At 60.5% G+C, this 57,671-nt stretch carries 36 protein-coding genes (2 of these 36 cut by a window edge); 8 read left to right on the forward strand and 28 right to left on the reverse strand.

Annotated features, from left to right (window positions below):
- Nucleotides 1–1,492 carry the 3' portion of a cyclic di-GMP receptor LapD gene (lapD, locus tag CS390_RS00805; RefSeq protein WP_099773256.1) on the forward strand. 455 nt of this gene lie to the left of the window's left edge, so 1,492 of the gene's 1,947 nt are visible here — the last part of the coding sequence; its start codon lies beyond the left edge, outside the window; it ends in the stop codon at nucleotides 1,490–1,492.
- A gap of 21 nt (nucleotides 1,493–1,513) precedes the next feature.
- Here the strand turns inward: lapD and CS390_RS00810 are convergent, their stop codons facing one another.
- The 3 genes from CS390_RS00810 to CS390_RS00820 all read right to left on the reverse strand — a co-directional run bounded on the left by CS390_RS00810 (nucleotide 1,514) and on the right by CS390_RS00820 (nucleotide 2,976).
- On the reverse strand, nucleotides 1,514–2,152 hold the full coding sequence (locus CS390_RS00810) for an NADH:ubiquinone oxidoreductase subunit N (RefSeq protein WP_099773257.1): 639 nt from the start codon (nucleotides 2,150–2,152) through the stop codon (nucleotides 1,514–1,516).
- 63 nt (nucleotides 2,153–2,215) lie between these two features.
- Nucleotides 2,216–2,455 (reverse strand): DUF2789 domain-containing protein, encoded by a 240-nt coding sequence (locus CS390_RS00815; RefSeq protein WP_065761602.1) that lies wholly within the window; start codon nucleotides 2,453–2,455, stop codon nucleotides 2,216–2,218.
- A 62-nt stretch (nucleotides 2,456–2,517) separates the two neighbouring features.
- The gene (locus tag CS390_RS00820; RefSeq protein ID WP_065761603.1) at nucleotides 2,518–2,976 is read right to left on the reverse strand and encodes an aminoacyl-tRNA deacylase; all 459 of its coding nucleotides are present in this window, start codon (nucleotides 2,974–2,976) and stop codon (nucleotides 2,518–2,520) included.
- 138 nt (nucleotides 2,977–3,114) lie between these two features.
- Here CS390_RS00820 and CS390_RS00825 point away from each other — a divergent pair, with 138 nt between their 5' ends.
- Together CS390_RS00825 and CS390_RS00830 are read left to right on the forward strand one after the other, a co-directional pair.
- Nucleotides 3,115–4,482, forward strand: a complete 1,368-nt coding sequence (locus CS390_RS00825) for a nodulation protein NfeD (protein ID WP_099773258.1) — start codon at nucleotides 3,115–3,117, stop codon at nucleotides 4,480–4,482.
- 2 nt (nucleotides 4,483–4,484) lie between these two features.
- The gene (locus CS390_RS00830; RefSeq protein WP_065761859.1) at nucleotides 4,485–5,234 is read left to right on the forward strand and encodes a slipin family protein; all 750 of its coding nucleotides are present in this window, start codon (nucleotides 4,485–4,487) and stop codon (nucleotides 5,232–5,234) included.
- A gap of 5 nt (nucleotides 5,235–5,239) precedes the next feature.
- Here the strand turns inward: CS390_RS00830 and CS390_RS00835 are convergent, their stop codons facing one another.
- From CS390_RS00835 to CS390_RS00860, 6 genes are all read right to left on the reverse strand, one after another.
- A complete protein-coding gene (locus tag CS390_RS00835) occupies nucleotides 5,240–6,685 on the reverse strand; it encodes an efflux transporter outer membrane subunit (RefSeq protein WP_065761860.1) in 1,446 nt (481 codons plus the stop codon).
- Nucleotides 6,682–7,557: an HlyD family secretion protein gene (locus tag CS390_RS00840; protein ID WP_065761861.1), complete on the reverse strand. Its 876-nt coding sequence runs from the start codon at nucleotides 7,555–7,557 to the stop codon at nucleotides 6,682–6,684. Before CS390_RS00840 ends, CS390_RS00835 begins: the two co-directional genes overlap by 4 nt.
- Nucleotides 7,554–7,766 (reverse strand): DUF1656 domain-containing protein, encoded by a 213-nt coding sequence (locus tag CS390_RS00845; RefSeq protein WP_099773259.1) that lies wholly within the window; start codon nucleotides 7,764–7,766, stop codon nucleotides 7,554–7,556. The genes CS390_RS00840 and CS390_RS00845 overlap by 4 nt, the downstream gene beginning before the upstream one ends.
- Complete coding sequence (locus CS390_RS00850; RefSeq protein ID WP_099773260.1) at nucleotides 7,763–9,853, reverse strand: FUSC family protein; 2,091 nt, start codon at nucleotides 9,851–9,853, stop codon at nucleotides 7,763–7,765. The genes CS390_RS00845 and CS390_RS00850 overlap by 4 nt, the downstream gene beginning before the upstream one ends.
- Complete coding sequence (locus tag CS390_RS00855) at nucleotides 9,850–10,302, reverse strand: MarR family winged helix-turn-helix transcriptional regulator (protein WP_065761712.1); 453 nt, start codon at nucleotides 10,300–10,302, stop codon at nucleotides 9,850–9,852. The genes CS390_RS00850 and CS390_RS00855 overlap by 4 nt, the downstream gene beginning before the upstream one ends.
- 92 nt (nucleotides 10,303–10,394) lie before the next feature.
- The gene (locus CS390_RS00860; protein ID WP_065761711.1) at nucleotides 10,395–11,213 is read right to left on the reverse strand and encodes a tetratricopeptide repeat protein; all 819 of its coding nucleotides are present in this window, start codon (nucleotides 11,211–11,213) and stop codon (nucleotides 10,395–10,397) included.
- Nucleotides 11,214–11,418: 205 nt separating this feature from the next.
- Between CS390_RS00860 and CS390_RS00865 the strand changes: the two genes are divergently transcribed.
- Complete coding sequence (locus CS390_RS00865) at nucleotides 11,419–12,429, forward strand: YafY family protein (protein WP_065761710.1); 1,011 nt, start codon at nucleotides 11,419–11,421, stop codon at nucleotides 12,427–12,429.
- A 142-nt stretch (nucleotides 12,430–12,571) separates the two neighbouring features.
- On the opposite strand, the gene CS390_RS00870 is transcribed toward CS390_RS00865, so the two are convergent.
- The 3 genes from CS390_RS00870 to CS390_RS00880 are packed head-to-tail and all read right to left on the reverse strand — an operon-like array spanning nucleotide 12,572 to nucleotide 17,487.
- Nucleotides 12,572–13,945: an HlyD family type I secretion periplasmic adaptor subunit gene (locus tag CS390_RS00870; RefSeq protein ID WP_065761709.1), complete on the reverse strand. Its 1,374-nt coding sequence runs from the start codon at nucleotides 13,943–13,945 to the stop codon at nucleotides 12,572–12,574.
- Nucleotides 13,935–16,091 (reverse strand): type I secretion system permease/ATPase, encoded by a 2,157-nt coding sequence (locus CS390_RS00875; protein WP_065761708.1) that lies wholly within the window; start codon nucleotides 16,089–16,091, stop codon nucleotides 13,935–13,937. Before CS390_RS00875 ends, CS390_RS00870 begins: the two co-directional genes overlap by 11 nt.
- A 43-nt stretch (nucleotides 16,092–16,134) precedes the next feature.
- On the reverse strand, nucleotides 16,135–17,487 hold the full coding sequence (locus CS390_RS00880) for a TolC family outer membrane protein (protein ID WP_099773261.1): 1,353 nt from the start codon (nucleotides 17,485–17,487) through the stop codon (nucleotides 16,135–16,137).
- A 347-nt stretch (nucleotides 17,488–17,834) separates the two neighbouring features.
- Between CS390_RS00880 and CS390_RS00885 the strand changes: the two genes are divergently transcribed.
- Nucleotides 17,835–32,792: an immunoglobulin-like domain-containing protein gene (locus CS390_RS00885; protein ID WP_099773262.1), complete on the forward strand. Its 14,958-nt coding sequence runs from the start codon at nucleotides 17,835–17,837 to the stop codon at nucleotides 32,790–32,792.
- Nucleotides 32,793–32,952: 160 nt separating this feature from the next.
- Nucleotides 32,953–33,300, forward strand: a complete 348-nt coding sequence (locus CS390_RS00890) for a tryptophan synthase subunit beta (protein WP_065759807.1) — start codon at nucleotides 32,953–32,955, stop codon at nucleotides 33,298–33,300.
- A 15-nt stretch (nucleotides 33,301–33,315) separates the two neighbouring features.
- Here the strand turns inward: CS390_RS00890 and CS390_RS00895 are convergent, their stop codons facing one another.
- The 13 genes from CS390_RS00895 to CS390_RS00955 all read right to left on the reverse strand — a co-directional run bounded on the left by CS390_RS00895 (nucleotide 33,316) and on the right by CS390_RS00955 (nucleotide 51,451).
- Nucleotides 33,316–33,756 (reverse strand): CBS domain-containing protein, encoded by a 441-nt coding sequence (locus CS390_RS00895; RefSeq protein WP_065759806.1) that lies wholly within the window; start codon nucleotides 33,754–33,756, stop codon nucleotides 33,316–33,318.
- A gap of 139 nt (nucleotides 33,757–33,895) precedes the next feature.
- Nucleotides 33,896–35,185, reverse strand: coding sequence for a VWA domain-containing protein (locus CS390_RS00900; RefSeq protein ID WP_099773263.1), 1,290 nt, complete (start codon nucleotides 35,183–35,185; stop codon nucleotides 33,896–33,898).
- A gap of 27 nt (nucleotides 35,186–35,212) precedes the next feature.
- Complete coding sequence (locus CS390_RS00905) at nucleotides 35,213–36,445, reverse strand: VWA domain-containing protein (RefSeq protein ID WP_065759804.1); 1,233 nt, start codon at nucleotides 36,443–36,445, stop codon at nucleotides 35,213–35,215.
- Between the two features lie 47 nt (nucleotides 36,446–36,492).
- Nucleotides 36,493–36,996, reverse strand: coding sequence for a hypothetical protein (locus CS390_RS00910; RefSeq protein ID WP_065759803.1), 504 nt, complete (start codon nucleotides 36,994–36,996; stop codon nucleotides 36,493–36,495).
- A 10-nt stretch (nucleotides 36,997–37,006) separates the two neighbouring features.
- Entirely contained in the window at nucleotides 37,007–37,696 is a 690-nt protein-coding gene (locus CS390_RS00915; RefSeq protein WP_099776497.1) for a hypothetical protein, read from the reverse strand.
- A gap of 71 nt (nucleotides 37,697–37,767) precedes the next feature.
- Complete coding sequence (locus CS390_RS00920) at nucleotides 37,768–39,318, reverse strand: SUMF1/EgtB/PvdO family nonheme iron enzyme (protein ID WP_065759802.1); 1,551 nt, start codon at nucleotides 39,316–39,318, stop codon at nucleotides 37,768–37,770.
- Complete coding sequence (locus tag CS390_RS00925) at nucleotides 39,308–40,531, reverse strand: ABC transporter permease (RefSeq protein WP_065759801.1); 1,224 nt, start codon at nucleotides 40,529–40,531, stop codon at nucleotides 39,308–39,310. The genes CS390_RS00920 and CS390_RS00925 overlap by 11 nt, the downstream gene beginning before the upstream one ends.
- On the reverse strand, nucleotides 40,515–41,213 hold the full coding sequence (locus tag CS390_RS00930; RefSeq protein ID WP_065759800.1) for an ABC transporter ATP-binding protein: 699 nt from the start codon (nucleotides 41,211–41,213) through the stop codon (nucleotides 40,515–40,517). Before CS390_RS00930 ends, CS390_RS00925 begins: the two co-directional genes overlap by 17 nt.
- A 5-nt stretch (nucleotides 41,214–41,218) precedes the next feature.
- Nucleotides 41,219–43,174, reverse strand: coding sequence for a vWA domain-containing protein (locus CS390_RS00935; RefSeq protein WP_099776499.1), 1,956 nt, complete (start codon nucleotides 43,172–43,174; stop codon nucleotides 41,219–41,221).
- A gap of 2 nt (nucleotides 43,175–43,176) precedes the next feature.
- Nucleotides 43,177–44,202: a hypothetical protein gene (locus CS390_RS00940; protein ID WP_099773264.1), complete on the reverse strand. Its 1,026-nt coding sequence runs from the start codon at nucleotides 44,200–44,202 to the stop codon at nucleotides 43,177–43,179.
- Between the two features lie 3 nt (nucleotides 44,203–44,205).
- Nucleotides 44,206–46,914, reverse strand: a complete 2,709-nt coding sequence (locus CS390_RS00945) for a putative virulence factor (protein WP_099773265.1) — start codon at nucleotides 46,912–46,914, stop codon at nucleotides 44,206–44,208.
- A complete protein-coding gene (locus tag CS390_RS00950) occupies nucleotides 46,911–49,991 on the reverse strand; it encodes a virulence factor SrfB (RefSeq protein ID WP_099773266.1) in 3,081 nt (1,026 codons plus the stop codon). The genes CS390_RS00945 and CS390_RS00950 overlap by 4 nt, the downstream gene beginning before the upstream one ends.
- Before the next feature lie 17 nt (nucleotides 49,992–50,008).
- Nucleotides 50,009–51,451: an SrfA family protein gene (locus CS390_RS00955; protein ID WP_099773267.1), complete on the reverse strand. Its 1,443-nt coding sequence runs from the start codon at nucleotides 51,449–51,451 to the stop codon at nucleotides 50,009–50,011.
- A gap of 342 nt (nucleotides 51,452–51,793) precedes the next feature.
- On the opposite strand from CS390_RS00955, the gene CS390_RS00960 reads away from it, so the two are divergent.
- The gene (locus CS390_RS00960) at nucleotides 51,794–52,705 is read left to right on the forward strand and encodes a hypothetical protein (RefSeq protein ID WP_065759795.1); all 912 of its coding nucleotides are present in this window, start codon (nucleotides 51,794–51,796) and stop codon (nucleotides 52,703–52,705) included.
- Between the two features lie 26 nt (nucleotides 52,706–52,731).
- Here CS390_RS00960 and CS390_RS00965 read toward each other — a convergent pair whose 3' ends face one another.
- A complete protein-coding gene (locus CS390_RS00965) occupies nucleotides 52,732–54,126 on the reverse strand; it encodes a NorM family multidrug efflux MATE transporter (protein WP_065759794.1) in 1,395 nt (464 codons plus the stop codon).
- Between the two features lie 157 nt (nucleotides 54,127–54,283).
- On the opposite strand from CS390_RS00965, the gene CS390_RS00970 reads away from it, so the two are divergent.
- Nucleotides 54,284–55,228: a LysR substrate-binding domain-containing protein gene (locus CS390_RS00970; protein ID WP_099773268.1), complete on the forward strand. Its 945-nt coding sequence runs from the start codon at nucleotides 54,284–54,286 to the stop codon at nucleotides 55,226–55,228.
- Nucleotides 55,229–55,308: 80 nt separating this feature from the next.
- On the opposite strand, the gene CS390_RS00975 is transcribed toward CS390_RS00970, so the two are convergent.
- Nucleotides 55,309–56,706 carry a VOC family protein gene (locus CS390_RS00975; RefSeq protein WP_099773269.1) on the reverse strand — a complete coding sequence of 466 codons (1,398 nt, stop codon included), beginning with the start codon at nucleotides 56,704–56,706 and terminating at the stop codon, nucleotides 55,309–55,311.
- Between the two features lie 111 nt (nucleotides 56,707–56,817).
- Nucleotides 56,818–57,671: the 3' portion of a LysR substrate-binding domain-containing protein gene (locus CS390_RS00980; protein WP_065759791.1), read on the reverse strand. It continues 31 nt past the right edge of the window; the window shows 854 of its 885 coding nt (coding positions 32–885); its start codon lies beyond the right edge, outside the window; the stop codon is at nucleotides 56,818–56,820.

Raw genomic sequence — 57,671 nt, forward strand, 5'->3', positions numbered from 1 at the left:
GGGTTGGCTGCTGCTCTGTGGTGCGCTGAGTGCATTGTTGGGCGCGATGTTGTTACGTCGCCAACTCAAGCCGTTGGACTATATGGTTGCCCAGTCCCAAGCCATTGCACGGCGAGAGTTCCTGAGCTTGCCCGAACTGCCGCGTACACCTGAACTGCGTCGCGTTGTCCAGGCAATGAACCAGATGGTCGATAAGCTCAAGGCGCTGTTTCTGGAGCAGACCGAGCGCAGCGAGAAACTGCGGATTGAGTCATACCAGGACAGTCTCACCGGGCTGGCCAACCGCCGCTATTTCGAGATGCAACTCAACGCCAAGGTCAGTAACCTGGAAGAGGCGCGAGCGGGCTACCTGCTGTTGCTGAGGGTCAAGGATCTGGCGGGGCTCAACCAGCGTTTGGGTGGGCAACGGACTGATCAGTTGCTGCAAGCGGTCGGGCAGCAGCTGAAACGTGCCTGTGCCAATTACCCGGAAACCAACAACCTGATTACCCGCAGCCGCGGCGGCGAGTTCGCCGTGCTGGCGCCGGGCATGGTGCATGAAGAGGCCGTGCAGTTGGCGCAGGCGCTTGAGGTCACGTTGCAGAGCCTTAGTGCGACCGGTGCGACCGACGTGAGCACGGTGGCCTGTATCGGCCTTGCGCCTTACAGCCCGGGTGATGACCCGCAGGCACTGTTGAAATTGGCTGATGAGGCCCTGGCTCGCGCCGAGGCCCAGGTTGAGCCGAGTTGGGTGTGCCTTGAACAGGGTACTGCGCCGCAAACAGGTGATACCCATCATGGTTGGCATACCTTGCTGGATGATGCTTTGAGTCAGGGGCGTTTCCAGTTGTTCTTCCAACCGGTTGTGGCGTCGGAAGACCTTGAGCGTGTACTGCACTACAAAGTGTTGTCGCGCTTGCTCGACGCTCAGGGTCAAACCATCGCTGCCGGTCGCTTTTTGCCCTGGCTGGAGCGCTTTGGCTGGTCGGCGAGGCTCGACCTGTTGATGTTGGAGCTCGTGCTCAAGCAAATGGGCGACCACGGCTACGCCTTGGCGCTGAACCTGTCGGCGGCAACCCTGGCTGATCCAAAGGCCTTGCAACGGGTCTATGAATTGTTGGGGCAGTATCCGGCACTGGGCCAACGTCTGACGCTAGAAATCGGGGAAGAGCAGCTTCCCGAGCAGTCCGTGCTGGAGCAATTGACCCGACGCCTTCGCAGTCTGGGTTTCAGCCTGAGCCTGCAGCGCTTTGGCGGGCGCTTCAGCATGATCGGCAACCTTGCGAATCTGGGGTTGGCCTACCTGAAAATCGACGGCAGCTATATTCGCGCCATTGATCAGGAACAGCACAAGCGCCTGTTCATCGAGGCGATCCAGCGCGCAGCACACAGTATCGACTTGCCGTTGATTGCCGAGCGCGTTGAAACCGAAGGTGAGCTCAATGTGCTGCGTGAAATGGCCATTCAGGGTATTCAGGGGCAATTGGTCGGCGAACCGGCACCCTGGAAGTAGTACCGCGGCGGGGCGAGTACGCTAACGGTACTCGCCTTCCAGCTCATCGAGTTGGTGATCAAAGCTGCGCAGGCGCGCTGACCAGGTGTACACCAGCACTTCCAGGTCGCGGTTGAGTACTGCCGCACCCCGTCCCGCACTTTGCTGTGAATCGCACAGGTCCAGTTGATAGCGCTCGCGGGCCATCGCGGTGGCCACACTGGAGAGCTCCCGAGCATTGTTCAGCCAGTGCCAACGGGAGTCCTGGATTTCCTGGTCAAGCTCGCGGCACTGGCGTTTCAAGGCTTCCAGGCTTTGCTCCAGTGGCGTGCCCTCCAGTTCGCCCATGACCTCCTGAAAGGTCCGTCCGGGTTGCCAATAGCTGCCCCAGAAATAGCGGTCAAAGACGGTCTCGACGCGGCGCAGCGCCACCTTGGTGTTCCAGATGGCAACCAGTGTGCGGCCCTGAGCCAATTGGCGCTTGCGCGTTTTCAACTGCTGCCAGGAGGTCCAGGCCAATGACGTCAGTGCCATTGCCGCGATCACGGCAGCGGCGCCGAACAGGAACAGTTCGGCCTCTGCCAGTTCGTAAGCGTCGCGTATGCCATAGAAATAACCGGCGGTGAGCAATACCAAGGCGGTTACCGCGCACCAGAAGCCGGGTGCATAGGGATCTTTCATTGGCGCTGTCCCCGTGTTGTTGTTTTGAGCATAGCAACGCCACTCGCCGATATCCGTTGCCGCTCAGCGCATTTTTCGCAGTGCCAGACTGAGCTGGTCGATCACTTCGGCCCAGTCGGCGTCCTCAAGGATTTCATCGCGCAAAAAATCGCGTTGCGACGCTGTCCAGAACAGCGCATCTGCGAGCGCTATATCGGATTTCAGGGGGGAGTGGCTGGTAATGAACTGGTCAATGCTCAGCGCATCGTCAGCCAAGCCCAATTGTTTGAACAGTGAGGGAAGGCTATGGGTAGTTGATTCCATGGTTCGCTCCTTGGGCCAGGCAGACTAATGACAGTGCCCGCCTGGCGGTGGGTTGGAGATCATCAGCAGACCTCGCGCACTTCGGCCTTTGGCACCAGTTTCAGGTACTGATCCATGCTCATGTGAACCAGATAATCGTGGTTGCCTGCTTCCAGGTAGATATCGCCCTGACGGGTCAACGTCGGGTCGAGCAGCATTTTGATTTCGTAGGCATCGCCCAACGCTGGAATGGCGCCGCGCTCACAGTCGCCGAACAGGTGTGGCAGGCCACTTTCTCGGGTCAGTTGCCAAGGGCCGGTGGCGCGCACCTTGCTCATGTCCAGATGACGGTTGGCCGGTAGTACAGCCATCAGGTAGTGCCCGTGACGGTCGTCGAGCATGACTGATTTGGCGACCCGCTCGGCGGGGACACCTGCAGTGCGTGCAGACTCAAGGCTGGTCGCTGAGTGTGGGTGAGGAACGATGTCGTAATCGCAGCCGGCCGTGTCCAGGCGCTGCTGCACGGTTCTTGCCATACGCATGATGCACCTCCAGGCCCAGTCCAGGCGTTATGCCATTACAGGCCTCGGTTAGTTTGTCCCCCTGTGGAAAGTTTAGGCGGTGCTGTTGTGGGTTGCCGGACTAAACTTAATTCACACATATAAGCCAGGTGTGACCGGGTGAACGCTCGCCGCTGGTGGCGCATGCTTCTGCTGCTGATGCTCGTCGTTATGTCGAGGGGGCAGAGTGCGCCTGGTAGCCCGGTGCTGCTCTTGCGTGTAGACGATGCCATTGGTCCGGCTTCTGCCGACTATCTGGTGAGGGGGCTGGCCCAGGCTCAGGCATTGAGTGCTCAACTGGTTGTGATTGAGCTGGACACCCCGGGTGGCCTGGACAGCTCGATGCGTACCATTATCAAGGCGATCCTCGCCAGCCCGGTACCGGTGGCCACCTTTGTTTCGCCCAGTGGGGCTCGGGCGGCTAGCGCGGGTACCTACATTCTCTATGCCAGCCATGTCGCGGCGATGGCCCCGGGAACCAATCTTGGTGCGGCCACACCGGTGCAGATTGGCGGCGCACCGGGCGCGCCGCCCGCTGCCCCCAGTAGCGACAAGAAGGCGCCCTTAGATCCTGGCGACACCCTGCTCCACAAACAGATCAATGATGCCGCCGCTTACATTCGCAGCCTGGCGCAATTGCGCGGGCGGAATGTCGAGTGGGCGGAAAAGGCCGTCCGTGATGCGGTCAGTCTGCCCGCCAGCGAAGCGTTGCGGCTAAAGGTGATCGATCGTGTGGCCACTGATGTGCCAGACCTGTTGCGCCAACTCGATGGCAAGAGCCTTGAGGCTGCAGGCCAGGCCGTCGTGTTGCAGACCACCCAGGCGCCGCTGATTGAGCGCCAACCCGAGTGGCGTACCCGACTGCTGGCGGTCATCACCAGCCCCAGTGTGGCGCTGGTGCTGATCACCGTCGGTGTCTACGGGCTGATGTTCGAGTTCATGAACCCGGGTTCCGGTGTAGGCGGCGTGGTGGGTGGCATCTGCCTGTTGTTGGGTTTGTACGCGTTGCAGTTGTTGCCGGTGAACTATGCCGGCGTTGGCCTGATCATGCTGGGGCTGGCATTCATGATTGCAGAAGCGTTCTTGCCCAGCTTTGGGGTCATCGGCTTTGGGGGTATTGCCGCGTTTGTGGCGGGCGCTGTCATTCTGATGGACACCGATGTGCCCGGCTTTGGCATTCCCTTGCCTCTGATACTGGGGTTGGCCCTGTTCGCAGCGTTGTTGTTGAGCGGGTTGATCGGTATGGCGCTCAGGGCCAGAAGGCGTGCACTGGTCAGTGGAGATGCCGGCCTTGTGGGTAGCGTGGTGAGGGTCACCGACGTGCAGGCCACAGACCCTTGTATGGGCTGTGTACAGGCCCAGGGCGAGCAGTGGCAGGCACAGTGCCAGACGCCTTTGCACGCCGGGCAGCGGGTTCGGGTGGTGGCACGCAACGGCGTGCTGCTGGAGGTTAGTGCTGCCGCCGAACAACCGGCGCAAGGAGAGTGAGCATGTTCCTGCAACTGGGTTTTGCTGCGCTGTTTGGGTTGATCATGCTGCTGTTGTTTTCAGCCTTTCGCATTCTGCGCGAGTACGAACGCGGCGTCGTGTTTCAGTTGGGCCGGTTCTGGCAGGTCAAAGGGCCGGGGCTGATTCTGCTGATTCCGGGCGTGCAACAGATGGTCAGGGTCGATTTGCGAACCGTGGTTCACGACGTACCGCCCCAGGATGTGATCACCCGCGACAACGTCTCGGTCAAGGTCAATGCGGTGCTCTACTTCCGTGTGCTGGATGCTCAAAAGGCAATCATTCAGGTCGAGGACTACTTCGCCGCTACCAGCCAACTGGCCCAGACCACCTTGCGTGCGGTACTGGGCAAGCATGAACTGGACGAACTGCTGGCTGAACGCGAGCGACTCAACCTGGACATCCGTCAGGTGCTTGATGCCCAGACCGATGCCTGGGGCATCAAGGTGGCAAACGTCGAGATCAAGCATGTCGACCTGAATGAGTCGATGATTCGCGCCATAGCCCGTCAAGCCGAAGCCGAGCGTGAGCGACGGGCCAAGGTGATTCATGCTGAAGGCGAGTTGCAGGCGTCAGAGAAACTCATGCAGGCTGCCGAAATGCTGGGGCGCCAGTCCGGCGCCATGCAACTGCGCTATATGCAGACCCTTGGCAGCATTGCCGGGGACAAGTCATCGACCATCGTCTTCCCGCTGCCGTTGGAGCTGTTCAAGGGAATGATGGATAAAACCTGAGGGCATCAGTGTGCTGCCGAGGGTTGCGCGGCGCGTGCATCGCCAGTGCCTTCCCAGCCCCCACCCAGCGCGAGGAACAACCCGATCTGCCCCAAGGCGACCTGAGTGTTGGCAGCCGCCAGTTGGGCGCGCATATCCGTGTAAGTGCGGGTCGCCTGCAGGTCGGCAAGGAACGACGCGCGACCGGCCTGATAGAAACGATGCGTTTGATCTGCAGCCAATTGCGCCGAGCGTTCGGCCTCTGCCAAGGCATCACGCCGCTCCAGCAGGGCGCTGTACTGGGCAAGGCTGGTCTGGGTTTCGCGGATGGCGTTGAGCACCACGCCGTCAAAGCGTGCCAGGGCCGCTTGGGTCGAGGCCTCGGCTTCGCGGATACGTGCCCGAGTACCGTTGGTCGGTACGTTCCAGGTCAACAGCGGACCAAAACCCCAGCGGTTGGTTGCCGGCGTACCGAGGTTTTCCAGAATACCGATGGTGCCAACTTGAGCGCCAATGCTGATGTCCGGATACAGCTGGCCGGTGGCGATCCCGATGGTGGCGGTGGCGGCCGCGAGGCCACGCTCGGCCTGGCGTACATCAGGGCGTCGCTTGAGCAGCGCGGCCCCATCACCTACGGGCAACAACTGGGCGATGTGGGGCAGTTCGGCACAGGTTGCGGTGCCGGCCGGTAGCTGGTCGACAGGCTTGGCCAGCAGCATCGACAGGGTAAACAGACCGGCTTCGCGTGCTGCCTGATAGCGCGGCAGTTCGGCGCGCAGGGATTTGAACTGGGTCTGCGAGCGCGTGACCTGGGTTTCGTCGCCACGCCCGGCATCGCGCAGGCGTTGGGTCAGGCTCAGGCTTTGCTCCTGCAGGTCCAGTGAGGTCTGGGCGATGTGCAGCTCTTCGTTGGCGGCACACACTTGGGTATAGGCGCGCACTACGTCGGCGACCACCGTGATTCGTGCCGTATCAGCGGCGGCCTGGGTCGCGTCGGCATTGGCCTGGGCTGCTTCTACACCGCGCTTGAGGGTGCCCCATAGGTCGAACTGGTAGGACGCACTAAGGATCGCTTCGCCAATATTGGCCACGGGCACTTTTTCCGGCAGCAGGAACGCCTCGCCGGATTCTTGCAGGCGCTGGGCGCCGAGTTTCGTTCCGGCGTGAAAGCCGCCCTGAGCCTGTGCTTCCTCGACCTGGGCGCGGGCCCGGGCGATGTTCGCGGCAGCTACGCGCAGCTCGGTGTTGGCAGCCAGGGCGTCGCGCACCAGGTGGTCAAGGCGATCATCGCGATACAGCTGCCACCAGTTGCCGGGCACTGGTGCGGAGACCACGCTGTTCGCATCGTTGCGCAACGCGCCTTGCAGGTCACTGCGGTTGACCGCTGCGTCCTTGGGCAGACGGTAATCCGGGCCGACCATCTGGCAGGCCGATAGCACCAGGCTGATGCTCAGCAATGCCAACCGCTTCATTGACCGCTGCCCTCGATGATGGACACTGTGGCCGTGCGCCCGGCGATCATGCGGAAATCATCCGGCACCTGATCGAAGGCGATGCGTACGGGGATGCGCTGGGCCAGGCGTACCCAACTGAATGCAGGGTTGACGTTGGGCAGCAGGTTCGCACCACTGCTGCGGTCGCGGTCTTCGATACCGGCGGCGATGCTCAGTACATGGCCGCGCAGCCGTGTGTTGTCACCCATGACGCGAATGTCCACTGCCTGGCCAACCTTGATGCCGGAAAGCTTGGTTTCTTCGAAGTAGCCGTCGACGTGGTAAGAATTGCTGTCCACAACCGACAGCACAGGGCGACCGGCACTGACGAACTCGTTTACGCGCGGGGCCCGGTCGTTGAGGTAACCGTCCACCGGGCTGCGCAGTACCGAGCGGTCGAGGTTGAGCTGCGCCGCATCGACTGCTACCTGGGCCTCGGCCATAGCCGACTGCGCCCGGGCTTCGCGTGACTGGCTCTCTTCCAGTTGCTCTTGGGCGACCAGGTTGCCCAACCCTCGATTACGCTTGGCCTCACGTTGCGCCTGGGCCAGGGTTTCCTTGCGCTCTGCCAGGGTGGCCTGGGCCTGGCGCAAGGCCAGGCGGAAGCGGTCCTGATCAATGGTGAATAGCACATCGCCACGCTTGATCACCTGGTTGTCACGCACGCTGACCTCCTGGATCAGCCCGGACACGTCAGGCGCGATCTGGATCACGTCGGCGCGGATGTGCCCATCACGGGTCCAGGGCGCGAACATGTAATACAGCACCATCTGCCAGACCAGTACGGTCGCCAGCGTCACAACCAACAGCGTCAGGACCATGCGTCCCAGGGTCAATAGAGGTTTCTTCATGGCAGCATCAGGCTTCGAAAAAAATGATCTACCGTACCGAGCAGTACGGCGTAGAGGGCGACGTTAAACAACGCCCGGTGCCAGACCAGGCGATAGAAATGCATGCGTGTCAGCACGGCATGCAGGCCGAGAAACAGCAGGTATGTTCCCAGCATCATCACGAGCAGCGTGGGCAGGAAAACCCCGCTGATATCCAGGTCACCGATCACAGGGGCGCTCCGTCGATGCCATAGGGCAATTGAGGTGGGTTTGCAGCGGGATCAAGCATGACTTCCACGCCTGGCAGCAAGGCCAGACGCAAACCGCTCAAGGCATGCAGCAAATGCAGACGGGCATCGGCGTGTTCGGCCATGCTCTGCACGTTAAGCGCCTGGCGAGCGCGCTCCATGCTGGTCAGCAACAGTTCAGGCGGGTGCAGGCGACGGCGAGCGTCCAGGCAGGCCTGGAAATGCGCGCCCACTTCGGTGACGACCTGTTCAAGTTGCGCTCGAGCCTGGGCTGAAGCACGGGGCATATAGGCCAGCAGGTCGAGCAGGTTCAGGCCAACCCGCAAGTCACGCAGGGCACCGCTGGTGTCCTGTCCGGTCTGGCCGAGGCGTGGCAGGTGCTGCATCAGGCGGTCGAGCATTTGCACGCCCAGCCTGCGGTGCTCGGCCAAGGTGGCCGGAAGGGTCATGCCGACGATGTCGTGCCAGCTAAACCGCGTTAGCCGCCGGGCGGCGTGCTCGACACCGAACGGGCGCATCACCAGGGTCCAGATGAAGGCGAACAACAGGCCAGCGGGGCCCGCAAGGTTGGCATTGATGAAGGTCAGAAAGTCGGCGTCGTAGGCCCCTTGGATGCTGATGAACGAGGCCGTGTTGACGATGGTCAGCAAGGTGCCCAGGTAGAAGCGCGGCTGGACGGTCAGGGTGCCGACGCAAATGAACGGGATCGCGAAGGCCAGTACCAGCATCGGGAAGTCATGCAGGTTGGGCAGCACCAGAAACAGGTAAAGGCTGGCAAACACCACCGACAGGGTGGTCCAGAAGAAAAACCGATAAATCTGTGGTGCCGGGTCGTCCATGGCGGCGAAGAAGCTGCAGGCAACCGCTGCCAGAATGACTGCGCTGGCGCCATCGTTCCAGCCCAGCAGGATCCACAACGTCGTGGCGGCAATGATCGCGGTCACGGTCGAGAACACCGAGTAGAGCATCAGGCCGCGGTCAAAAAACGGTGTCAGCCGGCCCAACCGCCAGTGTCGATAAACGGCGTGCCAAGGCGAGAGGTCCTCGGTCCGAATGGCCTGTTGCAGCGTGCAGCAGTCTTGCCACAGATCGACCCATTCGGTGAGACGATACAAGGCATTGGAAAGCAGTAGCATGGGCCGCTCGTCCAGCGCTGCGGCGTCGGGTTGCAGGTTTTCCAGCCGGGTGCGCAAGGCTGACCAGCGTGCTGGTGAGGCTGATTCGGCGGTGGCTTGCAGCCAGTCGCGGGCCTCCAACAGCACGGCTTGAAGGTGTTCAGCCTGCGCCGGGGCGCGTTTCTCAAGTGCCAGCAGTGCGTCGTCCAGTGCGTCGAGTACTGGTAGCAGGTGAATCATGCGACCACGCAGCTCGCGGGCGTTCTTTACGGTTTGTGGGCGTGCGCCCTCATGGGCCAGTTGGCCGATCATCATTTCCAGCGAGTTGAAGGTCGCGACCATCGAGGCGCGCAAGGTGCTGACGGTTTCGGTCGAGGCCTGCCGGGCGAGGAACGTGTCACTGTACCGACGGGCTTCATTGAACCAGTTGCTGGTCGTGCCCACCACTACAGGGGCCAGTCGGCGCGGCCAGAACACTGCCCCGACCACCGCCGCGCAGACTATGCCCAGGCAAATCTCCTGGGCCCGTGAGGACGCGATATCGAATACGGCCAGCGGGTTGTCGACCACAGGCAGGGCAATCATTGGCAGGGTGTAGCCGGCCAGCATCAGGGTGTAGCTGTTAGCGGTGCGCAGGTGCATGGAAAGGAAGAGCAGGGTTCCGGTCCACAGCGCGATGGCGATCGTCAGCAGCACCGGCGCCTGTACCAACAGGGGTACCAGAAAGACGGCCCCGGCCGCGCCGAGCAGAGTACCCATGGCCCGGTACAGGGCTTTTGAGCTGGTTGGCCCGACGAATGGGCTGGATACGATATAAACCGTTGCCATGGCCCAGTAGGGCCGTGGCAATTGCATGAGCAGGGCGATATACAGTGCGATCATCGAGGCGGCGAAGGTTCGTACCCCGTAGAACCAGTCGCGCGCAGGCGGCATTGAGTTGAAAAAAGTACTCATGTGGTTTGCCCCGAGGCGCGCTGTGCCGCCTCTTCAAAGGCCCTTAATACCCGCAGAGTCGCTTCAAGATCCGCTGCCGGAAGATCCGCCAGTACCTCCCGGCGCAAGCGAACCAGTTCTCCCTCGATGGCTTCGGCCAAGGCTCGGCCACTGGTGGTCAGGCTCAAGGCTTTGGCGCGGCGGTCGAGGGGATCTTCGCTACGGCAGACGAAGCCCGCGCTGCACAGTTGGTCGAGCAGCCTCACCAGGGAGGGGCTTTCCAGTCCGGCCGCCTGGGCGACCTTGACCTGATGAACGCCGTCGCCCAGGCGCACGATCAATAGCAGCGGCACCGCGCAGGCTTCGGAGATACCGTAACCAGCCAGAGTGGCCTGGCAGATCCGTCGCCAGTGCCGGCCGGCTGCCACCATACCGCTGCTGATGTTGAGTTGCAGTGCGTCGAGATTCATTGGAGGGCGGTCACGCGGATATTCATAGTTTGCTAACTATCAATATACTTCGACCACCACCCCCGACGTCAAGAGGCGCTTGCTCAATGGTTTCAGGAGCGCACCTGGTCCTCCAGCTTCATGCTCAACGCCAAGGGGCTGCCCAGGCCAATGGCCTGATCGCGCCAGAACAGGTAGCGCAAGGTGTCGTTCGACAGGCTGAAATGGACGGCCAGTTCCTCCGCAGCCTGTACCACCTTGGCGACTGCGGCGAGTTCCAGCCAGTACAAGGCAGCCTTGGTGTCAGTCTCGACCTGTTGGCCATGCAGCAACCGATAACCGATTTCAAAACGGCAGCGTGCATCGCCGCGTTCGGCTCCGCGCATGAACCACTTGTAGGCGCGCTGCAGGTCGACTTGCCACTCCTGCACATGGGTATCGCAGACCTCTTCCTCGTAAAGGTCGCCGAGTGCCGCTGCAGCATGGTCCAAACCACGCTCGAAGGCATGCTGGTAGTACTCGGCTGCACAGGCGTAGCTCACCATCACGCCTTTGCCGAAGTAATGTTGCTGGGCCAGGTTGAACCATGCTGTCGCATTGCCCTGCAAAGCGGCCATGCGCAACAGGTGGCCGGCCAGTGTCGGATCCGCTCGCCAGTACTTGCCATTGAGCCAGATCCAGCCGAGGTCATTGAGTGCCGAGATGCTGCCCTCCAGCGCCTGGTTGCGCAGGTCGGTATACACCGCCTGCAGGTCGGCGGCCTCATCAAGGCTGTTTATCAGGCTGAAACTGTCACCCAGCGCGGCACGTTGGCTGGGCATGCCAACCCCGGCATAGAGGCGCGACAAGTGGCCGGTACGTCCGGGGGCTGGCGTGATGCGCGTGGGCAACAGGCGCTCTAGCAAGGGATAGATATTGCTGACAGCAGACATGTTCATCCTCATTGAACCACCCGCAGTACCGAGAGCGGGGGTGATGGGATGTGATTCTGCGCAAGGCAACGACAAAACCTGTCGCGAACAATCATCGTGAAGCGATTCAACAGCTCTTCCTTGATCTGGTTGAATAAATGGCCATTTGCCATATCCGTTGGCGGGCGCCATGCTAGTGCGCAAGTCTAGACAAGGACGCACCCTTTTGCCCTCTGCTACCACCCGCGCCACACTCAGCCGCCAATGGGAACTTTTGCGCCAGCTACCCAGCCGTTCCCCCGGCATCACTAGCGCAGAGTTGGTCGCCCGATTGCAGGACGCAGGCTTCACCATCAGCAAGCGCAGTATCGAGCGAGACCTCAACGAACTGTCGTTGATCTTTCCACTGGAGCGCAACGACAAGAGTATTCCCTATGGGTGGCATTGGGCGGCAAACGCCTGTGTCGAACTGCGCGGCTTGAGCATCAGCGAAGCCTTGAGCCTGGCGTTGGTCGAGGAAGCGGTACGGCCACTGCTACCGGGGAGCATGCTCAAGGTGCTTGATGCGCGCTTCAGTCATGCTCGGCAAAAACTTGAGCACTTGTCCGGTGCGAACAAGGCTGCGCGCTGGCTGGACAAAGTCGCCAGCGTTCGCCCCGACATGAACATGCAAGCGCCCGAGGTGCCCGACAGCATTCTGGAAACGGTGCAGAAGGCATTGCTGGAGGAGTATCAGTTGAAGTGCCAGTACTACTCGGCACATAACGACAAACTCAGCGAGATGACTCTCAACCCGTTGGCGTTGATTCAGCGCGGTCAGGTCAGCTACCTGATTGCCCGAGCGGATCCCTATAGTGATATTCGCCAGTTTGCGGTTCATCGCTTTCGCAAGGTCAGTATTCTCAGCAGTGCCACCGAAGGCCTCGAGGATTTCGACCTGCAGGTTTACCTGCGCAGCGATGCCCTGCAATTCGGGCAGACCGATAAAATCGAGCTGCAAGCCTGGGTGAGCGACAGTTTGGCGCGCTTGGTGCGTGAAACGCCGCTGTCGGCGGACATGAGCCTGGCCCCGTTGGCACATGGGCATCTTCTGAGGGCGACGGTCAGCAATAGCTGGCAGTTGCGCTGGTGGTTGTTGAGCCAGGGCGATGGCTTGATCGTCGAGCAGCCGATCGGCCTGCGCCAGCAGATTGCTGAAACCCTGAGCAAGGCCGCCGCCCAATATCACACGGTGTGAATCAGCGCTGGTGCCCTTGCCCTTGATGGTGATCCGTTCCAGGCTCTCCAGCAGTATGAGCCCTTCGGTGCTGGCAACGCTATTGAGGTCGCTGACCTGATGCACGCTCATGCAGTAATTGCTCAGGGACAGCGCAGCCCAATCAACGCTCGCGCAAGGCCTCGGCCCGTGCCCGGATGATCGGCTTGAGCAGGTAGCTCAACACGCTTTTCTTGCCGGTAATGATATCCACTGATGCGACCATGCCGGGGATAATCAGCAGCGGTTTTTCGTCAGTGCCCAAGTGGCTACGATCAGTACGCAGTTTGATCACATAGAACGTGTTGCCGTCTTCGTCGGTGATAGTGTCGGCGCCGATCTGCTCCAGCCGGGCTTTCAGCCCGCCATAGATGGTGAAGTCATAGGCGGTGAACTTCACCATGGCGTCCTGGCCAGGGTGGAGGAAGGCGATGTCCTGTGGACGGATCCGCGCCTCCACCAGCAGTGTGTCATCCAGCGGCACGATCTCGACAAGATCACTACCGGGTTGAATGACGCCACCAATCGTGTTGACCAGCAGTTGTTTGACGATACCGCGCACCGGCGAAGTAACCAGCGTACGGCTGACCCGATCCTCCAGCGCCTTGCCGGTTGCCTGGGCCTTGCTCAGGTCCGTGCGGGCTTCGTTCAGTTGGGTCAGGGCCTCGCTGCGGAACTTGCCACGGGTTTCGTCGATCTTGCGTTCGACTTCCTTGATGGCGGACTCGGCGCGTGGGATGGCCAGAGAGGTTGCATCCAGTTGGCCTCGGTTTTCCACTTCGGCCCGCTTGAGGCGTAGCACCTCAACCGGAGAAATCGCGCCCTGGGACACCAACGGTTCGGACATGTTGATTTCCTGACGCAGCAGCTGAAGGCTGTTGCGGTACTGCGCCTGCTTGGAGCTGAATTCGCGCAGTTCCTGCTGGCGCTGTACCAGTTGCTCCTGCAAACCGCCGATCTCGTTCTGCAACTGCTGGCGCCGACTCTGGTACAACGATTCCTCGTTGTTGGCCTGATTGGGCGCGGCTTTGCGGATTTCATCGGCGATATGCAATGGGCGATCCTCGACCTCGGCGCTCAAGCGTTCGACGCGCAGGGCCATGGCCAAACGGTCGGCTTCTGTCTCGCCAACGTTGGACACGAACCGAGTATCGTCCAGGCGCAGCAGTGGCGCGCCGGCTTCGACAATCTCGCCTTCGTGGGCATAGATCTCGGCAACGATACCGCCTTCCAGGTTCTGGATTTTCTGCAGTTTTGAGGACGGAATGGCCTTGCCATCGCCGCGTGTCACTTCATCAATGATCGCGAAGTTGGCCCAGAGCCCCATGAACAGGAAAAAACCGATTACGCCCCAGATGGTCAGCCGCACAATGCGCGGTGCATCCTCGATCAGGGCTTTGTTGACCTCAGGCAAGGGTTGCCCATGGAGCGACTCCGAGCCTTTGAAGTAGTTACTCAGTACGTCCTTGATGCGACCTGCTCCAGACTTAAGCAACACTGATCTGCCCCTTTTTCAGCGCATCCATTACGGCGGCTTTCGGGCCATCCGCGACAATCTGCCCGCGATCAATCACGATCAGCCGGTCGACCAGCGACAACAGCGAAGCACGGTGCGTGACCAGTACGACGGTCTTGTTCTCGATAACCGCTTGCAGGCGCTGCTTGAGGCGCTCTTCACCGGTGTTGTCCATGGCGCTGGTCGGCTCGTCCAGCAACAGGATCTGTGGGTTCAGCAGCAAGGCCCGGCCTAATGCAACGTTCTGTCGCTGGCCGCCGGAGAGGTTCTGGCCGCGCTCGCCGACCTGCAGCTCGTAGCCCTGCGGGTGCAGCCTGGCAAACTCATGCACGCCAGAGAGCTCGGCCGCTTGCAGAACCATTTCGTCCTCGATATAGCGGGCACCGCTGACCAGGTTGTCGCGCAATGTGCCGGACAGCAGCTGGATGTCCTGAGGGACATAGCCGATATTGTGGCGCAGCTCGCTCACATCGATCTGACGGATGTCCACGCCATCGACCAGCAACGAGCCGGCGTCTGCTTCGTAGAGGCCGACAATCAACTTGGCCAGCGAGCTCTTGCCTGAGCCGCTACGGCCGATGATGCCGATCTTCTCGCCTGGCCGGATCACCAGGTTGATGCCCTTGAGCGCAACGTTCTGCTGGTTCGGGTAGGTGAAATCAACCCCGCGGAACTCAATGGCACCTTGCAGTACCTGGCGGCTCAGTGGGCGCTCTTCGAAGTTGCGCTCTTGCGGCAGCTCCATCATCTGGTCAACCGAGACCATGGTGACCTTGGCCTGCTGGTAACGGGTCAGCAACCCGGCCAGTTGGCTCAGGGGGGCCATGGCGCGTCCATTGAGCATGTAGCAGGCGATCAGGCCGCCCATGCTGAGGTGGCCGTCCATGATCTGGTAGACGCCGAAGCAGATCAGCGCCACGCCGGCCAACTGCTGGATCAGCAAGGTGATGTTCATGGCCAGGCCCGACAGCACCTTTACACGCAGCTCCAGGCGGCTAAGCGTACCGATGGTCTGCTCCCACATGTACTGGCGTTCGCTTTCGGCGTTGTTGACCTTGACTGCATCCAGCCCTGCGAGGGTTTCGATCAGGCTCGATTGGCGCTCGGAGCCCAGCGCCATGGTGCGTTCCAGCGTTGCAACCAGCGGTTTTTGCAATGCATGGCCAATGCCCAGAGCCAGCGGGAAGGCAACGATGGGAATCCAGACCAGATGGCCGCCGATGATGGCGATCACCAAGAGGATCAGCAGGGTGAATGGCAGGTCGATCAGGCTGGTCAGGGTCAGCGACGCAAGGAAGTCGCGCAGGCCCTGAAATTCATGGATGTTCTGGGCGAAGCTACCGACCCGGGCCGGGCGGTACTTCATTGCCATACCGACAATACGCTCGAACAGCGTGGCGGAGATGATCAGGTCGGTTTTCTTCCCGGCCAGGTCCAGGCAAAGGCTGCGCAGGCCCTTGAGGATCAGGTCGAAGAGGTAGGCCCCGGTAATACCGATGGCCAGCACCCAAAGGGTCGAGGTGGCCTGGTTGGGAACTACGCGGTCGTAGACGTTCATCACGAACAGCGGTGCGGCCATGGCGATCAGGTTGATGACCAGGCTGGCGGCGATGGCGTCGGCATAAAGCCAGCGCGAGCGCTTGAGGGTGTCACGGAACCATGAGCGCGCCCTGGGGATCAGGTTGCCATGGTTGACGTCGAACTTATGCTGCGGCTGGGCAAAGAAAACCCGGCCACTGTAATCGGCCAGCAGCGCTTCGCGGCTGACATGTACCTCACCGCCGTCGCTCTCGCTGAGCAATAGACGTGCAGTACCTTCGTTTTCCCAGCCGAGCAGGATCGTGCTGCGGCCATCCTTGAGCAGCAACATCGCCGGCATGGCGATGTTGGGTATCTGCTCCAGCTTGCGTTGCAGCAAGCGACCTTGCAAGCCTGCCCGGGCAGCGGCGCGAGGCAGTAGCTCCGGGCTCAACCGCTGCGAGGGCAGCGGTAAACCGGTGGTGAGCATCGCCCGGCTGGCAGGTTTCTGGTGCAACACACAGAGCGACAGCAGGCTGTCCAGCAACGGGTCGTCGTGCTGGCTGCGTGGATCATGGGTGAGCTGGACTCGACTGACTTCTGATTCCACGCGGCAATCTCTTAGCAAATACGGTTGGACATGAGGGCTGGCCTCAGTTCATGCCGGGCAGGTTTACCTGAGGCTTCATGTCGTTCTGCACGACAGTTGCCATTGGCGCCACAACGCCCTGGCTCTTGAGGAGCTGGCCAATGGTCGCCTTGATTCGATACTGAGTAAACAGCTGACTGTTCTTCACCTCTGCCAGGCGGCGCTGGGCGGTGAACAACTCGTTCTCGCTATCGAGCAGGTCAAGCAATGTACGCTCGCCCAAGCTGAACTGTTTCTGGTAAGCGGTGCGAACACTGCTGCTGTAATCAACGTACTTCTGCGCAATCGGCACTTGGGCATTGGCGTTGTTCATAGCATTCCATGCCAGGCCCAATTCTTCATTGAGCTGGCGCAAGGCATTGTTACGAATATCCAGCGCTTGGTTTGCCTGATAGGACTTGGACTCCAGGTCCGCTTTGTTGCTGCCACCGGCATACAGGTTGAAACTCATGCGCAGCATGGCCTGCCAGTCATTGTTATGACCGCTGACACCATCGATGTTGTTGTCGGCACTGCGCCCCAGTTCAGCATCGAAACGCGGGTAGAACGACGATTTTGCAGCATCGTACTGCTTCTCTGCAGCGGCGATATCGGACTCCGCCGATCGCAGGATCGGGCTGCTTTCCAGCATTTGCTGGCGTGCTTCATCCAGGCTGGCTGGCAGCATGTCGATGAAGGCCGGCGGCGTGCTGATTTCGTCTGGCATTTGACCAACTACGCTCAGGTAGTTGGTTTGTGCGTCAGCCAGGTTGGTTTGTTCAGTGATCAGGTTGTTGCGGGCCTGCGCCAGGCGCGCTTCGGCCTGATCCATATCGGCCAGGCGACCAACACCCCGTGCGGTCCGCAGCTTGATTTGATCGAAGATGCGTTCATGGCTGCGCAGGTTGTCTTCGGCCAGACGCACCATGTCGCGACGGGTCAGCACGTCCAGATACACCTGGGCAACGTTGAGCGCCGTGCGCTCGGACGTGCCCATCAGGGCATAGGCGCGTGAGTTGACGGTGGCTTGTTGACGACCGACTTCACTGGATGTGGCGAAGCCGTCGAAGACCATTTGTCGAAGACGCACACTGGCTTCGCCACGGTTGAGTGTTTCCCAATCGTTGCTACGGTTACCGATGCGAGTGCTCGGGCTGTCGGTGCCTTCGCGGCCGTAACCTGCCAATACATCAACCCGCGGCAAATAGCCGCCCTGGGCTGCGCGCAATTGATAGTCGGCGGCGGTTCTGCTGTTAACCCCAGCTTGAACTTCCGGGTGGACTTCGATAGCGCGCTGCATAGCTTCCGGCAGGCTTTGCGCTTGAACAAAACTGGCGGCAAGGGTGAAAGGAAGAGCAGTCAGAAGGAGCGATCGCATTTACTTTTTCCCGGGGACATCTTGTCCCAAATCACAGCAAGTGGCCTTGCCGCATTTAATAATGGCAACCGTGCGGACCTTACGTCGGAAATTTCCGAGATGCTACTAGGATCGTACGAAGGAAGACTGGTGACCGTTCAAATATCAATGTGACATTACGTATCCGATTGTTTAGGATGGCGATCAGAAGGTCAATAGTTTGGCATTAAGTTAATTACCAAACTTCTTAGTCATTATTTTGACAGTTGCAGTGTCAAAAACGCCTCACAGAACATTCCATCTGATTGCGGCAAGTCAGCGTCGCTCGGGCATGGAAGCCAATTTGAACGGTTAGTCCGGAGAGTCTTATGAGCAGTGTTGTTGCCGTTGTCAAAAGCATTGTTGGTCAAGTAATCGCGGTTTCCCCAGAGGGGATTCAGCGTGTACTCATCGAAGGCGACCGTTTGTTCGTCGGCGAGCAGGTACTGACCGGTCTGGCCGGTGCCGTAACCCTGGAACTGGCTGATGGCCGCACGCTCGATCTCGGGCGCGACATGCAGTGGAGTGCCGATGCTCCAGACAGCACCACCGATCTGGCTGAGGCTACGGCGCAACAAGCCCCGTCGGTTGACGAGTTGCAACAAGCGATCGCGGCCGGTGCTGACCCGACCACTGAGCTGGAAGCCACGGCGGCAGGTCCCACTGCAGCTGGCGGTGGTGGCGGTGCAGTCGGTGGTGGCCACAGCTTCGTTATGCTCGATGAGACCGCTGCTTCAGTCGACCCGACCATTGGCTTCCCTACCGAAGGCTTGGCCTTCCAGACGGCCGCTGTCCAGCAAGAGCAAGGCCCGCTGGTTCTGAATACGGCTGCTGATGCCACCACGCCGTTGCGTGCCGCCGACCTGACCCTTACCGCTACCCCGAGCATCACTGAAGCGGGCGGTGTGTTGACCTACACGGCGACCCTGACTCAAGCGCCATTGACCGACCTGACTATCACCTTGTCCAACGGCCAGGTGATTGTTATCAGCGCCGGCCAGCTGACCGGCAGCGTCAACGTAGAAATTCCGCCGAATGACACGGTGTACATCGATGGCAGCGAAATCTCCGCCACCATCACTGGCACCAGTGGCGGTGGTGGCCTGGTGGTTACCCCGAGCACAACACCTGCAGTCACCCAGATCACCGACACCATCGACACCACCACCGTGGCGGTGACCGCTGATGCTGCGAAGGAAGGCGACGCCAACGTCACCTTCAACTTCCAGCTGAGCAACCCGCCACAGGGCACCACTACCCTGACCGTCAATGTCGGTGGTACTGACTACACCGTGAACGTGGATGCCAGCGGTAAAGGCACCCTGGTCGTGCCGAACACCAACGTTGACGACGTCTACAACGCCAGTGATCTGACCGCGACCGTCACCGCAGTGAACGGCGGCAACTACGAAGCGACCGACCTGAGCGGTGCCACCGGCACCGCTGAGGTCCAGGACACCGTCGACACCACCACCGTGGCGGTCACTGCGGATCCGGCGAAGGAAGGCGACACCAACGTCACCTTCAACTTCCAGTTGAGCAACCCGCCGCAGGGCACCACTACCCTGACCGTCAACGTCGGCGGTACCGAGTACACCGTGAACGTGGATGCCAGCGGTAAAGGCACCCTGGTCGTACCGAACACCAACGTTGAAGACGTCTACACCGACGCCAGCAACCTGACCGCAACCGTTACGGCGGTGAACGGCGGCAACTACGAAGCGACCGACCTGAGCAGTGCCACCGGCACCGCAACGATTGCTGACACGATCCAGACCACCACCGTGGCGGTGACCGCTGATGCTGCGAAGGAAGGCGACGCCAACGTCACCTTCAACTTCCAGCTGAGCAACCCGCCACAGGGCACCACTACCCTGACCGTCAATGTCGGTGGTACTGACTACACCGTGAACGTGGATGCCAGCGGTAAAGGCACCCTGGTCGTGCCGAACACCAACGTTGACGACGTCTACAACGCCAGTGATCTGACCGCGACCGTCACCGCAGTGAACGGCGGCAACTACGAAGCGACCGACCTGAGCGGTGCCACCGGCACCGCTGAGGTCCAGGACACCGTCGACACCACCACCGTGGCGGTCACTGCGGATCCGGCGAAGGAAGGCGACACCAACGTCACCTTCAACTTCCAGTTGAGCAACCCGCCGCAGGGCACCACTACCCTGACCGTCAACGTCGGCGGTACCGAGTACACCGTGAACGTGGATGCCAGCGGTAAAGGCACCCTGGTCGTACCGAACACCAACGTTGAAGACGTCTACACCGACGCCAGCAACCTGACCGCAACCGTTACGGCGGTGAACGGCGGCAACTACGAAGCGACCGACCTGAGCAGTGCCACCGGCACCGCAACGATTGCTGACACGATCCAGACCACCACCGTGGCGGTGACCGCTGATGCTGCGAAGGAAGGCGACGCCAACGTCACCTTCAACTTCCAGCTGAGCAACCCGCCACAGGGCACCACTACCCTGACCGTCAATGTCGGTGGTACTGACTACACCGTGAACGTGGATGCCAGCGGTAAAGGCACCCTGGTCGTGCCGAACACCAACGTTGACGACGTCTACAACGCCAGTGATCTGACCGCGACCGTCACCGCAGTGAACGGCGGCAACTACGAAGCGACCGACCTGAGCGGTGCCACCGGCACCGCTGAGGTCCAGGACACCGTCGACATCACCACCGTGGCGGTCACTGCGGATCCGGCGAAGGAAGGCGACACCAACGTCACCTTCAACTTCCAGTTGAGCAACCCGCCGCAGGGCACCACTACCCTGACCGTCAACGTCGGCGGTACCGAGTACACCGTGAACGTGGATGCCAGCGGTAAAGGCACCCTGGTCGTACCGAACACCAACGTTGAAGACGTCTACACCGACGCCAGCAACCTGACCGCAACCGTTACGGCGGTGAACGGCGGCAACTACGAAGCGACCGACCTGAGCAGTGCCACCGGCACCGCAACGATTGCTGACACGATCCAGACCACCACCGTGGCGGTGACCGCTGATGCTGCGAAGGAAGGCGACGCCAACGTCACCTTCAACTTCCAGCTGAGCAACCCGCCACAGGGCACCACTACCCTGACCGTCAATGTCGGTGGTACTGACTACACCGTGAACGTGGATGCCAGCGGTAAAGGCACCCTGGTCGTGCCGAACACCAACGTTGACGACGTCTACAACGCCAGTGATCTGACCGCGACCGTCACCGCAGTGAACGGCGGCAACTACGAAGCGACCGACCTGAGCGGTGCCACCGGCACCGCTGAGGTCCAGGACACCGTCGACACCACCACCGTGGCGGTCACTGCGGATCCGGCGAAGGAAGGCGACACCAACGTCACCTTCAACTTCCAGTTGAGCAACCCGCCGCAGGGCACCACTACCCTGACCGTCAACGTCGGCGGTACCGAGTACACCGTGAACGTGGATGCCAGCGGTAAAGGCACCCTGGTCGTACCGAACACCAACGTTGAAGACGTCTACACCGACGCCAGCAACCTGACCGCAACCGTTACGGCGGTGAACGGCGGCAACTACGAAGCGACCGACCTGAGCAGTGCCACCGGCACCGCAACGATTGCTGACACGATCCAGACCACCACCGTGGCGGTGACCGCTGATGCTGCGAAGGAAGGCGACGCCAACGTCACCTTCAACTTCCAGCTGAGCAACCCGCCACAGGGCACCACTACCCTGACCGTCAATGTCGGTGGTACTGACTACACCGTGAACGTGGATGCCAGCGGTAAAGGCACCCTGGTCGTGCCGAACACCAACGTTGACGACGTCTACAACGCCAGTGATCTGACCGCGACCGTCACCGCAGTGAACGGCGGCAACTACGAAGCGACCGACCTGAGCGGTGCCACCGGCACCGCTGAGGTCCAGGACACCGTCGACATCACCACCGTGGCGGTCACTGCGGATCCGGCGAAGGAAGGCGACACCAACGTCACCTTCAACTTCCAGTTGAGCAACCCGCCGCAGGGCACCACTACCCTGACCGTCAACGTCGGCGGTACCGAGTACACCGTGAACGTGGATGCCAGCGGTAAAGGCACCCTGGTCGTACCGAACACCAACGTTGAAGACGTCTACACCGACGCCAGCAACCTGACCGCAACCGTTACGGCGGTGAACGGCGGCAACTACGAAGCGACCGACCTGAGCAGTGCCACCGGCACCGCAACGATTGCTGACACGATCCAGACCACCACCGTGGCGGTGACCGCTGATGCTGCGAAGGAAGGCGACGCCAACGTCACCTTCAACTTCCAGCTGAGCAACCCGCCACAGGGCACCACTACCCTGACCGTCAATGTCGGTGGTACTGACTACACCGTGAACGTGGATGCCAGCGGTAAAGGCACCCTGGTCGTGCCGAACACCAACGTTGACGACGTCTACAACGCCAGTGATCTGACCGCGACCGTCACCGCAGTGAACGGCGGCAACTACGAAGCGACCGACCTGAGCGGTGCCACCGGCACCGCTGAGGTCCAGGACACCGTCGACACCACCACCGTGGCGGTCACTGCGGATCCGGCGAAGGAAGGCGACACCAACGTCACCTTCAACTTCCAGTTGAGCAACCCGCCGCAGGGCACCACTACCCTGACCGTCAACGTCGGCGGTACCGAGTACACCGTGAACGTGGATGCCAGCGGTAAAGGCACCCTGGTCGTACCGAACACCAACGTTGAAGACGTCTACACCGACGCCAGCAACCTGACCGCAACCGTTACGGCGGTGAACGGCGGCAACTACGAAGCGACCGACCTGAGCAGTGCCACCGGCACCGCAACGATTGCTGACACGATCCAGACCACCACCGTGGCGGTGACCGCTGATGCTGCGAAGGAAGGCGACGCCAACGTCACCTTCAACTTCCAGCTGAGCAACCCGCCACAGGGCACCACTACCCTGACCGTCAATGTCGGTGGTACTGACTACACCGTGAACGTGGATGCCAGCGGTAAAGGCACCCTGGTCGTGCCGAACACCAACGTTGACGACGTCTACAACGCCAGTGATCTGACCGCGACCGTCACCGCAGTGAACGGCGGCAACTACGAAGCGACCGACCTGAGCGGTGCCACCGGCACCGCTGAGGTCCAGGACACCGTCGACACCACCACCGTGGCGGTCACTGCGGATCCGGCGAAGGAAGGCGACACCAACGTCACCTTCAACTTCCAGCTGAGCAACCCGCCACAGGGCACCACTACCCTGACCGTCAACGTCGGCGGTACCGAGTACACCGTGAACGTGGATGCCAGCGGTAAAGGCACCCTGGTCGTACCGAACACCAACGTTGAAGACGTCTACACCGACGCCAGCAACCTGACCGCAACCGTTACGGCGGTGAACGGCGGCAACTACGAAGCGACCGACCTGAGCAGTGCCACCGGCACCGCAACGATTGCTGACACGATCCAGACCACCACCGTGGCGGTGACCGCTGATGCTGCGAAGGAAGGCGACGCCAACGTCACCTTCAACTTCCAGCTGAGCAACCCGCCACAGGGCACCACTACCCTGACCGTCAATGTCGGTGGTACTGACTACACCGTGAACGTGGATGCCAGCGGTAAAGGCACCCTGGTCGTGCCGAACACCAACGTTGACGACGTCTACAACGCCAGTGATCTGACCGCGACCGTCACCGCAGTGAACGGCGGCAACTACGAAGCGACCGACCTGAGCGGTGCCACCGGCACCGCTGAGGTCCAGGACACCGTCGACACCACCACCGTGGCGGTCACTGCGGATCCGGCGAAGGAAGGCGACACCAACGTCACCTTCAACTTCCAGTTGAGCAACCCGCCGCAGGGCACCACTACCCTGACCGTCAACGTCGGCGGTACCGAGTACACCGTGAACGTGGATGCCAGCGGTAAAGGCACCCTGGTCGTACCGAACACCAACGTTGAAGACGTCTACACCGACGCCAGCAACCTGACCGCAACCGTTACGGCGGTGAACGGCGGCAACTACGAAGCGACCGACCTGAGCAGTGCCACCGGCACCGCAACGATTGCTGACACGATCCAGACCACCACCGTGGCGGTGACCGCTGATGCTGCGAAGGAAGGCGACGCCAACGTCACCTTCAACTTCCAGCTGAGCAACCCGCCACAGGGCACCACTACCCTGACCGTCAATGTCGGTGGTACTGACTACACCGTGAACGTGGATGCCAGCGGTAAAGGCACCCTGGTCGTGCCGAACACCAACGTTGACGACGTCTACAACGCCAGTGATCTGACCGCGACCGTCACCGCAGTGAACGGCGGCAACTACGAAGCGACCGACCTGAGCGGTGCCACCGGCACCGCTGAGGTCCAGGACACCGTCGACACCACCACCGTGGCGGTCACTGCGGATCCGGCGAAGGAAGGCGACACCAACGTCACCTTCAACTTCCAGTTGAGCAACCCGCCGCAGGGCACCACTACCCTGACCGTCAACGTCGGCGGTACCGAGTACACCGTGAACGTGGATGCCAGCGGTAAAGGCACCCTGGTCGTACCGAACACCAACGTTGAAGACGTCTACACCGACGCCAGCAACCTGACCGCAACCGTTACGGCGGTGAACGGCGGCAACTACGAAGCGACCGACCTGAGCAGTGCCACCGGCACCGCAACGATTGCTGACACGATCCAGACCACCACCGTGGCGGTGACCGCTGATGCTGCGAAGGAAGGCGACGCCAACGTCACCTTCAACTTCCAGCTGAGCAACCCGCCACAGGGCACCACTACCCTGACCGTCAATGTCGGTGGTACTGACTACACCGTGAACGTGGATGCCAGCGGTAAAGGCACCCTGGTCGTGCCGAACACCAACGTTGACGACGTCTACAACGCCAGTGATCTGACCGCGACCGTCACCGCAGTGAACGGCGGCAACTACGAAGCGACCGACCTGAGCGGTGCCACCGGCACCGCTGAGGTCCAGGACACCGTCGACACCACCACCGTGGCGGTCACTGCGGATCCGGCGAAGGAAGGCGACACCAACGTCACCTTCAACTTCCAGTTGAGCAACCCGCCGCAGGGCACCACTACCCTGACCGTCAACGTCGGCGGTACCGAGTACACCGTGAACGTGGATGCCAGCGGTAAAGGCACCCTGGTCGTACCGAACACCAACGTTGAAGACGTCTACACCGACGCCAGCAACCTGACCGCAACCGTTACGGCGGTGAACGGCGGCAACTACGAAGCGACCGACCTGAGCAGTGCCACCGGCACCGCAACGATTGCTGACACGATCCAGACCACCACCGTGGCGGTGACCGCTGATGCTGCGAAGGAAGGCGACGCCAACGTCACCTTCAACTTCCAGCTGAGCAACCCGCCACAGGGCACCACTACCCTGACCGTCAATGTCGGTGGTACTGACTACACCGTGAACGTGGATGCCAGCGGTAAAGGCACCCTGGTCGTGCCGAACACCAACGTTGACGACGTCTACAACGCCAGTGATCTGACCGCGACCGTCACCGCAGTGAACGGCGGCAACTACGAAGCGACCGACCTGAGCGGTGCCACCGGCACCGCTGAGGTCCAGGACACCGTCGACACCACCACCGTGGCGGTCACTGCGGATCCGGCGAAGGAAGGCGACACCAACGTCACCTTCAACTTCCAGTTGAGCAACCCGCCGCAGGGCACCACTACCCTGACCGTCAACGTCGGCGGTACCGAGTACACCGTGAACGTGGATGCCAGCGGTAAAGGCACCCTGGTCGTACCGAACACCAACGTTGAAGACGTCTACACCGACGCCAGCAACCTGACCGCAACCGTTACGGCGGTGAACGGCGGCAACTACGAAGCGACCGACCTGAGCAGTGCCACCGGCACCGCAACGATTGCTGACACGATCCAGACCACCACCGTGGCGGTGACCGCTGATGCTGCGAAGGAAGGCGACGCCAACGTCACCTTCAACTTCCAGCTGAGCAACCCGCCACAGGGCACCACTACCCTGACCGTCAATGTCGGTGGTACTGACTACACCGTGAACGTGGATGCCAGCGGTAAAGGCACCCTGGTCGTGCCGAACACCAACGTTGACGACGTCTACAACGCCAGTGATCTGACCGCGACCGTCACCGCAGTGAACGGCGGCAACTACGAAGCGACCGACCTGAGCGGTGCCACCGGCACCGCTGAGGTCCAGGACACCGTCGACACCACCACCGTGGCGGTCACTGCGGATCCGGCGAAGGAAGGCGACACCAACGTCACCTTCAACTTCCAGTTGAGCAACCCGCCGCAGGGCACCACTACCCTGACCGTCAACGTCGGCGGTACCGAGTACACCGTGAACGTGGATGCCAGCGGTAAAGGCACCCTGGTCGTACCGAACACCAACGTTGAAGACGTCTACACCGACGCCAGCAACCTGACCGCAACCGTTACGGCGGTGAACGGCGGCAACTACGAAGCGACCGACCTGAGCAGTGCCACCGGCACCGCAACGATTGCTGACACGATCCAGACCACCACCGTGGCGGTGACCGCTGATGCTGCGAAGGAAGGCGACGCCAACGTCACCTTCAACTTCCAGCTGAGCAACCCGCCACAGGGCACCACTACCCTGACCGTCAATGTCGGTGGTACTGACTACACCGTGAACGTGGATGCCAGCGGTAAAGGCACCCTGGTCGTGCCGAACACCAACGTTGACGACGTCTACAACGCCAGTGATCTGACCGCGACCGTCACCGCAGTGAACGGCGGCAACTACGAAGCGACCGACCTGAGCGGTGCCACCGGCACCGCTGAGGTCCAGGACACCGTCGACACCACCACCGTGGCGGTCACTGCGGATCCGGCGAAGGAAGGCGACACCAACGTCACCTTCAACTTCCAGTTGAGCAACCCGCCGCAGGGCACCACTACCCTGACCGTCAACGTCGGCGGTACCGAGTACACCGTGAACGTGGATGCCAGCGGTAAAGGCACCCTGGTCGTACCGAACACCAACGTTGAAGACGTCTACACCGACGCCAGCAACCTGACCGCAACCGTTACGGCGGTGAACGGCGGCAACTACGAAGCGACCGACCTGAGCAGTGCCACCGGCACCGCAACGATTGCTGACACGATCCAGACCACCACCGTGGCGGTGACCGCTGATGCTGCGAAGGAAGGCGACGCCAACGTCACCTTCAACTTCCAGCTGAGCAACCCGCCACAGGGCACCACTACCCTGACCGTCAATGTCGGTGGTACTGACTACACCGTGAACGTGGATGCCAGCGGTAAAGGCACCCTGGTCGTGCCGAACACCAACGTTGACGACGTCTACAACGCCAGTGATCTGACCGCGACCGTCACCGCAGTGAACGGCGGCAACTACGAAGCGACCGACCTGAGCGGTGCCACCGGCACCGCTGAGGTCCAGGACACCGTCGACACCACCACCGTGGCGGTCACTGCGGATCCGGCGAAGGAAGGCGACACCAACGTCACCTTCAACTTCCAGCTGAGCAACCCGCCACAGGGCACCACTACCCTGACCGTCAACGTCGGCGGTACCGAGTACACCGTGAACGTGGATGCCAGCGGTAAAGGCACCCTGGTCGTACCGAACACCAACGTTGAAGACGTCTACACCGACGCCAGCAACCTGACCGCAACCGTTACGGCGGTGAACGGCGGCAACTACGAAGCGACCGACCTGAGCAGTGCCACCGGCACCGCAACGATTGCTGACACGATCCAGACCACCACCGTGGCGGTGACCGCTGATGCTGCGAAGGAAGGCGACGCCAACGTCACCTTCAACTTCCAGCTGAGCAACCCGCCACAGGGCACCACTACCCTGACCGTCAATGTCGGTGGTACTGACTACACCGTGAACGTGGATGCCAGCGGTAAAGGCACCCTGGTCGTGCCGAACACCAACGTTGACGACGTCTACAACGCCAGTGATCTGACCGCGACCGTCACCGCAGTGAACGGCGGCAACTACGAAGCGACCGACCTGAGCGGTGCCACCGGCACCGCTGAGGTCCAGGACACCGTCGACACCACCACCGTGGCGGTCACTGCGGATCCGGCGAAGGAAGGCGACACCAACGTCACCTTCAACTTCCAGTTGAGCAACCCGCCGCAGGGCACCACTACCCTGACCGTCAACGTCGGCGGTACCGAGTACACCGTGAACGTGGATGCCAGCGGTAAAGGCACCCTGGTCGTACCGAACACCAACGTTGAAGACGTCTACACCGACGCCAGCAACCTGACCGCAACCGTTACGGCGGTGAACGGCGGCAACTACGAAGCGACCGACCTGAGCAGTGCCACCGGCACCGCAACGATTGCTGACACGATCCAGACCACCACCGTGGCGGTGACCGCTGATGCTGCGAAGGAAGGCGACGCCAACGTCACCTTCAACTTCCAGCTGAGCAACCCGCCACAGGGCACCACTACCCTGACCGTCAATGTCGGTGGTACTGACTACACCGTGAACGTGGATGCCAGCGGTAAAGGCACCCTGGTCGTGCCGAACACCAACGTTGACGACGTCTACAACGCCAGTGATCTGACCGCGACCGTCACCGCAGTGAACGGCGGCAACTACGAAGCGACCGACCTGAGCGGTGCCACCGGCACCGCTGAGGTCCAGGACACCGTCGACACCACCACCGTGGCGGTCACTGCGGATCCGGCGAAGGAAGGCGACACCAACGTCACCTTCAACTTCCAGTTGAGCAACCCGCCGCAGGGCACCACTACCCTGACCGTCAACGTCGGCGGTACCGAGTACACCGTGAACGTGGATGCCAGCGGTAAAGGCACCCTGGTCGTACCGAACACCAACGTTGAAGACGTCTACACCGACGCCAGCAACCTGACCGCAACCGTTACGGCGGTGAACGGCGGCAACTACGAAGCGACCGACCTGAGCAGTGCCACCGGCACCGCAACGATTGCTGACACGATCCAGACCACCACCGTGGCGGTGACCGCTGATGCTGCGAAGGAAGGCGACGCCAACGTCACCTTCAACTTCCAGCTGAGCAACCCGCCACAGGGCACCACTACCCTGACCGTCAATGTCGGTGGTACTGACTACACCGTGAACGTGGATGCCAGCGGTAAAGGCACCCTGGTCGTGCCGAACACCAACGTTGACGACGTCTACAACGCCAGTGATCTGACCGCGACCGTCACCGCAGTGAACGGCGGCAACTACGAAGCGACCGACCTGAGCGGTGCCACCGGCACCGCTGAGGTCCAGGACACCGTCGACACCACCACCGTGGCGGTCACTGCGGATCCGGCGAAGGAAGGCGACACCAACGTCACCTTCAACTTCCAGTTGAGCAACCCGCCGCAGGGCACCACTACCCTGACCGTCAACGTCGGCGGTACCGAGTACACCGTGAACGTGGATGCCAGCGGTAAAGGCACCCTGGTCGTACCGAACACCAACGTTGAAGACGTCTACACCGACGCCAGCAACCTGACCGCAACCGTTACGGCGGTGAACGGCGGCAACTACGAAGCGACCGACCTGAGCAGTGCCACCGGCACCGCAACGATTGCTGACACGATCCAGACCACCACCGTGGCGGTGACCGCTGATGCTGCGAAGGAAGGCGACGCCAACGTCACCTTCAACTTCCAGCTGAGCAACCCGCCACAGGGCACCACTACCCTGACCGTCAATGTCGGTGGTACTGACTACACCGTGAACGTGGATGCCAGCGGTAAAGGCACCCTGGTCGTGCCGAACACCAACGTTGACGACGTCTACAACGCCAGTGATCTGACCGCGACCGTCACCGCAGTGAACGGCGGCAACTACGAAGCGACCGACCTGAGCGGTGCCACCGGCACCGCTGAGGTCCAGGACACCGTCGACACCACCACCGTGGCGGTCACTGCGGATCCGGCGAAGGAAGGCGACACCAACGTCACCTTCAACTTCCAGCTGAGCAACCCGCCACAGGGCACCACTACCCTGACCGTCAACGTCGGCGGTACCGAGTACACCGTGAACGTGGATGCCAGCGGTAAAGGCACCCTGGTCGTACCGAACACCAACGTTGAAGACGTCTACACCGACGCCAGCAACCTGACCGCAACCGTTACGGCGGTGAACGGCGGCAACTACGAAGCGACCGACCTGAGCAGTGCCACCGGCACCGCAACGATTGCTGACACGATCCAGACCACCACCGTGGCGGTGACCGCTGATGCTGCGAAGGAAGGCGACGCCAACGTCACCTTCAACTTCCAGCTGAGCAACCCGCCACAGGGCACCACTACCCTGACCGTCAATGTCGGTGGTACTGACTACACCGTGAACGTGGATGCCAGCGGTAAAGGCACCCTGGTCGTGCCGAACACCAACGTTGAAGACGTCTACAGAGACGCCAGCAGCCTCTCTGCAACGGTTACTGCGGTGAACGGCGGTAACTTCGAGGGCGTCAGCCTGGCCGGTGCTAGCACAACAGCCACCGTTGCTGACACGCCCGATACAGTCTTCGCCAAGATCAGCCTTGCTGGTACAGGCTCCGTCACCGAGGGCGGTGTGCTGACCTATAAGGTTGAGCTGGTAGACAAGGACGGTAATGCCGTAACAGTTCCGAGTGGTAAGTCGGTCTCCGTGAACCTGGATTGGAGCGGTACTGCGGACGCTGGTGATGTGAATGGCTCGCTGCCAACCAGTGTGACTATCGGCGGTGGTTCAAGTAGCGTTACGTTCCCTGTACAGACCGTTGACGACACCAGGATTGAAAACAGCGAATCGTTGACCGCCACCATCAAGGGTGTGACGGACACTAACAACGTGTTCGAGAATTTGGCAGTCGGCAATCAGAATGCGGCCACCGGAACGATCCTCGACAATGACCAGGGTCCAACCATCACCGGCGATAGCGCGTCTATCCTGGAAAGCGGAACGGCTGGCGGTAGCGATGTGGTTCTGGTAATTGACCGCTCTGGCAGTATGGGGCCTAAGGGCAATGGACAGAATGGCAGCGACCCTGACGGTTCCGGCCCATTCACCTCGCGTATGGAAATGCTAAAGGTTGCGGTTCAGAACCTCTTCGCATCTGGCGCTGTGCACTCGGTGTTCATTGTCTCGTTTTCCAGTAGCGCGACGTTCCATAGCTCGGGCAAAGATGGCGGTTGGTTCACCAATCTTGACGACGCCATGGCTGCGATCAACAAGATGCAGGCAACTGGCAGTACCGACTACAACGATGCACTGAATAGCGTAATCAATAATTTCACGGCACCTCCAGCGGGTGGCGGCAAGCTGGTTAGCATCTTCATGTCGGATGGCGTGCCCAACGATGGGGCGGCGCCTGAGTCCACCTGGATCAACTTCCTTGAAAACAAAGGGTTCAGTGACTCCTTTGCGGTGGGCTTTGGTGGCTTGAGCAATAGCGACAAGAACTATCTGGAGCCGATTGCCTGGCAGCCTGGCGAGAAAACCGGCACCATCACCAGTGGGGCGAATGACAACCACGTGCTGGTGGTGGACACCACACTCAGCGCCTTGACTAACGCATTGGTGACCAGTGCCGGCGGCAGCGTTGCATCGGGTGATGTCACCGGTAATGACACCGGTGGTACTGCCGGTTGGGCAGCGGATGGTTGGAAGCTGGTGTCCGTTGAGTTCAATAATGTGACCTACACGTTCTCCAATGCCAACGACGTGAAGACGATTGACCTTGGTAATGTCGGTAAGGTGATTATCAAGGCCGATGGGACCTACACCTTTAGCGGGAAAGACAATTTCGATACCCCTACGTCCCTTCAGGCCGTACTGAATGTCACCTTGAAGGATGCCAATGGCGCGACAGCCTCTTCGACGTTGACGCTGACAGTCAATGATCGTAGCGATCCGATTGCCACCGACGACAATGTAACGGCTACGTTGGTATCGAAGACAGTCGCCGCAGCGGATACGACCACAACGTTGGCGAATTTCTCCAGTGGCGAATCTAATCAGTGGAAGTTCACCAATATTGTTGATCAGAACCTGACAGACCTGTCGAGCAATGATGTTCTGAAGGCGTCACTTAACAATTGGCAGTCCACGTCCATCAACAGCAACATTAGTCTGGATGCAGTACGCGACAACTATTACAGTGACTTGACACTGACGGATACTAACGGCAGTGCCCCCGGCGATGCCCAAGCGCTGACGCCAACCTACAAGACGGGCGCGGTTGCTGGAGAAACGTTGTCGTTCTCGACCAGCACCAGCTACTTCAATAACGGTGATACTGCAACATGGACGCTCTTCAAGAGTACGGATGGTGGTAACAACTGGTCCTCCGTGCAGAGCCAATCCATCTACTCCTCGACGGGAACGGTTACTACCGGTGCACTGGATGCCAACACCCTGTATCGGATACTCCTTGACGTGCATGATGGTAGTGGGAATTCCTTCAGCAAACTGGCCACGGTGATATTCGACAACTTCAAAGTCAATGTGCCGGGTGCTACGAGTATCGAGTGGTCAGCAACACCGGTCACCGGCTCGGTGCAGGCAAACGACCTTTGGGGTGCCAGCGGCGAAACCTCAACCTTGTCGGTCAAGGTCAATGGCTCTTGGGTAGATGTCCCGGTAGGGGGTACCACAGTTACGGGTAGCTATGGTGATTTGGTCATAAAGAGCGATGGCTCCTATACCTATACACCGGTTAACAACAAGGACAATGTGGGGCACACGGATCAGTTCGAGTACAAACTGACCCAGGCCGATGGTGATACGGATTCGGCGCATTTGAACATCACGATTGATGCAACGGGTCCAGGGGCTCCGGTGTCGCAGGCTGCAACGCTGTCGCTGCTGGGCAGTGATAACGAGAGTATCCTCTTCACCCAGAGTGACAACCACACGGTGTCCGGAGGCTATGGTAATGATCTCCTGATGGGAAGCAGCGGCGCCGATACCTTTGTATGGAAAGCCGGCGAGACGGGCCATGATGTGGTCAAGGACTTCAAGCCTGTCGAAGGCGACCGTCTTGACCTGAGCGATCTGCTTCAGGGCGAGAAGGCCAGTACTATCGACAATTACCTGAAAATCACCACTGTCGATGGCGTTTCTACGCTGCAGGTCAGTTCCGAAGGCAAGCTCAATGACGCCGGTAACTTGGCCAACGCTGATGTCACCATCAAGCTCGATGGGGTGAACTGGTCGAATACCACGATCAACTCGTTGATCTCCGGCGCAGACCCGACCATCAAGATTGATCACTCCAACAGCTAATGCCTGTGCCAGCGGCAGCCCTACCCGGGTTGCCGCTGGCCTCGGGCCTTTCCCTATACTGTCTTCGCGGCGCATACTGGCGCGCCGGGCGCTACTGCCCGGCGGGCTTGGCCTATGCTGCTGATGGCGGATATGGACTGACACAAACGAGGGGTACCCCATGTTCTACGTGCAACGCGATGCACAGGGCCAATTGCTCCGGGTAGAAGCTGCAGCTTATGCCGACGCTACGGAAACCTTGCCAGCCGACAACGCGGAAATTCAGAAGTGGTTTGCTGACGACGTGCTGGAAGGCAGCCTTCAGCAACTCAAGCAAAGCGACCTGGACATGATCCGGGTACTGGAAGACTTGATCGATGTGCTGACCCGCAAAGGGCTGATCAGCATCACCGACTTGCCAGAAGGCGCCCAAGGCAAGCTGCTTGGGCGCTCCCAGGCACGTATCGCCCTGGGAGGCCTGACCCGCCTGTTGGTCGACGATGAAGACGACGGTGCAGGGCTGATCTGAAATCAGCCCTCGGCTTCAGTCTCCGCGAATATAGTGTTCCAGTTGCTGGATGAGGTCTGCTTGTTCCGCAATGGCTGCCTTGACCAGGTCGCCAATCGACAACAGGCCCAGCAGCTCACCGTTCTCCACTACCGGCAGGTGACGCAGGTGGCCGTCGGTCATCATGCTCATGCAGGTATCGATGTTCTGATGCGGCCCTACCGTAATCACGGGCGCACTCATGATTGCACTGACCGGTGTGCCCACCGATGAGCGCCCCTTCAGTACCATCTTGCGCGCATAGTCGCGTTCGCTGATTACACCGACCACTTTGCCGCCTTCAACGACTGGCAAGGCACCGACGTTCTTTTCAGCCATCACCCGCAGCGCATCAAGCACCATCTGGTCAGGGGCAATAGTGTGAACCTGCTGATGCTGCTGGGACTTCAATTTCAGGAGCTGTGCCACGGTTTTCATAGGGAGCCCTGCCAAGTGGTGGTAGTGACGATCGATAGCTAAAGAATCGTGCAGTAATCACCACAGGGCAAGGTTGAAAGCGGCATCGGTCCGATTGAAAAGCGTCATTGGCGTAAAGTTCGGATCGTCGGCAGGGCGGTCATTCACAACGTACGCCACTCGACACTTCCAGGCTGGCTTCTTGCAGTGCTGCAGCCACGGCTGTCGCATCATTGGCTGTGTAGACACGGCCGCCGGTATTTTCGGCCGCGCAGTTCGAGCCCGTACTGGCACTGATGTTGACGACATTGATCCGCAGTCGCGGCTGTGCCTGGGCTATCTGACGGGACACCTTGCAGACGCTTTGGCCACAGCTGTCGCTGCCGTCGACAAACATCACAATCACCCCGTCGCGGTCACGACCGTTCATCTGCCGGGCTGCCGCTTCAAGGCTGATGCCCAACCCGGTACCGCCCTTGGCATCGAGTTTCTGGATCAGCTCTGTGAGTTGTGGACGTTTGTCTCGGTCGAATACGCCATGGTCCAGTGGTGCGCGGCAACCGTTGAACGTCACCAGACGCATGTCTATGTCTTTGTCCAGGTTCTCCACCAACGTGCCGAGTGAGTTCTTGGCGACCTCCATACGCGTGACCCGTTGTGGGCCTTTGGACGCAAGGTAATCCTCCAGCAGCGGGACTTTTTGCAGCAGGTCGATGTACCACGGGTCACTTTCTTGTTTGACCCGAATACGGCTGTCCATCGAGCCTGAGGTATCGAGTACCACGGAAAACTCGGCGGCCTGTGAAGGGGTACCTGGAACGCAGGCAAAGGTAGGGCGTCCTGGTGCTACCCACCATTGGTGGATTGAAGGCCACCACGCGTACATCCACCAGAGCGCTGCCAGTAGCAGTAATCCCAGTAACCAGGGCCACATGAGCCAGCGTCGAGGTGGAGACACCGTGCGTGGTGCCGGGGCCGGTTTCGGGGCCGCAGGTTTGGTCGGTGCAGTGACTGGAGCCGGTTTCGGCTTGTGAGCTACAGAGGGAGCCTGCAGCGGGGCCGGTTGCTGACCCCAGCGCACCACCAGTGGCTCGCCATTGACGCTGTAGAGATTGTCGAGGTCGGGTGCCCCGATCAGGCCGCGCAGAGCGTTGGCCGCCTGCTCCTGACCCCGCCGTTCCAGCTCCAGGGCCAGGTGACCCACTGCGGTCTGGCGTTCTTCATAACGCATCAACAACGCCGCCTGCTGTTCACGGTTCAACGTGGCGTAGAGGTGTGGCTGCCCGGCAAGCTCTGACCACCACTCCAGCGCGCCATCTTTACCTTGGCGGGGGATGGCATAGAGGTGAGCAATAGTTGGCGGAAAGTGCTGGCGAATCAACGCTACCGTCTGATCCAGAGCCTGTGCGCTGTCCTGGCTTGCATGGGCATCGCGGGTTACCCGTTGCATACGTTCATTCCTTACAGTCAACAGGCATTAGTCACAATTGGCGCTGCCGGAAACCTCTTGGCTGGCGTCTTGCAGGGCCTTCGCCATTTCCACGGCATTGTTTGCTGAATACACCCGGCCACCGGTGCTGTCAGCGATGCAACTGGCCAGGCTGTTGTTGCTGATGTTGACCAGGTTGACCCGCAACCGTGGTTGTTCTCGGGCAATACGTTGCGCCACGTCGCAAGCGTTTTGGCCACAACCGTCTGCACCATCGACGAACATTACGATTACCCCGTCGCGGTCACGACCATTCATCGTGCGCGCTGCGCTTTCCAGGCTTGCCGTGAGTGCAGTGCCATCGTTGGCCACGAGGCCTTTAATGCCTTGGATCAAGGCCGGGCGTTGGGTAAGACTGAACTGGCCATGGTCGATTGGCGCGCGGCAGCCATCAAAGGTCACGATGCGCATGTCGATGGCCGGGTGCAGGTCGTTCACCATCTGGCTCAACGCGCTCTTGGCCACGTCCATGCGTATTGGGCCTTGGGTTATCCGGGCCAGGCGCTCAGGGTCGGCTCCGTCCTCTTGACCAAGGGTGAAAAACCATTGCTCGTCCTCGAGCGTGGCATCCACGCTCAGTTGCATTGAGCCGGAGGTATCGAGGACTACGGAAAACTCAGGGGGTTGTACCTGTGGGTCTTTAACGCAGGCGAAGTGCTGCGGCTGGGGTGTATTCAGCCAACGTTGCAGGTAAGGCCAGCCAATCCACAGCGCGAGCAGTAGCGTAAGCAGCAAGAGTAATGGCAGCAGGAACCAAGGCAACCAGATCCACGTTCGCCGACGCACAATTGGTGCGGCTGCTTGCGGAGTAGGGCCTTGTGCAGGCCTGGGTTCAGGGTCACCCCAGCGCACCAACAGCGGGTAGCCATTGATGCTGTAAAGGTTGTCGAGGTTCGGTGGCCCTACCAGTCGCCGCAGTGCGCTAGCTTCTGTGCCCTGGCCGCGACGTTCCAGTTCGTTGGCCAATTGCGTGACCGCGTCTTGGCGCTGCGCATAGATCTCCAGCAACGCCTGTTGCTCATCGGCGTTGAGTTCGCGGTACTGGCGTGGCTGTCCGGTCAGTTCCGACCACCATTCACGGGCGCCATCGGCGCCTTTTCGTGGCACCGCATAGAGGTGAGCAACGCTGGGTGGAAAATGCTTGGCGATAATCGCTACGGTGTGTTCGAGCGAGGCTAAGCCGTCCTGGCTCGTGCTGGCATCACGGATAACCCGTTGCATGAGGATGTCCTGAAAAGGACCGGCAGCCGAAGCTGCCGGTTATAGGCTTACTCGTAACCGAGGCTTAGCTGGAGGCGACTGACCTGCTGCTGCAGAGCTTTCAGCTCTTGCTTGCGGGCCTCGACCTGGGCGGCGTTGGCCGTGTTGGCAGGGGCGTTCTGCGAGGCTTTCATCCGCTGTTCAAGGCCCGCTATCTGCTGTTGCACGTCGCGCTTGTTGGCATGCCGGGCCTTGAGCGTTGCCAATAGACCATTAAGCGACTTTTCCAGGCTAGCCTGCTGACGTTGTACGGTTGCCAGGTCCTGGCGGGTCGACGTCTGCTGCGCGCTGAGCTGAGCATACACGTCGTTGAACTGACGGTTCTGCTCACGGGCATCGACCAAGGCCTGCTCGCTGTTGCGTACCTGCTCACTGTAACCACCGCCGTAGTCGCAGTTGAGCTTCTTGATCATGCTGACGTCGCTGTCGGAGGCATTGCACTGTGACGCAGTAGTAGCGCACCCGGCCACTGAGAGCAGGGCCAGAATGCAAAGGCTGAGGCGTAGGTACATAGCGTGCTCCTTAGCCCAGGGTAATTGCCGAGCGCTGGCTGTAGAGGCCGTCGACCTCCTGCTGCAGGGCAACGACCTTGTTGTTCATCTTGGCAATTTCTGCCTCGACCTTCTGCACCTCAGCCTGGTTGGCGCCGCCTTCTCGCTCAAGCTTGGCGACCTTCTCAAATTCGGTGACACGGGCTTTCATGTTGTTTACGTCTTTGCGCATCAAGGCAATGTTGCTGTCGATGGCGGCAACGTCTTGCTGAGCCTTGGCCTTGTTAACCGTCTTGGCTTGAATATCGCGTTGCAGGGCGGCGATTTGTTGCTTGTCGTCGTTGATCACGCGCTGCAGAGTGTTGGTCCGCTCGGCAACCTTGGCTGTTTCCTGTTGAACATCGGTGGTCATCATCGTCAGGCGCTGGTTGGTGTCGGAGTACTGGGCACGACGCTGATCCAGGTAGTAGTTGGCGCCCATGGCCACGCCACACGCGGCAAGGCCGGCGACGATGGCGCAGGTAGCTTTGTTGCTCGAGTTCGACAGGGTGCAGGCGAGCACGCCACCGGCTGCGGCGACAGCACAGGCCTGATAGCCCGAGGTGGTGAAAAACTTGGCATCGTTGCCGGAGGTCAGCCGTGGGTCTGCGTTGCTGCTTCCACCCAACATTGAGCTACCGGTACCAGCACAACCGCTCAGCACCAGGCTGACTACTACCATCACACTGACCCAAATCCGGGAGATGCCTGCTTTATTGGTATTCACGTTCGCGTTCCTTGACTCGTTGTTGATCAGAGGGTTACGGCCTTGCAGCTGTTGAGCCAGGCTGCAGTGTCGATTTTCTGGGTTTTGAGGAATTCGGCCTGGTTAGCCCAGTGGGTACGTAGGTAAGGCATTAGCTCCTTCAGGTTCTTGTTGGCCTTGAGCGTGCCCTCCAGCACCGGCACTTGCGCTTCCAGCAGGGGCTTGCCATAGAGCGACCCGGACTCCACCAAAGAGCTGGCGTAGTAACGGCTCAGCTTGTGCAAGCGCGTGCTCTGTTCTTCGAGCTTGGTTTTGCGCATGCCGCAGGTGGGGTCTTCTTCGCCGGCCTTGCAGTTGCTGGCATAGTTCTTCTGCAGGAAGTCGAGGTACTGGCCGTCGTCGAGCATCTTGGTACAGAGGAAAGCGCCGAGGTTGAGGCTGGCGCGGATCGCCTGATCGCGAGCTTCCTGCTGTTGCTGGTTGCTCGCACGCAGCTGGTTTTCTACGGTCTTGAGCTGGTCTTTCAGGCCTTGGTCATCAACCTTCGAGGCGAGGTCTTCCAGGGCTTTCACGGTGCCTTTGTCCTTGGCGTGTCCGGTGGGTTCATCGCCGCCCAGCTTCTTCCAGCTACTCTCAATACTGCTGACGCGTTCGCGAGAGGTCATCGTGGGCGACACTAGCACCAAGCGCATGCCTGTGGTTTTGCTGGTCACCGGGCCTTCGGCGTTGTAGTACGGCTCTTCTTCACGCAGCGCCGTGCGTAGCTCGCCCTCGGCAGTCAGGTAGTTGCCTCCGCGCACCACATAGCCACCGGCCTGCCCGTGCTGGCGATCCAGTTTGTTCAAGTGAAAGGGTTCAAACATCATCTCGCTGGCGTTGCCAAGCATGTCGTGCAGGCCCAGGGGGTTTGCTTTGAGCAGCCCGCTGAGCTGCAGCTTGCCGTTCGACGACTGGGCGCCAGCAAACCATTCGTAGGCATTCAAACCCTCGGGCATCGGGTAGCGAGCATCGCGAAACTCAGCGGTACCGACCTGCAGCCCACCGCGCGCTGCGTACTCCCATTCGACCTCGGTGGGCAAGCGCAGAAAGCCCTGGGCGCCATCCTCCTTGGGCAGTTTTGCGGCAGCGTTGGCGCGCAACCAGCGGTTGTATTTATCGGTTGCTTGCAGTGCATCGAGCCAGCTCAGCGACACCTCCGGCAGGCGCAGCTTGTTCGACGGCGTCGGGCAGGTTTCGTCCGTCAATGCACGGTATTGCAACTGCGTCATTTCATACTTGGCCATCAGGTAGTAGCGCGATTTCTCACCTTTCGCGCTGGTGAAACTACCGGCGATAAAGGCGGGTCGGGTCTGCTCGACATAACCCCACTCGGCACTGTCCTGGCCAATGTTGATTGGGTAGTCGTCTAATGGTCCGGCCAGAGGGATCAGCACCTTGCGAAACACCATCGACCCTTCGCAGGGCATGGGTAGCACTACATCGTCGGTGTCGGGCATGGGGTTATAGTGTTTCTCCTCCCAGGCCGCAGCCGAGGCTTGCATCAGGCAGCCGAAACTCAGGGGCAAGAACAGTAGACGGCCGTAGGCTTTAGAGCTCACGCAGACTCTCCGCAGGTTGAATTCGAATGGCTCGCAGGGCGCCGATCATGGCGACCAGCGCGGCGACTAGGAACGCGAGGAGCAGGGCGGTCAGGCCGTGCCCAAACGTGATGTGGCAGATGAACGTGCCAGTAGCCTGGCTGCTGCCCAGCAAGTGATCGAACAGTACGCTGCCAGCAAAATAGCCAGCGAGGCCGCCGATGTAACCCACAGCGCTGAGCAGCAGTGCCTGCAGCACCACATAGCCGGCCACGGCAAGGCTGCCGAAGCCCAGCAGGCGTAATACTGCGAGGTTACGGCGTTTGCGGTCGATATTGGCCAGGAAGGCACCGACCAGCGAGGCGATGCAACCGATCAGTGCGGCACCGGCAATCACCCCAAAGATCAGACCCAACACATGGTTGATCGCCTTGACGCTATCGATCTCAGCGAGACGACTGCTGGTTTCCACATGTTGCTCGTTGAGCCAGCGCTCCAACGCTTCGACGTTGTCGATGTCTTTGGCATAGACCCTGGCCCGGGCATAACCAACCTTCACGCTGTCCAGCAGTTGGCCGCTGGTGCTGCCCAGGATCGGCACGCGATAGCCGTCACGGAAGTACTCTAGGTCGAGCAGCAGTTCGGGGCTGACAAAGGCTGCAGGGCGGGTAAAACGTGCGGGCTCCAGCACGGCCTGCACCTGCAGTGTTTGCTCGCCGCGTTCGTTGACACCGTCCAGACGGCGGGCGACGCGAAGCCGAATGTTGTCGCCGGCCTTGGCGGCCAGGCGTTCAGCTGTACGGGCACTGAGAATGACCTGGTTGCCTTGTACTGCACTCAAAGGCGTGTTGAGTAGTGGGTCGCCGGCTTGGGTGGGAATAATCTCGATGTTATCGGCAAAGCGCCCACGCTCGCCCTGCAGGTCGGCCTGGGTGTTCAGCGAGCGAGTTTGACCAATGGCAAAACCGACTTCCGGGCGCTGGCGCAAGCGTTCCAGCCAGTCGAGGTCGTAATGGCTGCTGCTGAGCATCTTCACTTCAAGGTTGCGCGGGTCGCTCAGCAGTTCCTGTTGCAGTTGGCTGACCACGCCATGCTTGAGCCCGAACAGCAGCAACAGGGGGGCGATCACCGCCATTAGCGAGGCTGCCATGCACAGCGAGACCTTGCGGTCATGCCAGAGATCGGCCACCGAAAGCTGCATCAGCAGCCCCAGCTGTTTAAACCAGGGGTTCAAAGCGTGTTTCTCCTTCCCCATTCACTGCGCACAGTCGCGGTAGGCCGAACTGATCGATCAATGCCCAGTCATGGGACACCACCAACGCGCTGAGGCCCAGCTCGTTGACCAGGCTCAGTAGCAGCTCGAACAGGCGCTGAGCATTGTGTGGGTCCAGTGCGGCGGTGGGCTCATCGGCCAATAGCAGCTGTGGCTCGTGGGCGATGGCGCGCACACAGGCCACGCGCTGGCGCTCACCGATGGACAGGGACTGCGGGTACTTGTCGAGCAACGGCTCAAGGCGCAGGACTTCAATCGCTTTCTCGACGGCACGACTGCGGCTGGAGAGGCCGAGTAGGCGCCGTGGTAACTGGATGTTGTCGCGTACCTTGAGAAACGGCAGAAGGCCACCGTTCTGCAACACGAAACCGAGCTGTCGGGAGCGTAATGCGGCCAGCGCCGGCTGCTGGTTCTCAGCCAGCAACTGGCGTACATCCACCGCCTCACGTCCAAGGCGATAGTGGTTCAGTTGCTGAGGCGCCAGGAGCAAGCCGATGGCTTCCAGCAGGGTGCTCTTGCCGCAGCCGCTCTCGCCGGTAATGGCACGAATTTCACCGTGCTCCAGATGCAGCTCATTGAGCCGCACCCGATGAGCCTGGGCGCCTTCCCCGCGCGCTACCAACAGTCCTTTGATGTCAAGCATGGGGCTCAGGGCATCATTTCGAGCGGTACCGGATAGACGTTATCGCGGCTATCACTACCGGGTGCCAGTGCAACCCAGCGGTCCACGTCGGCGTTGTAACGCTGGTAGTGGCGCAGCTTGGTACTCAGGCTGCGGATAAACTTCTCCTGAGCAAGGCCGTCCCAGCCTTTCCAGGTTTCTTCATCCAGGTTCAGCACGTCGCTGTGGTACGGCAGGTCTTCCAGGTACTCACCCAGCACGCCCAGGTCCGCAACACGGGTGTTGGCACCCTGTTTCAGTTGGTTCGGGTCGGCACCCATGGTGGCGGCTACCGAGCGCAGGCGGGTAAACATCTCGCTGGGCGAGATCATGCCTTCGTTGGCTGCGTCCAGAATCTGCTTGAGTACATCGCTCAAGTCACTGAGCTGAGCTTTGGTCAGCAGCACACGCACATCGGTGGTCGGCAGGTTCTGCTTGATCAGGTCACGGTCGCTGATCCAGGCCTGGAACACGGGTGGTGCTTTGGTTCCGGTGGTTTTACCGAGATAGGCAAGTTGCATGGCATGGCCGATCAGCGCGGCGTCTTCGAGCATTTTCTTTTCGCTCGGATCGGCTTTGGCGTTGGTTGCACTGCCAATGGCGTCTTCGCCCATGTAGGCCGACTTTACCTGTTGGGTAATGGCGGCGGCGAGGCCGTCCACCTTGCGCCCGAATGCATCCACATCGCCAGCGTTAACCGGATAGTAGAGGGAGGTGTTGGTTCCCGGGTAATTCGACAGCGCCCGGTACTGGGCCTCGGCGCTGCTGTGGTTCTTGGCACCGCTTGGGGTCTTCAGGTGCAGAGTATAGAGGGCGACACCAGGGTTGCTGGCCTCGATCTTCACCTGCTCCGCGCCCAAACCAGTGCCCGACAGTTTGTCGCCACCGTCGATGGCGCCTGCGTCGGTGATCAGCACCACATAACGGGCACCGAACTGGCTCCAGTCGACCTTGTCCACCGCGTGCATGACGCCGGAGTAGGCGTCTTCGTCGAAGGTGCTACTGGAGACCTTGGCCTGTTTCAGGTCAGCGACCTTGGCCATGAAGTCGGCACCGTCTTTGACGGTGTTGGGGTCGGCGTACATTTTACTTACGTACTCCAGGCCTGGTACCGCCTTGGTACTGGAACGGTAAGCGACCAGGCCAAACTTGACCTGCTGACCGAGGTTTTCCTTCTCGATCTGCTCATATACGCGCTTGATCGCCTCACGGGTGCGATCAATGTATGGGTCCATGGAGATGGTCGAGTCGATGACGAACACCACCGCCGCGCTGAAGGCCTTGAGTTGGGTCTTGGCATTGCCTGGCGAATTCGCATTCGCCGCAGCGCTACTGCTGGCGTCGGCCTTGCTCACCGAGGCGACATTGAGGATTCGTGTACGGAAACCTTCCTCGGTCATCACTTCTTCGCCACTCAACACCGGCAGCAGGTAGAAGTTCTTCTGCAGGTCGATGAAGTATTCCGGCTCCTGAGCCAACACGCCGGGCGCCTCGCTGCCTTTCTTGAGCTTGGCCCGCAGTGGTGCGACATGACTGACCGGATCGGGGGCGTCCAGAATACCCTCGAGCTGATTGCGCTCCTTGAAGAACAGCAGGCGGTCGCGGTTGGCAGGGTTGGTGAACGCCAGCGTGAGCTGCATTTTCCACTCAACAGTACACTCGCCCGGTAACCAGCCGATGCTCTTACCCTGGGTGTCGGGGCCAACCCGCAACCATTCTCGGTTGTCGACCTGAGCCCGTTCATACACGTAAAAACGGCTGAACGCGGGTTGGGCTGCGCCGCTGGAAGCACCTGCTGCGTCGCTGAGCTGGCAGCTTGGCGTGGTCAGGACGCGTTGAAACAGGGTTTTCTTACCTGCTTGCAGCAGAGGCGTGTCCGCTGCTTGCAAGGCCGGGCTGAGACTCAAGGCCAGCAAGGCAGCCGTCAATCCGCGCAGACGCATACTCATTGTTTGAGCTCCTCAAGACGCGCCTTGGCATCGGCATTGTTCTCGTCGAAGCTAAGGATGGTCTCGTACCAGTAGGCGGCAGTGGCGTTGTCAGGTGCTTTGAAGCACTCGCTGGCCTGGTGGTATTTTGGGTCATATTCGTGGGCGTAGGCTGTGGCGATCTGGACGTCGCCGCCCTGAGCGCGGTTGGCGTACAGGCGCTGGGCGACGCCGCACGTGCTGTTGGCCTTGGCGACGTTGATCACTTCCAGCAGCGCAGTGCTGTCCGGCGCCTGCTGGATGCAGCTCTGCACGAAAGCCAGTTCCGACTGGCTCTTCATGCTTTCCAGCGTGCAAGGCTGCGCGGTTACTGCGGGCTCGACCTGTGCAGGTTTTTCCGGCTCCGCAGGCTTGGGTGCGGCAGGTTCCGGTTGCTGTTTGAGCCACCACCAGGCGCCTGCCGCGATAGCTGCCAGTAGTACCAATAGCAGTACCGGCAACAGCCAGCGGTTCTTTTTCGTCGGCGTTGTGGCTGCCACAGCTGGCGCCGGGGTAACCACTTCAGGCTCTGTCAGGGGGGCGGCCTGAGCGACCGTCGTCGCCTGGGACGGCGCCTGCTCCTCTACCGGCGCAGTTGCCGGTACCTCCAGCGTGCCGCTGTTTGCGTTTGTCGGGGTGCTCCCTTGCGACAACGAATGCTGCAGGTCCTTGGCCAGCCGCAGTACGGTTTCCTCGCTCAGGCCCGAGCCCTTCAGTTCAATGCGGAACATGGCGTTGTTGCTGAGTTCCAGCAAGGGGTCGAGTAGCTCCGGCCCAATTCGGGTCTCGAAGGCTTGTGCGTCGTCTACGGTTTCCAACTGAGTAATTTGGAACCAGTAGGGGCTGCTACTCCACTGTGCTTCCTTCTGCAGGAAATGTTGGCTTTGGCTGCTTTGTACCGAAAACTCGAGGTTGTCGGTGGTTTCGCTCCAGCCACTGACTCGAACGCGCGCGTGGCCTGGAACGTTGCTGCTCAGTGACAGCACGTCAACTCTGATACCCATGGATTAACTCGCTTCAAATGTGTTCAGCAGGACGGCCAGTTGGCGTCGCTGCTCGGTGGTAATTTCGGGGTCGGCGCCACTCTTGGCGTTTTCCTGGGTAAGCCAGGCCAGCCCCGACAACCAATCCACCAAATAAAGCTGCTCTTGATGCGAGGGCTGTTCAGGCAGCACGGGCAGTTCGCCAACAGCCACCGAGCGGTAGAAACTGAACAACGGCTCGCGAGCACCCAACAGTCTGTTGGGGCGTGCGCTTACGGGTTTGCTCAGCAGGCCGAACCAGGAGATGAAGTCGCGCATTACCAACTGCACGGCCAACACCTGACGCTGCACCATCTGATCGCGGCGGGTGCCGCTTTGGGCGCGACGGGTCACGGCTTCGTCCAATTCTGTGAGGAAGCTCGGGCTACGCACGGCGCTGATCAGCTCCTCGGTGAGGCTGTCGACCACGCTTTTGTTCAACCGCAGGCTGTTGAGCAGCAGTGTGCGTGAACCGAGCTCGCGCATATGCTTGATCCAGGCTTTTAGGGCCGCCCGGGCAAAGCGTTGCTCTGAGGTGAGTCGCCGTGTCAGCGGCTTCGCTGGCGCTGCTACTGGCTCTGCGGCGGGGTTGGCAAACAGGTTGCCGAAATTGATTGCAGGGGCCTTGTTGGCCGGGGCCTTGGCGTTATGCTCCGGCTCTTGTTCTGCATCGTCGTCCAGCCCGTCGATGTCATACACACCGCCCAGGTACAGCTCGCGCAATTCGTCGACCGGCAGTTGGAGCTCATGGATCAACTCGCCCAATACATCGGGATCAGCGCCCAACTGGTTGAGGAGCATCTGCGCCTTTTCGCGCTTCTTCTCCAGCACTTTCTCAAAGTCTTCTTCACGCCAGGCGTACAGGCCGTTTTCAAGCAGCTCTGTACGGCACTCTTCCAGTTGCTCTTCGATCCGGGTGAGCTTGAAGTCGATGTTGGCAACGCCCTTGAAGCTGCTGCTGAAACGGCTGATGCCGCCATCATTGAGCTCGAGCATGGCTTTCCAGGCGGTGCCTGGGTCTTTCACGTGACGCTGCACAGAAGGGCTGGCGGCGAAGCACTGGCCCAATTGTTCCAGGCGCTGCGTATGCCGATCAGTGAATGCGGTTTCTTCGCCGGTGCCAGCGTCACGCTCGATAAAGGCCGTGTCCAGGCGAGGCTTGCGTACCAGATAGGTGTTGTTGAACGGAGTACTTGCCCAGTCCTTCATCCACTCCTGGGTGCCGAAACGCTCGATCATCGTCAGTTTCATCATGTTCTCGCAGCCTTCGGGCAGTTGCCCTTCGCTCAGGCCGAGTGTGTTGCTGATGAAACCGTCGAGCATGGTCAGGGCCCAGATCAGGCCTGGCTCACGCTGGCCGCGCTCTTTCGGCGTGCGGCCCTGGGTGCGGTGAATCCAGCGGGTGAGCACTGGACCAACACTGACCACTTCGCTTTGCTTGAACGAGCTGGTGCAGAGCACCAGGGCATTCATTTGTTGCGAGTCGGTGTAGCGCTCAAACAGGTAGGCGACCTTGCCCCGCAGGATCAGGGTCGAGGCCGGATTGACTTGCTCGACTGCATCCGGGTCGGCCGCATCCTCGATGCGCAGCAGTTTCTGCCGGGTGCGATAGCCTGGGAAGTCGAGCAAATCGACTTCCTCTACGACCGGGTCTTGCGGACGATTGATCAGACGGAAGGTCATCTCAGCAGTCAGTGCGGCGAGTTGGGCGATGCTCAGGCCCACGCTGCTCTGCAGTTTGCCGTCGCACAATGGCAACACGTTCACCGGCAGGTCGCGATTGGTGCCCAGACGCCCGAGGATATCGACGTTCATGATGCTGTTGGCTTGGGTGTAGACGCCGTTGTCGTCTTTCACCAGTACGCTCAAGGGTGCGAACACGGTCTCGGGGAAGCCCATTTTGTGCAGGCCACCGACCAGTTGTTCGTAGACCTCGGTGAGCAGGTGTTGCTCGCCCCATAGCACAGAAAACAGCTTGGCCCGCTGACGGTAGTTCAACCGTGGTGCCAATTTCATTACGCGCGGCCAGTAAAGCTCACTGAGCTTGCGCACGGACTTTTCGTAGTTGCCTTTCAGGTAGTCCCACAGGGCCACTACATCGTCGGCGGTGACCCCAGGTTGTACCTGTTCATGCTCCTGGCCTTCGAAAGCCTTGAGCACATCCTGAATGCGGGCGTCAGTGAAGGTGTAGTCGAGCTTTTCCTGGTCAAAGTCCTCGAACCAGGCGTTAGCCAGAATCTTAGCCACTTCGATTTCACTGAACAGCTTCAGTTCTACCGGAAAATTGGCATCGGGGCTTGGTTTGGCCCAGCGACTGAAGCGTGTCACAAGCCCTGTAGCCTCTTTGCCGAGGCCAGTGGGGTTTACGTGCTCGATGAAATCAAGGGTCTTGCCGCCGAAGTCGGTTTCCAGGCGGCCACGGCTGTCGGCTGCCAAGGCGGAAATCAGGTACGACTTGCCGGCCTGAGACAGGCCGAAGAAACCGATCACCATCGGTGTGCCGGCGGCGCGCTGCAGGTCTTTGGCTCGGTTGCGTGCCTGGTGCAGCCGGAGGTTGAGGGCATCGCCCTCGGCCTCTACGCTGGCGGCGTTGCCGCGCACCTGTTGAATCCACTCCAGCGCTTCGTTCGCACCTTTGTGAACGGCACCCCAGGCACCCATCAGCTGCTGTTGCTTTGGCGTTAGATTGCTCATTTTCCTTTGACGTTCCCGCTGTCGAGCCAATAGTCACTGTCACTCAGGCTCATGGTCGGCATGGTATTGAGTGAGAGCTCAAGATCCCTTTCAAAATCGAAATCGGCATCCTGGATATTCGATTGCAGCTCAGCGATGACCAGCTTGTCGCTGATCAGGCCCTGCTCCAGCAGTTGGTCCGAAGGCTCGTCCACGGCCAGACGAATGCGCAGCACCGGCGTTTCACCGCCCTTGCCGATGGCGCTTGAGAAGTTACGACTGCCTCTGGCGGTAAAACGCAGCGTGTAGAGTGGCGATGCGGACCAGCGCTCGGCGGCCAGTTGGCGGTAACCCAGGTGCATGTCGCCGCGCATTTCCAGCCACGGCGTACCGCGTTGTTCACCTTCGCCCACGATTGGCAGTTGAATGCGGCCTTTGTCGGAGGTCAGGTTGTGGTAGAGCACGTCACCGTGTTTGATAGTGCCGGCGTTATCAATCTGGCCGAAGTGCTTGATGGTCGAGTACGGTTTGAGTGCTGCCGTGCGGAAGTAGAAGTTCGGCACACTGTGCTTGGAGCACAGCAGGCAGATCATTGCTCCCACCGAGGCGGTACTTTTCGGGTCGTCGATCAGGCCGTTTTTGTGGAACGGGTACCAACCACCAGTACGGTAGTTCTGCAGTGGCAGAATGCGCCCCGGTGGCAGTGGCAAGCGCTGGCGAATGAAGGCTTGAATGCCCGGCAGGCGCGACGGGCGGCCGGTCAGCAACAGTGCGTCACAGGGGTAGTGGAAAATCACTTCGCACAGTTCGGCGAGGATCTTGGTGATGTTGATCTGGCCACCGAGGAACGCCGTATGTACCTGTTCGAGGTCAAAAGCGATAGGGGTTTTCAGCAGGTCCAGGGTGCCGTCACGGCCAACATCACGGCGCACGGCGGCATACACGTACTCCAGCACGCTGTCGTTGACAACAGCATCGCCCAGTATTTCTTGCCATGAGCGCTCAACAACCTCCACTGGGGTTTCGGGGTCGTACTGCTCATAGGCTTTGAGCAACGCCAGACCCAGCGGCATGAACACCTGCAGGTTGAGCTGCTGACGCAGAATCCGCTCCTGGGCGCTGGCATCGCCGTTGCCGCACAGGCGCGACATCAGGGCATCCGGGGCATATACCCCGGCGTTCTGCAGCGCCTGCTTGAAACTGGGCAGGATGAACTCTTGAATGACGTCCAGGAGGATGTCGTCGCCCGCGATCTTGAATCCGTCGCGGAAGCGCTGGCTGGGCACAATGTGTACGTTACTGCCTGTGCCGCCGTTGCTGCCACGGTCCAGGTGGTAGTCGGTGATCACCAGATCCGTGGTGCCGCCACCAATGTCGATGGTGGCCAGGGTGATCTGCTCGGTTTCACTTTTGTCCGGGCGCGCCAGGGCTGCGAAAAACTCTTCCGGGTGCCCGGCGAAGTTCTCGTTGACCTCGTTGTACAGGTACACCAGTTGCCCGCAGCTGGCCTCGTCCCATTCAACGCGAATGCTCGGCAGCGGTGTGAGCGGCTTGACCGACTTGTCCTTGAACGGGTTGCTCTCGCCCTCATGCCAGCCAAGGCTCTTCCACACCAGGCCGACGGCCTCGTTCATACGGTTGTTGAGGATGCTGCGTTCGGCCTGCGGCATGCCTGGCGGTACGGTGAGGGTGATGCTATTGAGCTGGCGCGGTACCCGCGCATGGCCCTGGCGTGAACGCTGGGCCGGGCTGTTGATCTGCGACAGCGCCTGGGTGACCACCTCGGCCAGCATGAACGTCATCAGGCTGCTGCGGGAATAGCGCGGTGTGAACACCGGCATGTCGTTCTTTGGCGGCAGGTACAGCGCCTGGCCGAGGTCATTGATCAAGTGCGAGAAAGGTGCGGCGGTCGCCAGCGGCTCCTTGTCGGTTTTGACATACGAAGCGTTGAAGCGCCAGCCATGACCATAGGCCTTCTCATCCCACAGGTAACGTTTCGGGCTGGACAGGCCGGTGGAACCTTCGGTGCCGCGACGGCGGCTGGCCAAGCGTCCGGCCTCGCCGCCGACACGGGCAATCGTGGCCCACTGGAAGGCATTGTGACGGCCGCTCTTGACCGAGAAATGGTCCTTGCCGAAATAGGCCTGGGCAAATTCGACGCGGCTCTCAAAGGCCTGGTTGTAGATCTTCTCGGGCTCACTGAGGTCGCGCAGCTCCAGCACATAGTTGTGCTTCATGCCCGAACCCGACTGGCCATGATCTTCGATCAGAATGCCGCAGGTGCGTGAGTTGCCGACGTCCAGCACCAGGTCCACCGGAATCGGGCGCACAACGCCCAAGGCGTCATTGGCGACGACCTTGATCTCGGGGATTTCGACCTTGGGCTTTTCTGTGCTCTGCTCTGCAGGTGTCGGGCGGCGCAGCAGGCTCAGCAGGTTCAGGTAATGCCCGAGGTGGCGGTTGCCCTTGAGGTCTTTGTCCAGGCGCTCGCGGGTCCAGTCTGCACGGGCTTCGGCATACAGCTCACTGAGCCACTCGCGGATCCAGCTGTGAGTCAGGAACCAGCCGTACTCGCGGGCGCTGCAGGCGATCTTGAAGGCCACACCAGAGCGCACGTCTTCTTCGTTTGGCGCCAGGTAGGCGGTGCCGCTGACGGACGGCATGATACGGCTGTCAAAGGCTAGCGTGAGACGGTGCGTATTGCCGTCAATATCGGGCTCGGCCAGTTTGATCAGGCGCATCCGCGACCAGTTGTTCGGCCCCTCGTCGAAGCGATAGGGCGGCATGAAGCGCAGAAACGGAATGGGCAGCCAGATGCCGTCAAACAGCTTCAGGCTTTCTTCCATGCTCAGTCGGAAGTGGTTGTCTTCGCTGGAGTCGAACTCTACCGGCACGACTTTGTCGGGCTCCGGTTCGTAGAAATCCTTGTATTCCTTGGACCACAACAGGCGCGTAGGTACCAGACCGTTGTTGAGCTGCACGAATTTGCCGGCTTGCTCGCCATCTGGGCCCAGGCGCAGGGCGAAGTCCATAAACTGAATGCCGGTATCGCTGATCAGCGTGACCGTTTCTTCGAACTGGGTGATTTCAGGCAACATCTTCTGCGCTTCTCGTGTTATTGGCCGGCTTGTTTCATCAGCATCGGGAACGCTTCGGTGCCGTAGCTACCGCTGCAGTCGGCGATGTGCTGGGCGCCTGGTTTACAGTTCACTTGGGGCAGGTCATAGCTGCTGCCATCGGCACAGGCGGCCTGACCATCGCTATTGATCGACAGATTGCCGCCGTTCATTGCCGCGACCACCGGAGCGCTGCAACGCACGCCGTCAGAGCGGCTGACCGTGGCGTTACCTTTGCCGTCCTGGAAGTCATATTTCAGACGCAGCGGCTTACCGGTGCCGACTTCCTGGATGCCGGCACCGCTCCAGTCGCCGTTGAGGAAGTTGGCCGTACCGTCTGCGGCATCTGCAGGAATACTCAGTAGCGGCGAAGGCTGGGTGCCTTCCGCAAGCGCCGGTAGTTGTGTCGATGGGGCGTTGGCGGGTGCCCCTGCGCTTGCGGGCGGCGTTTGTGCCGCACTGGCAGGTGCCTCGTCTGGCGCTACTGGTGGCGCAGTGGTGGGCTCCGGCGCGGTGTTGGCGGCGGAGCCTGTACCGGCACCTTCATTGGCTGGTGCAGCTACGCTGCCTGGCGCGGTATTTGGCATGCCCACTGTGCTGCCAGAAACGTTCAGCCCGTTACCCGCTGAGACTGCGCCGCCGGGCAGGGTGACGCCGGGTTGCCCATTCAAGGAGGGCACATTCATAGACGGTACTTCAACCTGCGGCATACCTGGCAAGCCTGGCAGTGCAGCGTTGGGCAGGCAGCCACGCAGGCCAAACAGCAGTAACAGCAGGAGCAACAGCAACAACGGCAGTAACCACCACCAGCGGCGCCACCAGGATGGCTTGGTTGCCTGGCTGAGCAATGGTGCTGCGGCGGGTGCCGCCAGCGGTGCGACCGGTGCTGGTGGTGCCGGCTCGGCAACTTTGGCTGTGCTTGGGTAGAGGCAATGCAGTGGCTGGCGGCTGCGCTCGGCACCCGCGTGGACGAAGCCCCAGAACGTCAGGACTGGCCGACCATCAACCAGGTACACGAAATTCTCGTCGGGAAATGGCACCACGCAGGTCAGCAGCTTGCCGAACACCGTCCGATCACCCTGAGCGCCTGGCTTGCTACCGGGAAGCGGCTGACCGTTGGCATCCAGGCCCAGCAGGTCATTGCTGAGCTCATCGATCTTGCGTTGCAGCACTTCCAGTTGAGCACGGGCGGGTGCCCGTTCTTCTTCGGTTGCGCTGCTCCAGGGGATTACATCACCCGGCCGATCGCTGTACCAATCGATGGTACTGCCGCGCTCGTCGGTTTGCGGAATGGCGAGGTGCTCGACCAGTTCAGGTTGGTCGGGGTTCTTGCGGCGGATAGCCTCGCGCAATTGCAGCGCTGCCCGGTACACCGGTTGGCCTGTTTCTCCTAGTGCGGTGAAATCTTCACTTTTGCCGCTACGTAGCAGTACTCCGCGCATCATCCCTACCTTGATCACTCATCCATAAGTATTTGAGTGCCCCATTGATGGCACTCAAAAAGTGCAGCCACACTAACGGCAAACTCGACACGCCGTCAATTCAAATGGGTGGCAAAGTGCTATTGGCTTGTCTAATGGGTGATTTCACGCTGGAGGGCACGTTTTTCGCGGCCTGGCGCATCCCGGCAGTGTGCTAGCGTGATCGTGTGGCGTGGATCGCCGCGGTCCATAAGTGCCTGTAGACTGCCCGGCATACCCTCTGGTTGACGGTTACGGTTTTCCGATTGTCAGGTCGTCTGTAGATGGCCTTTTCATTGATGCAGCATTAAAAAGGGATAGACGATGAGTCTCTGGGATGAGCTGAAGCAAAAAGCTGTCAACGCCAACCCTGAATTGGCCGCCAAGGCTGCTCAGGCACTGAACAAAGCCAAGGACCTCGCCGTTGAAGCAGGGCAGAAGGCCGCGCCGGTGCTGAAAGAAGCCGGTGAAAAGGCTGCGGCCTATGCTCAGGAAAAAACACCGGTGCTGAAGGCTCAAGCACTCAAGGCCATTGATGATGCCAAGGTTCGGCGCGCCGAACTTCAGGAGCAGGCCAAGCACGACAAAGCCGCCCGCGATGAAATGATCCGGACCATGTACGACATCAGCCTGTCACCCGAAGATGTGAACTTCATCGACGAACCGTTCAACCACTATGGGCGCCAGTTCTACTTCTTCGTCGTGACCGGGCAGGTACTGGACACCCAGAAGCGTAACCAGGTGCACTTGGCCGCTGGCCACTCGCATCACTCCAGCGGTGGTTATCTCATTAATGGCTACGGCTCGACCGGGAGTAGCTCGTCATCGTCCTACGTCAGCAGCCGCAACGTACAAGAGCACGAGTTCTGGGTGAAGTTGCGCGATGGAAAAGAGGCCTGCTTCCAGTTCGCTGACAAGGCCGTGCGGATACGCGAAGGCCAGGACATTACCATGCTGTTTGTTCGAGCGGCGCAGAGCCAGACCGGGGAAATGGTTGCGCTCTACAACCACAGCTCCGCTGAAAATTTCATCATTGCTGCCCCGGCGGAGATCAATCAGATGTTCAACATCTATACGGTTGAGCCCGGTTTCTTCAACAAGAGCGAAGTACTGAGCACGCGTAATCGGCTGCTGATGGAGCTAGAGCGGCGCCTGCAGCAACTGTGCACTTATTCGGCCATACATGGCAAAGCGGCAATTCAGGCCCAGGCGATTGAAGGCGAGCACGAAGCCTGAGTATTGCCCTGCATGAGGTTGCCTGTTTATACAGCGCCTGCACCACTGGCAAGTCGGGTTTCCACTGGTACCCCCAGCATGCGTTTCATCCGCCACTCGAATGCCAGGGTCAGGCAGATTGCGGCGCATGCCAACCCCAATGCCAGGCCCCACCAGACACCGACGGCTCCGCCGTCGAGCGGGAAAGCGAAAACCCAGGCGGCAGGTGCACCAATCAGCCAATAGCAGACAAAGCCAATCAGGAAGGTGGTCTTGGCGTCCTTCAGGCCGCGGATTGAGCCCATGGCAATGGTCTGGGTGCCATCGAACAGCTCGAACCAGGCGGCAACCATCAGCAGGCTGACCGCCAATTGAATGACTTCAGCGAACGCCGGATCACCCTGGTCGAGGAACAGCCCGACCAAGGCTTCTGGCAGCAGCCAGAACAACACCGCAAACGCCAGCATCAGCGAGGCGCCAAACCCGATCCCGACTCGCCCGGCAAGCCGCGCAGCACGCAGGTTATCGGCACCAAAATGCAGGCCGACCCGCATGGTCACGGCATAGGACAGCCCTGCCGGGATCATGAACGCTGTTGAAACGATCTGCAGGGCAATCTGGTGTGCTGCCAGCTCGGTACTGCCCATGGTGCCCATGCACAGCGCCGCAAAGGCGAACAGCCCGACTTCTACCGTGTAGGTGCCGCCAATCGGCAGGCCAAGCCGCCACAACTCGCTCAAGGCAGGCCAGGATGGTCGGCTCAAGCGGTGGCGGATGGCATAGGCGTCATAGGCCGGGTGCCAATGAATATGCAGGGCCAGCGCCACCGCCATGCCGGTGGCGACGATGGCCGTGACCAGCCCGATCCCTACCAGCCCGAGTTTTGGCAGGCCGAACAGGCCTTCGATCAGCGCATAGTTGAGCAGGAAGTTGAGCACGGTGCCGACCAGGCTGATGACCATCACCGGCGCTGAACGCCCCAACGCACTGGTGAAACCGCGCAAGGCCATAAAGGTCAGGTAGCCGGGCAGGGCGAAGGGCAACAACAGCAGGAACTGGCTGGCGGCCTCGACGTTGTCCGGTGTCTGGCCAAGCAGTAACAGCACTGGCGACAGGTTCCACAGCACCAATGCGGCAACCAGTGCCATCACCCAACCCAGCCACAAGCCCGCCTGGGTCAGGCGCGTGGCACCTTCGGTATCGCCAGCACCCTTGCGAATGGCGACTAACGTGCCGACAGCGGCAATCACCCCCAGACAGAAAATCGACACGAAGGAATAGCTCGCTGCACCCAGCCCACCCCCGGCCAAGGCCTGCGGGCTGATCCTGGCCATCATCAGGGTGTCGGTCAGCAGCATCAGCATGTGTGCCAACTGAGAGGCGATCAGCGGCCCGGCCAGGCGTAGCAACGCCTTGAGTTCTTTTGATGGCACGGCTTGCATGATGATCGTCCTGTTCGCGGGCAAGGTAAGGTGAAGCCATTGATTCTCGGGCTTTGGACGATGCTGCACAAAAGGATAATAACGATCATTGGCATGATTAAAACTCATGCGAGTAAGATCGCTCATCACGTATCGGGGTGTTGTCGGGAGCAGGGTCATGTCACGTCGTTTACCGCCGCTGTATGCACTACGGGCATTCGAGGCAGCCGCCCGGCATAGCTCGTTCACCCGGGCGGCACAGGAACTCTCTATCACCCAGAGTGCCGTCAGCCGGCACATTCGTACGCTGGAGGATCACTTCGCTTGTCGACTGTTTTTACGTAATGGCCGAACGTTGCAGCTGAGTGAAGCCGCCCGCTTGTTGTTGCCCGGCGTGCGTGAGGGTTTCGCTGCACTGGAGCGGGCTTGCAACACGCTGCGCAGTGAAGACGACATCCTGCGCATGAAAGCGCCATCAACCCTCACCATGCGTTGGCTACTGGCCCGTCTGAGCCGCTTCCGCCATTTACAGCCCGGCAACGAGGTGCAACTGACCAGCGCCTGGATGGATGTCGATCATGTGGATTTCAATCAGGAGCCGTTCGATTGTGCGGTGCTGTTGAGTGATGGTCATTTTCCCCCGGACTGGGAGGTCAACCGTCTGTTCTCCGAGCTGCTGGTACCGGTCGGTTCGCCAGAGCTGCTCAATGACGGCCCTTGGGACGCTGAACGGCTGGCCTCGGTCGAGCTGTTGCACCCGACCCCGGACAAACGCGACTGGCGCAGTTGGCTGGCCTGCATGCACCTCACCGAGCAGATCTCGCTCAAGGGCGGTCAGGTGTTCGACACGCTGGAGTTGGGCATGATCGCTGCGGCGCGTGGTTATGGCGTATCGATGGGCGACCTGCTGATGGTGGCCGAGGATGTGGCCCAGGGGCGTTTGAGCCTGCCCTGGCCGACGGCGGTGGCCAGTGGTCTGGATTACTACCTGGTATGGCCGAAGACCCGTCCCGGTGGCGAGCGGCTGCGACGGCTCAGCGACTTTCTGCAACATGAAGCCCAGGTCATGAACCTGCCGGATGTGCAGGTACTGAATGCGCTTGAGGCCACACATCCAGGCTGACCCGCATCGCTGGCAAGCCTGCCCCCACGAAGGGTGCACGTAGGCGATCTTCGTGGGGGTAGGCAAAGCCGCTCAGCGGTTTACAACGAGGCCAGGTTCAACGCCTCGGCGCAGGCCTGCAGCGAGCGACGCTCACTCTGCGCGTACAGCGCCAATTCATCCTGGACCGACTTGCCCAGTGCCTGCTCGAACGCCTCGCGGTTGGCGTTGCTGCCGTACTGGCTATGGCTGTCATCACCCAGGTTGGACTGGAAGATGCCTGCGGCACTGACCGGCAGGAAGTCCTCGTAGACCAGCGCTTCAAAGTGAATGTGCCCAGCGTCGATCAACGCGTCCAGCGAGGTCGGTCGTTGCGCGGCATCACGTGCGCCCATGCCCTTTTCAGTCGGGAAGTAGCGGAAGTAGGCCAGGCCTTGTTGACGCATTTGCCCCAGGTCGTCCGGGAAGGCCTGGAACTGTTCTGCCAACAGGCTCATGTAGCGCTCAGCGTTCGCTTCTGCGGGGACACCACCCAGGTTTTCGCGTGTGGCATCGAGCAGGCGGTCATACAGTGCGCGCCCTTTGGGCGTCAGTGCGGCGCCGCGTTGTTCAATCTCACCGAAGCGGGCTGTATGGCTGCCTCCTGCCGTGGCGTCCTGGTCACTGAAGGCAACCTGCTCCTGAAGTGCCTTGAAGCTGGTCTGGCGCAGCAGGATCGGGCAACGCCGGCGTGGTGGGCCTTCGATGACCGCCTTGGGTGGAATGCCCTTGGCCGGCATGCCGACCTGAATGGCGTCGATGTCCAGTGTGCGCGGCGTCAGGTGGTTGATGTGCGGGCCTTTGAAGGCCACCACATCAGCGATCAAACGGTGTTGATCATGCAACTGACGGTACTGCTCGGCGGTGACCGTGGCGGTGTTGTGCCAACGGAAGGTATGCAGCGCCTGCTCGACGAACTCACGGGCATCGACGTCGTTCAGGCCGCCATCACGCTCGAACTGCTCGATCAGGCTCAGCGCACGTGGGGTGAAGATCTGCCGTTTGGCGAGGATGCCACGGGCCAGTTCGCGCAACTGCGGGTTGTCGATCAGTTCCAGGCGCAGCAGCGAGGTAAAGACGCGGAACGGGCTGATATGCAGCGACTGTTCGTGGACGGCCCGAAAGGCTGTGGAATGCACCGGCACACCGGCAGGGCTGAGGTCGTAGTAGCCCACCGGCTGCATGCCCATGACTGCGAACAGGCGACCAATGGTAGCCAGCTCTTCAGCCGTGCCCACGCGGATGGCGCCGTGGCGCTCCTGGTCGAGGCGTTCGATTTCGCCGGTCCAGCGCAGGGCTTCGGCGATGTCGGGATGCTGTTGCATCACCTGGTGATTGGTCTCGCTCACCAACTCCAGCAGTGTGCCGTACAGCGGCACCTCCTGTTTGTACATCTGCGACATGGCGGCCGAGAACTGTGCGCGAATACTATCCGGGCTGACGAAATCTTGAGCGGTCATCGAAAGCTTCCTGGTGAAAAGTGCAGGCTTACATGAAAGCGAGGAATGCTGTTCCGACACAAGCGAAAAAAAGTCGAGCCATCATTCCTGAAATTCAGGAAACGTCGGCGCTCACACGTGTTCGCGAATCCACTCCACCAGGCTGCGTACCTTGGGCACTTCTGCAGCATGTTCGGAGAACGCCAGGAAATACGCGCCGTTGCTTTTCATCGCGTGCTGCCAAGGAACGACCAGCTTGCCTTCGGCCAGCTCTTGAGCCACCAGATAGCGTGGCACCAACGCCACGCCACAACCAGCCTGGGCGGCACTCAGGCACATGTAGAACGTATCGAAGCGCGGCCCGTGATAGCTGTTCGCCGAATGCAGGTCCTGTTCAAGGAACCACTCGTGCCAGGCTTCGGGGCGCGAGGTGGCTTGCAGCAGCACCAGGTCGGCCACTTCACTGGCATCGTTCAGGGTGCGCCCTTGCAACAGCTCTGGCGAGCAGACCGGCACCATCTCTTCGCCGAACAGTTCGATGCAGGTTGCGCCGGGCCATGTGCCCTGGCCAAAGAAAAACACCACATCGGCATTACCCTGAAGCAGGGCGAAGGGCTCCATCTCGTTGCGGATATCCAGGTGAATGTTCGGGTGGCGTTTGCCGAAGCCCTTCAGGTTCGGTATCAGCCAGCGCACGCCGAAACTTGGCTGGGTGGCGACCTTGAGCACCTCGGTCTGTTCGCCATAGGAGAGGATGTAGCGGCTCGACATGTCGACCTGGGTGAGGATCTTGTTCACTTCGGCCAGGTACAGCGCGCCGGCCGGCGTCAATTGCAGACGTCGCCGTATACGCAGGAACAGGTGATGGCGCAGCATGTCCTCCAACTGCGCCACCTGTTTGCTGACGGCGCTTTGGGTCAGGTGCAGCTCTTCGGCCGCGCGGGTAAAGCTCAAATGACGGGCGGCAGCTTCGAAGCATTGCAGGG

Origin of the sequence: Pseudomonas sp. HLS-6, from assembly GCF_002753995.1 — a bacterium.
Classification (GTDB): domain Bacteria; phylum Pseudomonadota; class Gammaproteobacteria; order Pseudomonadales; family Pseudomonadaceae; genus Aquipseudomonas; species Aquipseudomonas defluvii.

Bases quoted from the DNA above. Each gene is read 5' to 3' on its own strand.
- CS390_RS00860 (WP_065761711.1), bottom strand. From the start codon at position 11,213: ATGTCTGCTGTCAGCAATATCTATCCCTTGCTAGAGCGCCTGTTGCCC.
- CS390_RS00885 (WP_099773262.1), top strand. From the start codon at position 17,835: ATGAGCAGTGTTGTTGCCGTTGTCAAAAGCATTGTTGGTCAAGTAATC.
- CS390_RS00835 (WP_065761860.1), bottom strand. From the start codon at position 6,685: ATGAAGCGGTTGGCATTGCTGAGCATCAGCCTGGTGCTATCGGCCTGC.
- CS390_RS00965 (WP_065759794.1), bottom strand. From the start codon at position 54,126: ATGCAAGCCGTGCCATCAAAAGAACTCAAGGCGTTGCTACGCCTGGCC.
- CS390_RS00945 (WP_099773265.1), bottom strand. From the start codon at position 46,914: ATGAGCAATCTAACGCCAAAGCAACAGCAGCTGATGGGTGCCTGGGGT.
- CS390_RS00950 (WP_099773266.1), bottom strand. From the start codon at position 49,991: ATGTTGCCTGAAATCACCCAGTTCGAAGAAACGGTCACGCTGATCAGC.
- CS390_RS00815 (WP_065761602.1), bottom strand. From the start codon at position 2,455: ATGGAATCAACTACCCATAGCCTTCCCTCACTGTTCAAACAATTGGGC.
- CS390_RS00895 (WP_065759806.1), bottom strand. From the start codon at position 33,756: ATGAAAACCGTGGCACAGCTCCTGAAATTGAAGTCCCAGCAGCATCAG.
- CS390_RS00930 (WP_065759800.1), bottom strand. From the start codon at position 41,213: ATGCTTGACATCAAAGGACTGTTGGTAGCGCGCGGGGAAGGCGCCCAG.
- CS390_RS00850 (WP_099773260.1), bottom strand. From the start codon at position 9,853: ATGAGTACTTTTTTCAACTCAATGCCGCCTGCGCGCGACTGGTTCTAC.
- CS390_RS00935 (WP_099776499.1), bottom strand. From the start codon at position 43,174: ATGCGTCTGCGCGGATTGACGGCTGCCTTGCTGGCCTTGAGTCTCAGC.
- CS390_RS00855 (WP_065761712.1), bottom strand. From the start codon at position 10,302: ATGAATCTCGACGCACTGCAACTCAACATCAGCAGCGGTATGGTGGCA.
- CS390_RS00880 (WP_099773261.1), bottom strand. From the start codon at position 17,487: ATGCGATCGCTCCTTCTGACTGCTCTTCCTTTCACCCTTGCCGCCAGT.
- CS390_RS00970 (WP_099773268.1), top strand. From the start codon at position 54,284: ATGTCACGTCGTTTACCGCCGCTGTATGCACTACGGGCATTCGAGGCA.
- CS390_RS00810 (WP_099773257.1), bottom strand. From the start codon at position 2,152: ATGAAAGATCCCTATGCACCCGGCTTCTGGTGCGCGGTAACCGCCTTG.
- CS390_RS00820 (WP_065761603.1), bottom strand. From the start codon at position 2,976: ATGCGTATGGCAAGAACCGTGCAGCAGCGCCTGGACACGGCCGGCTGC.
- CS390_RS00940 (WP_099773264.1), bottom strand. From the start codon at position 44,202: ATGGGTATCAGAGTTGACGTGCTGTCACTGAGCAGCAACGTTCCAGGC.
- CS390_RS00915 (WP_099776497.1), bottom strand. From the start codon at position 37,696: ATGGTAGTAGTCAGCCTGGTGCTGAGCGGTTGTGCTGGTACCGGTAGC.
- CS390_RS00955 (WP_099773267.1), bottom strand. From the start codon at position 51,451: ATGCGCGGAGTACTGCTACGTAGCGGCAAAAGTGAAGATTTCACCGCA.
- CS390_RS00830 (WP_065761859.1), top strand. From the start codon at position 4,485: ATGTTCCTGCAACTGGGTTTTGCTGCGCTGTTTGGGTTGATCATGCTG.
- CS390_RS00900 (WP_099773263.1), bottom strand. From the start codon at position 35,185: ATGCAACGGGTAACCCGCGATGCCCATGCAAGCCAGGACAGCGCACAG.
- CS390_RS00960 (WP_065759795.1), top strand. From the start codon at position 51,794: ATGAGTCTCTGGGATGAGCTGAAGCAAAAAGCTGTCAACGCCAACCCT.
- CS390_RS00840 (WP_065761861.1), bottom strand. From the start codon at position 7,557: ATGAAGAAACCTCTATTGACCCTGGGACGCATGGTCCTGACGCTGTTG.
- CS390_RS00890 (WP_065759807.1), top strand. From the start codon at position 32,953: ATGTTCTACGTGCAACGCGATGCACAGGGCCAATTGCTCCGGGTAGAA.
- CS390_RS00910 (WP_065759803.1), bottom strand. From the start codon at position 36,996: ATGTACCTACGCCTCAGCCTTTGCATTCTGGCCCTGCTCTCAGTGGCC.
- CS390_RS00975 (WP_099773269.1), bottom strand. From the start codon at position 56,706: ATGACCGCTCAAGATTTCGTCAGCCCGGATAGTATTCGCGCACAGTTC.
- CS390_RS00905 (WP_065759804.1), bottom strand. From the start codon at position 36,445: ATGCAACGGGTTATCCGTGATGCCAGCACGAGCCAGGACGGCTTAGCC.